The organism is Actinoplanes awajinensis subsp. mycoplanecinus (assembly GCF_001509495.1).
In the GTDB taxonomy this organism is placed as follows: Bacteria; Actinomycetota; Actinomycetes; order Mycobacteriales; family Micromonosporaceae; genus Actinoplanes; species Actinoplanes palleronii.
Map to the genome: position 1 here is coordinate 172,491 of NZ_LLZH01000294.1, position 57,066 is coordinate 229,556.

Consider the following 57,066-nt stretch of genomic DNA (forward strand, 5'->3'; position numbering starts at 1 on the left):
CGCGTCTTCACCCCCGGTGAGCTGGTGATCCTCGACCTGCCGCTGCACCCGCGCCTGACCGTCGCCGATCCGCGTGTCGACGCGGTCCGCGGGTGCGCCGCGGTGGAACGCGGGCCGATCGTCTACTGCGCCGAGTCGGTCGACCTGCCCGCCGGCGTCGCCCTGGACGCCCTGCGCCTGACCCCGTCGCTCACCGACACCCCCGGCGCGGTCCTCGCCACCTGCGAGGTCACCGCGCTCCCGGACGAGAACTGGCCGTATTCCGGCACACCGTCCCCGCTCCCGGCCCGCCGCTCCCCGGTCACCGCGGTCATCCCGCTGCGCCCTTACCACTCGTGGGCCGGTCGCGGTCCGTCGACCATGCGGGTCTGGATCCCGATCAAAACCCTTTCCGGTACGACCTGAGCACACCGCCCGTGGCTACCGGTCACGCGACGCCCGCCGCACCCCGGACCGCGACGCGGCTCCCGACCCCGGCTGGTGCTGAGGGTCGTCTCCGAGGGCCGGAGACAACCCTCAGCACCAGCTGAGCCCCGCATTCGTGCCACGCTCGCCGGATCGTCCCCCGGTGCCGGTGCGGGTTGAGAAGACTTCCCCCCGTACCGCCGATCACTCACGGGGAGAACCGCACATGAAGCTGAACCGACTGACCGCCGTCGCTGCCGCCGCCGCCCTGGCCCTCACCGGGCTGGTCGCCACGACGGCGCCGGCCCAGGCCGCCGCGGCCAAGCCGGCGCTCGTCATCGACTACGGCCACCACAAGGTCAAGGTCAAGCCGAAGGCGATCTACCCCTTCAAGGACCTCTACTTCACCGGCATCCACTGGACGTCGCTGACCTCGACCACCGGGTACGCCACCGCGACGCAGAACGTCAACACCTGCATCCCGTCCTGCGCCGACGCGAACTACAAGCGCACCAAGGTCAAGCTGAAGTTCACCAAGGTCAAGCTCTCCGACTGCCGCCGGGTCTTCAGCCGCGTCACGGTCACCCAGGTGAAGTCGAAGAAGGTCGCCACCCACACCCTCCCGGTCTTCGCCAAGAAGGGCTGCTGACCGGTACCGGGTTCCCGGCCGGCGCTCAGGGGTGTCTCGGAGGGCTCGAGGCACCCCTGAGAGCCGGCCGGGGTCAGACGGTGGTGGCCGGGATGCCGGCCGTGCGGGTCAGGTCGTGGCCGATGTCGGCGGCGGTGCGGAGCAGCTTCGGCAGGTGGTCGTCGAGCAGGGTCTCGACCGAGGTCTCCGCGGCGTGCACCGTCACGTTCAGCGCGGCGACCACCCGGCCCTCGCCGTCGCGCACGCCGGTCGCGACCGAGCGGATGCCCGGCGCCAGGTCCTGGTCGGCCAGGGCCCAGCCCTTCGCGCGGACCTCGCGCAGCGCGGTCTCCAACTCGGCGGGTGACGGCTGCCGGCGCGGGGTGATCCCGGAGCGGGACGCCTCGGCCACCACGCCGGCCACGGTCGCCGGTGGCAGGGCCGCCAGCAGGACCTTGCCCATCGAGGTCGCGGCGGCCGGGAACCGGGTGCCGATGGTCACCGCGAGCGTGACGATCTTCGGGACGGCCACCCGCGCCACGTAGACGATGTCGCTGCCGTCCATCTGGGCCATCGACGTCGACTCGCCGGTCTGCGCGACCAGCTTCTCCATGTGCGGGCGGGCCACGTCCCACAGGCTCAGCGAGTGCACGTACGCCATGCCGAGGTCGAGCACCCGCGGGGTCAGCGCGTACCCGCGGCCGGCGCCGCGCACGTAGCCGAGCGTCTCCAGGGTGATCAGGATCCGCCGCACGGTCGGCCGGGCCAGCCCGGTCAGGCCGGCGATCTCACTCAGCGTCATCGACGGCGTGCCGGACCGGAAGGCGCGCAGGACGTCGAGGCCGCGCGCGAGCGCCTCGATGAAGTCGGGACCCGCGCCCCTTCCGGTGTCAGTCATCGGCTCAATGCTTCCACTGCGCCGATCCCGCGTCGTAGTCGGTGTACTGGTACGGGTTGTCGAACAGCTCGGCCGGCGGGACCTCGGGGTTCATCCCCCGCTTCCACGCCTCTTCACCCAGCGTCTCGCGCAGGTGATCGACGGTCGCCGCCACCTTGGCGCGGGCCGTGGCGAGATCGGCATCGACGAGCTTGCCGTCCCGTTTGACCACCCGGCCGCCGACCAGCACGGTGTGCACGTCGCCGCGCTGCGCCTGGAACGCCACGTGCCCGTACGCGTTGAGGATCGGGAACATCACCGGCGAGTCGTCGTTGCGCAGCAGCACCACGTCGGCCAGCCGGCCCGGGGTCAGCGCGCCGACCTCCGAGTCCATCCCGAGCGCCTTGGCGCCGCCGCGGGTGGCCCAGTCGACGACGTGCTCGGCCCGCAGGTGGTGGTTCGTGACCGTCTCCTGCTTCCCGTGCGCCTCCAGGTGCTCGCGGGACCGGTCGGCGCTGAGCGTGGTGCGCATCGCCGAGAACAGGTCGCCGCTCCACCACACGCTGGTGTCCATCGAGAGCGACACCGGAATGCCGTGCTTGCGCAGCTGCCAGGTGGGCGGGTAACCCTGCCCGGCGCTCTGCTCGCTCTCGGTGGAGACCGAGACCGAGCCGCCGGTGGCCGCGATCCGATGGTACGAGTCGCTGCTCAGGGTGGCCGCGTGCACGTAGACGGTGCCCGGGGTCATGAAGCCGTTCTCGTACATCAGCCGGATGCCGTCGTCGTTGGTGGCGCCCCACACCCCGGCGTGCGTGGTGACCGGGACGCCCAGCTCACGGGCCACCTCGAAGGCCGCCTTCTCCGGGAACGCCGGGTCGCCGGTGACGTCGAAGGCGAGCTGGAACCCGGCCAGCTTGCCGTTCGCGATCCGGCGCCGGTGGAAGTCGCGGAACCCGTCGGAGGTGGTCCACTCCCACGGGCCCTGCTGGATGTTGCCGTAGGCGAGCACGAACCGGCCGGGCACCGCCTCGAGCGCGTCCACCGCGGCGTCCGCGTGCTGCGGGGTCTGCAGGCCGTGCGACCAGTCGACGGTGGTGGTCACCCCGGCGTCGATCGCCTCGATCGCGGAGAGCAGGTTGCCGGCGTAGACGTCCTCCGGGCGGAACAGTTTGCCGGACTCCAGGTAGTACCAGACGAAATACTGGCTCAGGGTCCAGTCGGCGCCGTACCCGCGCATCGCCGTCTGCCACATGTGCCGGTGGGTGTCGATCATGCCGGGCATCAGGATGCCGCCGGTGGCGTCGATCTCCTCGGCGTCGTCCGGGGCGGTCAGGCCGACCCCGACCTCGGCGATCCGGTCGCCGACCACGAGCACGTCGGCGCCGGGGAGCACCGTGTGCGCGTCGTCCATGGTGAGTACCAGTCCGTTGCGGAAGATAACGCTCATGGTCACCTCAAATTCGGACGCCTGTCCGCTGTACGGGCAGCTTCGTTTCGGACAGCGTGTTCCGGGCCACAACTGATGTCAAGAGTGTGTTTCCGGAGTGTTGACAGCGCAGGCCGGACCGGCGACGCTGTTTCAGCGGACAGACGTCCGCAGAACGGGCGGTTGTGATGGCGGAACAACGCAGCGGACCCCTGTCCGGCCTGCTCGTGGCGGACTTCTCCCGGATCCTGGCCGGGCCGTACGCGACCATGCTGCTGGCCGACCTGGGCGCCGAGGTGATCAAGGTGGAGAGCCCGGCCGGCGACGACACCCGCACCTGGATGCCGCCGGTACGCGACGGCGTCTCCACGTACTATCTCGGGATCAACCGCAACAAACGGTCGATCGCGCTGGACCTCAAGGACCCGGACGACCTGACCGCGGCCCGCGAGCTGGCCCGCCGCGCGGACGTCATGATCGAGAACTTCCGGCCCGGCGGCCTGGCCCGCTTCGGCCTCGACCACGCCACCGTCGCGGCCGGCAACGAGAAGATCGTCTACGCCAGCATCAGCGGTTTCGGCTCCGGCGCCGGTGCCGGGATGCCCGGGTACGACCTGATGGTCCAGGCCATCTCCGGCCTGATGAGCCTCACCGGCGACCCGGACGGCTCCCCGTTCCGGGCCGGCATCTCGGTCTTCGACGTGATGGCCGGCATGCACGCGAGCATCGGCATCCTGGCCGCGCTGAACCGGCGCGCGGTCACCGGCCGGGGCCAGCACATCGAGGTCAACCTGCTCAGCTCGGCGCTGTCCGGCCTGGTCAACCACTCCAGCGGGTACGTCGCCGGCGGCACCGTGCCGTTCCGGATGGGCAACGCGCACCCGAGCCTGTTCCCGTACGAGCCGCTGCCCACCAAGGACGGCGAGCTGATCGTGATCGCCGGCAACGACGGCCAGTTCCGCAAGCTGTGTCAGGTGCTCGACCTGCCCGGGCTGCCCGAGGACCCGCGCTTCGGCCGCAACCAGGACCGCACCGCGCACCGCGAGGAGCTGCGCCCGATCCTGGTGGAGCGGCTGGCCACCCGCACCCGCGACGAGTGGTTCCGCGCGCTGCTGGACGCCGGGGTGCCGTGCGCGCCGATCAACACGATCGACGAGGGCGTGGCGTTCGCCGAGGAGCTGGGCCTGAACCCGGTGATCGACTCCGGCGGCATCCCGTCGGTCCGCAACCCGATCACGTTCTCCGAGACCCCGCCGCGGTACGAGCTGCCGCCGCCCGGGCTGGACGAGCACGGCGAGGAGATCCGCGCATGGCTGAAGAGTTGAAGTTCCCGACCGGGCTCGGCACGTCCGACGCCGACAGCATCTCGCTGCTCGGGCAGGACCTCGCGGCCGACCTGATGGGCAAGGTCGGTTTCGGGGAACTGGCGTTCTGGCTGGTCGCCCGGCGCCGGCCGAACGCCGGTGAGGTGCGGGTCTTCGAGGCGGTCCTGGTCGCGCTCGCCGATCACGGGTTCACCCCGACCGCGATCGCCGCCCGGCTCACCTATCTCTCCGCGCCGGACTCGCTGCAGGGCGCCCTGGCGGCCGGGCTGCTCGGCGGCGGGTCGCGGTTCCTGGGCGTCACCGAGGACTGTGGACGGTTCCTGGCCGAGGCCCTGGCCGGTGGGGCGCCGGACGACTATCCGGCGTTCGCCACCGAGCTGATCGCGACGAGCACCGGGCGGATCCCCGGGCTCGGCCACCCGGTGCACAAGGTCCAGGACCCGCGCACCCCGGTGCTGATCCGGATCGCCCAGGAGGAGGGGCTGTACGGCCCGCATCTGCGACTGCTCAAGGCGATTGCCGCCGTACACCCGAAAAAGCTGCCGTTGAACGGCGCCGGAGTCTGCGGCGCTGCCCTGGCCGACCTCGGTCTCCCGATCGAGATGTTGCGCGGTTTCGCGCTGCTGGCCCGCGCCGCGGGCCTGCTCGGCCAGCTCGCCGAGGAGCACCGCCGCCCGGTCGCCAACCAGATCTACCTGACCGTCGACCGCAACGCGGTGTACGAGCCCTAGGAAGGAACCCCCATGGCCAGCATCGTCGCGGTCATCGCCTCGACACACCACCCCTTCTACTACCGGGCCAGCACCGCGACCGGCGACGACCGGCCGCCGTTCGCCGACGAGTGGACCCGCAAGATCCTGGCGTTCCGGGAGACGCTGACCCGGGCGAAGCCGGACGTGCTGGTGATGGTCGGCTCGGACCACTTCCACCAGCTGTGGCTGGACAACATGCCGCAGTTCCTGGTCGGCAAGGCGCCGATGTACGACGCGAACTGGTACAACGAGGAACGCGAGTTCGGCCTGCCCCGGATGCGCCTGAACGGCCACGAGGACCTGTCCGCGCACATCCTGCGGGCCGGCCTCGACGAGGGTTTCGACCTGGCGTTCAGCAACGAGCTGCGGATCGACCACAGCATCACCTGCCCGATCATCACGCTGCGGCCCGAGGCCGACCTGCCGATCGTGCCGATCTACACGAACATCTTCGCGCCGCCGCTGCCCCAGCCGTCCCGGTTCGTCAAACTCGGCGAGGCGATCCGGCGGATCATCGAGCAGTGGCCGTCGCACCTGCGGGTCGCGGTGATCGGCACCGGTCACCTGTCGCTGGAGCTGGGCGGGCCACGGCAGTTCGGGCCGCACGGCCCGGACCCGGAGTTCGACCGGCGCGCCGTCGAGTGGATCGCCACCGGCGACCTGGACGGCTGCCTGCGCGCGGTCAGCCTGGACAGCCTGCACGCGCCCGGCAACGCGACACACGGCTTCATGGACTTCATGCTGATGATGGGCGTGGCCGGGGCCGGCGCGAAGGCCGACTACGTGGACACCCTCGACCTGTTCCACACCATGGAGGCGTACTTCACCTGGTACCCGAACGGAGCGCCGGCATGAGCAGATACCTGCTGAACAAGTTCCTGTTCACCGTGGACCGGGACCCCGCGCTCGTCGAGCGGTACCGATCGGAACCGGCCGAGCTGGTGACGTGGTGGGAGGGCACGGTGGCCAACTCGCTGCTGAACTCGCACACCGGCGAGGCCAGCACCTGGCTGGCCTTCACCGCGGAGGAACGCGCGGCCCTGACGGCCCACGACCACGTGAAGCTGTTCGAGCTGGGCGCGCACCCGTTCCTGACCCTGACGCTGTTCATCGCGCTGTTCGAGCGGGACAACACCGAGCCGCTCGAGTACCAGAAGGCCTACGGGGCGAAGCTGGCACACCTGAGCCTGCCGTACCCGGACATCGCGACATGATCAGCGCGGCGGTGCTGCGGACCTGCGGGTCGCCGCCGGTGATCGAGCGCCGCCCGGACCCGCAGGCCCGCGACGGCGAGCTGACGGTCACCGTCGCGGCCGCGCCGATCACGCCGCTCGACCTGCTCTGCGCCTCCGGCGAGAGCTATTTCGGTACGCCGGCGACCCCGTACGTGCCGGGAGTCCAGGGCACCGGGCAGCTGAGCGACGGTACGCCGGTGTGGTTCGCCACCGCGGCCGGGATGCGCCCCGGCGACGGCAGCATGGCCTCGGTGGTGACGGTGCCCGAGGCGGACGTGGTCCGGTTGCCGCCCGGCGCGCCGTCGCACCTGGTCGCCGCGCTCGGGCTGTCCGCGGTCGCGGCGCTCGCCGCGCTCCGGCACGCCGGCGGGCTGACCGCCGGCCAGCAGGTGATCGTGCTCGGCGCCGGTGGCGTGGTCGGGCAGGCCGCGATCCAGCTGGCCCGGCTGGCCGGCGCCCGGCGGGTGATCGCGGTGGCCCGGTCGGCGCCGGCCCGGGAACGGGCCGCCGAGCTGGGTGCGCACGCGACCGTCGCGCTGCTGCCCGGCGACGACGTCACCGCGCTGGCCGGACGGCTGCGCGCGGCCGCCGACGGGCCGGCCGACCTGGTGCTCGATCCGGTGTTCGGGACACCGGCCGCGGCCGCGCTGCGGGTGCTGCGACCCGGCGGCCGGCTGGTGAACCTGGGTTCGGCGGCCGGGCCGACCGCGCCGATCGACTCGGCGACCCTGCGCGGCGGCTCCCTGCACGTCGTGGGCTACACCAACAACGCGCTGTCCACCGTGGAGCGCGCCGCGCTGGTGGCCGAGGTCGCCGGGCACGCGGCGGCCGGTCGGCTGACCGCCGGGCACGAGGTGGTGCCGTTCGGCACGGTCGGCACCGCCTGGCAGCGGCAGGCGTCCGGGACCGCCGGTGGCCGGATCGTGCTCGGCTTCTGAGTACCCGTACTCATGACCCGGCGGCGCCGGGACGGGATCGTGGGTACATGCCTCAGCACGACACCGACCGGGGTGCGATCGGCCCGGTCCGCCGGCGCGACCCGGTCTACCGCACCGTCACCCGGATGCTGGCCTTCGCGCTGTCGCCGGTCGCCGCCGTGGTCGCCCCCGGCCGCGCCCGGCAGACCGCGTGCCGGTGGGCGCTCGCCGCGCGCTTCCCGGCGGAGAGCCTGCACGGCCTGGACCCGGCGGCGCGGGCGGCGTTCGAGGCGGCCCGCACCCGTGCCCTGTGGACGTACGGCGAACTGCTCGGCCTGACCTCCGGTCACCGCGACCGACAGGTCCAGGCCGAGCTTTTCCACGCCGAGGTGCAACGGTGCGGGTCGGCCACCGAGGCCCGGCGGTGGGCACTGCCGCCGGACGAGTCGCGGCACGTCGCGGGTACGGCCATGGACGTCCGGCCCACCGAGGGCGCGCGCTGGCTGGAGCGGCACGGGGCGCTGCACAGCCTGTACCGCGTCTACGACAACGAGTGGTGGCACTTCGAGTACCACCCGGACGGGCCGCCGCCGCGGCTGCCGCACCCGGGTGCCGCACCGCGCGGCACCCTCTACCGGTCGGTCCGGGCGATGCCCCGCCCGGACCGGTCCCGGTGGGCGGAACGAGCGGCCTCGGTGATCTGAGATGCTCAGCGCCATGAATACGTGGTCGACCGGTCGATGGCCGGTGACGCTGGCCGGCCTCAGCGGTGTGCTGCTGCTCGCCACCCTGCCGACCTCGGCGAGCGGCGGCCTCCCGCTGTTCGCCACCAACATCGGGCGTGGTCAGGTCTACCAGGGCGCCGAGTGGTCGCTGGCCGTGGCGCCGATCGCGGTGATCGCACTGTCGCTGGTGCTGGTGCGCTGGTGGCCGTACCTGATCGTGGCCGGCGGGCTGGCGGCCGGCTGGGTGCTGGTGGCGCCGGACGTCACCGGTTACCTCGTCCGGCTCTGCCTGACCACCGTCCCGCAGGCGACGATCCTGGTCGGCGTGCTCGGCTGCGCGCAGAGCCTGCTGCGCCGCGGCGCGCCCGGACTCGGCGCGGCGATGGCCGGGCTGGCCCTCGGCGCGCGCCTGGTCGGCTCGACGATCGGCGGGCTCCTCGCGGTGTACTACCAGCCCGGCTCGGGCTACCTGGTCGCGATGCACGCCATGGTCGTCGTGGGCCTGGCCGGCGCCGTCGCGGCACTGTGGACGCTGCGGCGCGGCGACCCGGCCGCGGACGGGCCGGCGGATCGGGAAGCCGCGCCGGCCGGCCGGTGGCAGCGATGGCGGCTGCCGCTGGCCGGCACGCTCGCCGTGACGCTCGCCGTCCCGCTCTCGCAGCTCGACACGTCGGACGTCGCGGCGCTGATGGGTGTCGACGCGTTCACCCTGCAGCGGCACCCGTACGCCCAGGTCGCGATGATCGGCGCGGTCACCCTGGTGGTGGCGGCCGGGCTCGCCGCGCTGGGCGGGCTGTGGTCGCTGGGCGGCGCGCTGACCGCCGCGGTGGCGCAGGTCGCGGTCGCCGCACCGCTGTCGCTGGCGACCGGGGCGCTCGCCTTCGCCGGGCCGGCGCGCTGGCTGGGCGCGCTCGCCGGGCTGGTGCTCGGCGTCCTCGCGGTGCTCAGCCGGTGGCGGGTGGCGATGGCCGGATCGCTCGCCGTGGCGGCGGCCACCTCGGTGTTCATCGCGCACGCCGCCACCACCGGCAGCCCGGAACGCATCGCCGAGCAGCACCGGGTGGTGCCGGGGCTGCTGATGATGGTCCTGGTCGTCGCGGCCGGCACCGCGGTGGCCGGTGCGGCCGCGCCGCCGCTGAACCGCACCGGCGCGATCCCGGCGGCGCTCGGCCCGCTGGCCGCGGTGATCGCGACCGGCGGCACGCAGACCCTGCAGGCCACATACCTGGAGACCGACGGCGGGACGTCGTCGAACTCGCATCTCACCACGTCCGGCCTGCTGCTGCTGGTGGCCGGGGCCGCGGTCGCCGGGCTGGGCGTCGCGCACTACCTGACCGAGCGCTGGGCGCAACGCCAGCGGGCCGAGCAGATCCGGCAGGAGGCGGCCACCGCCGAACGCGACCGGCTGGCCCGCCCGATCCACGACGGGGTGCTCCAGGTGCTGGCCATGGTCCAGCGGCAGGGCGCGGAGGCCGGCGCGTCCGGCACGCAGCTGGCCGCGCTCGCCGGGCTGGCCGGTGAGCAGGAGGCCGCGCTGCGCAAACTCCTGGCCGGCGGCGGCACGCTGGTCCCGCCCGCCCGGGGCAGCGGCGGGACCGACCTGCGGACCGCCCTGACCGGGCTGGCCGCGCCGGGGATCGAGGTCGCCGCGCCGGCGCAGGAGGTGCCACTCGCCGAGGTCAAGGCCCGCGAGCTGGTCGCGGCGGTGCGGGCCGCGCTGGACAACGTCCGCCGGCACGCCGGTGACGGCGCCCGGGTCTGGATCCTGCTGGAGGACGAGGGCGACGGGGTGCGGGTGACCGTCCGCGACGACGGCGCCGGGTTCGCGCCCGGCCGGCTGGACGAGGCGCAGCGGCACGGACGGCTCGGCGTCGCCCAGTCGATGCGCGGCCGGATCACCGATCTGAAAGGCACCATGAGCATCGAGAGCAGCCCCGGCCAGGGCACCGAAGTGGAGTTCTGGGTACCCCGGGGTATTTGACATCATCTCTAGGCTGACCAGGTGCTTTCCTCTTCCTACCGGGTGGCCTGGGCGGCCCGGCGGCCACTGACCGGCGTGCTGCTGCTGGTCGTGGCCGGACACCTGCTCGTCTCGACGTTGCTCGATCTCTTCGCGGACGGCGACGTGCTGGTGATCCTGGACGGGAACCCGCAGGTGAGCGGCGCCGGCGCGGCCACCTGGGCGCGGCCCGCGGTGACCGTGCTGTTCTGGCTGATCGGGCTGGTCGCGGCGGCCTGGGTGGTGGCCCGGGACGGCTCGGCCAGCCCGGCCGAGGCGATCTGGCACGGGATGCGGCGGCTGCCGGTCTTCGCGCTCGGCGCGGTGGCGACCGCCGGCGCCGCCGGGCTGGCACTGTGGACGGTCGCCGAGGTCAGCACCGGCCCGGTGTTCGTGCTGCTGGCCCTCGCGGTGCTGGTGGTGGCGGCCTACCTGACGGCCCGGGTGCTGCTGATCGGGATCGGCTGGGCGGTCGGCGAGCCGCGGCGGGTGCCGGGCCGCGCCGAGACCGGCACGTTCCTGCTGGCCGCGGTGCTGCTGCCGATGCTGCTCGGCTGGTTCCGGGGCCAGGCCGGCCCGGTGCCGTACGCCGACCGGCCGCTGGACGCGCTGCTGCTGGCCGCGGTGATCGCCGTGCAGGCCGGTGCGGCCACCCGGCGGCACGTGGAGCCGGCCGCGCCGGAACGACCGGCCCGGGTGTGGCCGTTCGCCACCGCGGCCGTGCTGACCGCCGCGCTGACGGTCGGCGCGGTGACTCAGAACCCGTACCAGGCGCCGGTGATCCGGACCGGTCCGGGGACCGACAGCACGGTCGCGGCGGTGGGCTGGCCGGCCGGGCAGCACCCGGTGATCGTCACCCTGGCCGGGGTGCGGTACTGCGACGACGACCGGTGCACCCGGTACCACGGGGTGACCGGCGGGCCGGCCGCGGTGGACAGCTGGACCACGACCACGATCGGCGCGGACGGGACGGTGGTCAAGACGTCGACGAGCGGGGGCGAGGACGCCGGCGGGCCGTTCCTCAACTACGCGCGGTGCGTACCGGACGGGTGTCGTACCGCGTACCTTCCGGTGCGGACCTCGGCCACCGACAAGCTGGACATGAGCCTCAACCTGGAGGTGGCCGGGGCATCGGCGCCGGACGGCGCCCTCTGGTTCTTCGTCGCCGCGCCGGTCAGCGGCGGCGCCTACGGCCGCTACCGGCTCACACTGATCCGCTGCGCCGAGGTCGCCTGCGCCACGCCGGAACGCCACGAGCTCGGCGTCACCGACCGCACCCCGTCGGACGACTACCCGGACGGCCGGCGCGCCCGGCTGACGATCGGCACCGGCGGCCGGCCGGCCGCCGCGTTCTGGCTCGGCCACAGCATCCTGCGCTACACCTGCGACCGGTCCCGGTGCGGCCAGGACTTCCAGCCGGCCGGCGAGGCCGTGACCACCTGGACGTCGTCCGGCGACCGCGCCGCCGCCCTCTCCGGCGACCTGGTATTCGACGGCGACCGGACCTGGCAGCTGGGCGACTTCGGCACCGGTGAGTCGGGCGTGGTGGTGCTCGCCCGGCGGGCCACCTACGTGGCGGCGGCCGTGGCGGCGGCCCCCGCCGCCGGTTTCCGGATCACCGTCGGCAGCGCGGAACCGCAGCGGTACCGCCGGGAGACGGTGTGGCGCTGCGCCGGCTCGGCGTGCACGAGCGTGCCGCTGGACACGTACGCCGGCGAGGGCCGCAAGGAGATGCTGGCGGTCAGCGAGGACGGCCGGGTGCTGGTGGTCCGCGACGACCGGGTGCTGCTGCTCGAGACGCCGCTCTAGGCGGAGCCGTCCAGGCCCTGCTCGATGGCGTAGCGGACCAGCTCGGCCCGGTTGTGCATCTGCAGCTTGCCGAGCGTGTTCTGCACGTGGTTCTGCACGGTCCGGTGCGACAGCACCAGCCGCTCGGCGATCTGCTTGTACGACAGCCCCTTCGCCACCAGCCGCAGCACCTCGGTCTCCCGCTCGGTGAGCCGGGGACCGCCGGGGCGCCGGTACTCGCCGAGCACCAGGCCGGCCAGCCCCGCGGTGAAGACCGGGTCGCCGTCGGCCGTGCTGCGCACCGCGTCCAGGAACTCCTGCCGCCCGGCGGACTTCAGCAGGTACCCGGTGGCGCCGGCCTTGACCGCGTCCAGCACGTCGCGGTGCTCGCCGCTGGCCGACAGCATCAGGATCCGCACGTCCGGCTGGGTGGCGCGCAGCCCGCGGACCACCTCGACCCCGGACAGGTCGGGCAGCTGCAGGTCGAGCACGACCACCTCGGGGCGGGCCGCGGCGGCCACCCGCAACGCCTGCCGGCCCTCGCCGACCGCCGCGGTGACCAGATAACCGGCCTCGGTGAGGTCCCGCGCCACCCCGTCCCGCCACATCGGGTGGTCATCGACGACCATCACGCGCACGTTCACGCCCGTCACGATAGCCGCGTGCCCGCCGGGCGCCGGCTCGCCGTCCGGGGCCGGGTTCCCTAGAGTGGGCGTTCGGCGCCGCAGCCGCGGAGCCGATAGGCGAGGAGGGGACCGCACGATGCGCAAGTTCGTGGTCGGGATCGTGACCATGACATCCGCGCTGGCGCTGGCCGCCTGCGGTGGCACGAGCGACGAGCCGTACTTCGTCGGTGAGGGCTCTGCCGCGTCGTCGGCCGCGTCGGTCCCGGTCGCCCCGCCGGCCGAGGTCACCGCCGCTCCGAGCGCGACCGCCGCGAGCCCCAGCGCTCCGGCCGCGACCTCGGCGACCCCGATCCCGGCGAAGACCGCTTTCGAGTACGTGTTCCCGGTCGTCGGCACCAACTCGTACGCGCGGACGCACCACGACTACGCGGCCAGCGACATCATCACGGACTGTGGCAACAAGGTCCGCGCCGTCACCGACGGCACCATCCTGGTGGTCAACCGGAAGGACACCTGGAAGGCGTCGGTCAACGCCGGTGAGACCCGGGGTGGCCTGTCCGTCTCGATGCTCGGTGACGACGGGGTGCGCTACTACGGCTCGCACCTGTCGAAGATCGCCGCGGGCGTGCAGGTCGGTGCCCGGGTCACCGTCGGTCAGAAGATCGGCGAGATCGGTGACACCGGCGACGCGAGCGCCTGCCACCTGCACTTCGGCATCTCCCCGCCGTGCGCGAAGGTCGGCGACTGGTGGAACCAGCGCGGCACCGTCTTCCCGTGGCCGTACCTGGACGCCTGGAAGGCCGGCAAGGACAAGTCCCCGGTCGCCGCGGTGCGGAAGTGGAAGGACGAGAACGGCTGCCCGAAGAAAGCCACCACCTTCGGCTGAAGCCGTGAGCGGCCGGCCCTCCGGCTGACCGTTTCGAGCCGCCGGCTCTTTGGCTGACGCTTTCGAGCGCCGCCCGGCGGCGGGCCGGGTCAGACGCTGACGGGTTCGCGGAGTGTTTCACCGGCCGGTTCGCTGACCGGCGCGCGATCCGGGGACGGCCAGGTGGCCACGACCGTGAGGACGGCGAGCATCGCCAGCAGCAGGCCGACGGTGCGTGCGCCGCCGCCGTACTCGCCGGCCAGCGGGGCCACCACTCCCTCGGTCGCGTAGACCAGGCAGGACAGCCAGAAGAGCAGCAGGTACGAACGCAGGGTGCGGTTCGTGAAGACCACCCGTACACCGGCGGTCGTCTCGGACCACCAGGAACCGGACGGTTCCGCGGCGGCGCAGCGCCGCAGACCGGTGGCGATCAGCACGGCCGAGAGCAGGAAGGTGGTGGCGTCCACGGCCAGCACGGTCTGCGCCGACCGGGGATCAGCATGACCAGGACCAGCCCGGCCCGGATCAGGTCGCACGTGAGCAGCACCCGGCGGCGCGGCAGCCGGTCGGCGAGCACCGAGAGCAGCGGGCCGCCGACCACCCAGGTCAGGTACGAGCCGGCGAACGTCAGCGCGGCCAGCAGCAACGAGCCGGACCGCTGGTAGACCAGGAAGGACAGAGCGACCGCGGTGAGCTGGTCGCCGATCAGCGACAGCAGGTTGGCGGCGAAGAGGTGGCGGTACTCGCGGACCGCGAAGATCTCGCGATAGCCGGCCTGCGGTTCGGGCACGAATGGTCCTTGTACATGAGTCGACGGCGGTCGTCCCAGGTCCAGATGCCCCAGCTACGACCACGCATCAGAAGCACCTCCTTCACCGGGGGGATCGGCTCACCAGAACTAAGTTACGTATGCGTAGAAGTCGGGCATATTATCTTTTCATCCGGCGGCGGACCGGCCGACGGTCCTGATCCGGACGCCTGGCCACGTCCGGCTCCATCCGGCTCCATCCGGCTCCATCCGGCTCCATCCGGCTCATCCGATGAAGAACGACATCCCCGGCGGCCCACAGAACGACGCACCGACCGGCATGATCAGAACCGGGCGGCCGCCGGAGCACCGCTTCCTCAGGTCGGCTCCGGCACGGCCGATGGGTGCGAGCCGAGCCGACAGAGGGAGAACAGATGCGCTGGCCCCGAGCCACCGCGCCGGCGTGGATCGTGCACGCCGGCCTCCTGGTCTGCGCCCTCGGCGCCGTCGTCGCGTACCTGCCGGCCGGCGCGGGCGGCCGCGCGACGATCTACACGGTCGTTGTGGTCGCCTCGATCCTGCTGTTCGTCCAGGCGCTGCTCGCCGGGCACCTGAGGCACCGGCGGCCCTGGCTGGTCGCGATCGCCGGGCTGGTGCTGCTGCTCGCCGACCACCTGATCTGGCCGTACTGGATCATCGACGGCCACCTCGGCCGGGCCGAGGGCCGGCCCGCCGACCTGATGCTCGCCGCCGCGCACGGATTGTTCATGGTCGGCGCGGGGATGGCGGTCCGGGCCCGGATGAGCGCGGACGCCAGCGGGATCGTCGACGGCGCGATGTTCGGGGTGTGTGCCGGCGGGGTGCTCTGGGCCGGGGTGTTCCAGCCGCACATGCCGGCCGACGCCACCCCGCTGGGCATGACCCAGGTGCTGATCGACGTGCTGGCGCTCTGCGCGGTGACCGGCTGCCTGCTCCGGATGGCCGCCGCGGCCACCGGACCGGCCCGCGGCACCATCCACTATCTGCTGGTCACGGTGCTGCTGACCGCAGGCGCCCCGGCCGCCGGCGCGCTCGGCGTGCCGTACCGCGGCACCTGGTCCGGGCTGCTGATGATGCTCGCCTTCATGACCATGGCGGCCGGCGCGGTACACCCGGGCGCGCCCATGGTGGTCGAGCCGCAGGCGGTCGTCGAGCGCCGGGCGAGCCGGTTCCGGCTGGGCTGGCTCGGGCTGGCGCTCAGCGTGAACCCGGCGATCGCGGCGGTGCAGGCGCTGCGCGGCATCGGCGCCGCCGACCCGCTGCTGCCGATCAGCATGCTGCTGGTGATCCCGCTGGTGCTGGTGCGGTTCAAGCAGCTCTCCGGGCAGCGCGACAAGGCCGAGCAGGTGCTGGCGTTCCAGGCCTCGCACGACGAGCTGACCGGCCTGGTCAACCGGCGGCAGATCATGGCCGACATCGATCGCGCGCTGGACCGGCGGCAGGCGGTCACCCTGCTGCTCTGCGACCTGGACGGCTTCAAACCGATCAACGACCGGCACGGGCACGCCGCCGGTGACGAGGTGCTGCGGACCGTCGCGGCCCGGCTGACCGCGCTGGTCGGCCCGGACGGCGAGGTCGGCCGGCTGGGCGGCGACGAGTTCCTGGTGCTGTGCCGCTCCGGCACCGAGAGCGACATCGCCGGCCTGCAGGACCTGATCCGCAGCACCGTGCTCGCCCCGATCCCGCTGCCCGGTGGTGTCCCGGTCACGGTGGGCGTCACGATCGGTGCGGCCCGGGCCGCCGCCGGCAGCGGTCTGGACCGGGCCGGCCTGATCGCCCAGGCCGACACCGCGATGTACGCCGGCAAGCCCGGCCACCGCCAGCACACCGCGGCCTGAACCGGGTTGCCTCCGGCCGGGGCGGCGGGCAGGCTGGCCGCCATGGACGTGCCAGAAATGATCAACGCCGGGGAACTCGTGCTCAAGCGCTGGGAGCCGGCCTGGGCCGTCGAGGCGGCCGACGCGGTCAGCGAGTCCCTCCCCGAGTTCCAGCCCTTCCTGCCCTGGGCCGTCGACGGCTACGGCCTGGACCAGAGCCGCGCCTTCATCGAGATGTCGGTGGACAGCTGGGACGCCGGCACCGAGTTCAACTACGCGGTCTTCACCACGATCGGCGAGCTGATCGGCTCGATCGGCCTGATGACCCGGCTCGGCCCGGGCACCCTGGAGATCGGCTACTGGATCCGCACGCCGTTCGCCGGGCGCGGCCACATGACCGCGGCGGTCACCGTGCTGACCCGGGTGGCGCTCACCCTGGACGGCGTCGAGCGGGTTGTCGTCCGGTTCGACGAGGCCAACAAGGCGTCCGCCGCGGTCGCCGCGAAGGCCGGGTTCACCGAGGTGGACCGGTCCCGCCGGGAGCCGACCGCCCCCGGCGAGACCGAGATCCTGGTGACCACGGAGCGCCGCTCCTAGCGGGCCAGCCAGCCGCCGTCCACCGGGATCACCGCGCCGTGCACGTAGCGGGCGGCGTCCGAGGCGAGCCACACCGCCGTACCGATGAGATCTTCTGGATCGCCCCAGCGGCCCGCCGGAATCCGGTCCAGGATCGCGGCGCTGCGGTCCGGATCGGCGCGCAGCGCCGCGGTGTTGTCGGTGGCGATGTACCCGGGCGCGATCGCGTTGACGTTGACCCCGGCCGGCGCCCACTCGTTGGCCAGGGCCTTCGTCAGCCCGACCACGCCGTGCTTGGCCGCCGCGTAGGCCGGTACCCGGATCCCGCCCTGGAACGACAGCAGCGACGCCACGTTGATGATCGAGCCGCGGCCCTGGGCGAGCATCACCCGGCCGGCCGCCCGGCACAGCTGGAAGACCGCGTCCAGGTCGACCCGGAGCACCTCGGCCCAGTCCTGGTCGGTGACGTCGGCGGCGTCCGCGCGCCGGATCAGACCGGCGTTGTTGACCAGGACGTCGCAGCGGCCCAGCGCGCCGGTCACCTGTTCGACCACCGCGGTCGCGTCGAACGCCGCGAGGTCGACCGGCACCCACAACGACTTCCGCCCGGTCTGCTCGATCCGCGCGAGGGTCTCCTCCGGCGCGGAGCGGGACAGCACCGCGACGTCCGCGCCGGCCTCGGCGAGCGCCACCGCGAACGCCCGGCCCAGTCCCCGGTTCCCGCCGGTGACCAGCGCGACCCGCCCGTCCAGGCGGAACGCGTCCATGATCATCAGTGGCCCAGGTCGCGCAGCATCGGCACCGCCTTGCCGACCCACTTCAGGTCCACGTCCTCCAGCGCGCCCTGGGTCCGCTGCGTGCCGGCCAGGAACCACAGGTAGTACGTGACGTAGCCGGGCGCGCTGACCACGGTGTGGTAGCCCTCCGGCATCATGTGCACGCCGTGGTCGCGGACCGTGAAGTTCTCCTCGTACCCCTCGTCGGTGTACATCCGGCAGATCCCGAAACCGTCGCTGGGCTGCACCTTGAAGTAGTACATCTCCTCGTGCGCCGCCTCGGCCGGCAGGTTGTCGACCTTGTGCCGGTGCGGCGGGTACGTGCTCCAGTTCCCGCTCGGCGTGAACGTCTCCCCGACGATCAGCCGCCGCGCGGGCAGGTCCGGCTGGGCGATCTCGGTCAGGATCTGGTGGTACGTGCGCCCGAAGTTCGCCGCGCCCCAGCGCCCGGCCGCGACCCGCTCCGGCCCGATCACGTACGGCTCGGTGGCCAGGTCGGACGGCGCGCTGGGCAGGGCGATCTCCACCGGCCCGAGCGCCTCGACGGTCACCGCGACACCGGCCGGGATGTAGACCGAGTGCGGTTTGCCGGAGAACACGTTCGCCCGCCCGCCCACCTCGGGGAACTTCGCCGCCCCGACGGTGAACGTGGCCGTGCCGCTGAGGATCACCGCGAGGATCTCCCGGTCGCCGGACTCCCCCGACCAGGACTCCCCCGCGTTCAGCTTGAGCAGGGTGAAGTCGAGCAGCTTGCACGGGTTGAAGGGCAGCTCGTTGCGCCCCGGCGACGCCGGGATGTAGCAGTGGTACTTGTAGTCCATCGGATGCTCCTTACCAGGGGTGGATCCAGTCGGGACGGGTGACGCGGGTGAGGGCTTCCAGGTAGAAGTAGTCGCCCCAGAGGGTGCCCTCGTCGACGCCGACGCCCTTGGGCTTGTCGTAGACGCCGTGCCGCAGCAGCGCGCTGCCGGCGCTCGCATAGCCGCCGATCAGCGAGCCGAGGATGCGCTCGGCGAGCGCCGGTTCGCCGAGTTCGAGCAGGCCGCAGACCGCGATGGCGGCCGCGGACGAGTCCCGTTCGACGCCGGTCAGCGCCAGGTCCCAGAACGGGACGCCGTCGGCCGGCAGGTGTGCCAGCAGGTAGTCCGCGCAGCGCCGGGCCGCGGCCAGGAACGACGGGTCGCCGGTGTGCCGGTGGTTCAGCACGAAGCCGTAGACGCCCCAGGCCTGCCCGCGCGCCCAGCACGAGTCGTCGGCGTGGCCCTGCTCGGTCTCGCCGCGCAGCGGTTCGCCGGTCGCCGGATCCCAGTAGAACGTGTGATACGTGCTTCCGTCCGGCCGCAGAATGTGGTCTCTGAGCTGCGCCGCGTGCCGTGCGGCCACCGACGCATAACGCGAATCGCCGGTAACTTGTGTGGCCCAGAACAGCAGCGGCGTGTTCATCAGGCTGTCGATGATGGTCCGGCCGCGCTGCGCCGGATCCCGCAGGTCACCCCAGGCCTGGATGATCCCGGCCGGCTCCAGGACGCGAGACATCAGGTGGTCGGCCGCCGCCAGCGCGGCGCGCTTCGCTTCCGGATCTCCGGTACGACGGTACGCCGTCACGCACGACAGCGTGTAGAGGAAACCGAGGTCGTGGGTGTCCACATCGGCCCGGTCGTCGATCCGCGCGGCGAAGCTGCCGACGTGCCCGCTCGCCGCCGCCAGATACCCGTCGTCCCCGGTCAGGTCGTAGGCCAGCCAGAGCTGACCGGGCCAGAAGCTGGTGGTCCAGCCCTCGTTCGCGGGTCGCAGCCGGTACCGGTCGTGCACGGTGGTGTCGCCGGGATACCGGTCGCCGAACTCGGCCAGGTTCGCGTCGATGATGGACAGTGCCGCGGTCACCGCGGCGGCGGTCACGTCGATCGCCGTCATGAGGTCCTCTCGGTCAAGGTGTCGGCTGGTCGTCAGGGGTGCCTCGGAGGGTGTGAGACACCCCTGAGCACCAGCCGGGGCCGGGATGCCGGCTGGCTTCCGGGGGTGCCTCCGGGGGTGCGAGGCACCTCGGAGAGCCAGCCGGTGCGGTGGGCCGGGGCGAGGGTGTAGCGGCAGTTCGCCCAGACCGCGTAGAGCAGCGGGGTCGCCGCGAGGCTCAGCGCGAGCACCGGTTTCGCCGCGAACAGGGCCTCGAACAGGGCGAGCACCCCGAGCGACGGCAGCGTCAGGTACCAGCGGCGGACGCCCAGGAACAGGCTCGCCCGCAGCACGTCGCGCAGCCGGGCGGCCGGGTGGTCGCCCAGCGCGGCCAGGCCCAGCAGGGTGGTCGCCACCACCAGCACGATCAGCACCACGAGCACCGGGATCACCGCCGCGCCGGCCGGGTGTCCCCAGGCCGCCCGGATGTCCACCGCGAGCACCACCACCGCGGCGGTGGCCAGCGCGCCGAGCTGGGTCGCCCGCCGGAACGACGCGAGCCAGGCCCGGCCGAACGTGCGGACCACCGGGCCGGGGTGGGCGGCGAAGACCGCGAACGCGGCGCAGAGCCCGGGCGCGACGAGCGGGGCGGCCAGGATCGCCAGGAGGCCGGGACCGAACATCCCCACGAGCAGCGGCAGGGCCGAGACGGCGAGCAGCAGGTTGGTGGCCAGCGCCAGGTAGGCCAGGTCGAAGACGGCGCCGAGACGGTCCAGCCGGCTCATCCCTTCAACCCCGTGGTCGCGATGCCCTCGACGAAGTACCGCTGGCCGACCATGAAGATCACCGCGATCGGCAGCACCGAGAGCACCGAGCCGGTCATGATCAGGGCGTACTCGGCGCTGTACTGGCTGATGAACGTGCGCAGGCCGAGCTGGATCGTCCAGAGGTCGTTGCTGCGCAGGTAGAGCAGCGGGCCGAGGAAGTCGTTCCACGTGTTCACCAGGGTGAGCAGCGCCAGGCTGGCCAGCGCCGGGGTGGAGAGCGGGAGCATGATCCGGCGGTAGATGCCGTACTCGCTCATGCCGTCGATCCGGGCCGCGTCGACCAGCTCGTCCGGGACCGACTCGTAGAACTGCTTCATCAGGAAGACCCCGAGCGCGCCGAACGCCTGGATCGCGATGATCGACCACAGGGTGTCCGACAGGTGCCACTTCGAGAGCAGCACGAACTGCGGGATCATGTACGACTGCCACGGCACTGCGAGCGTCCCCACGTACGCCAGGAACAGCACGTCCCGCCCGGGGAACCGGATCTTGGCGAAGCCGTACGCGGCGAAGCTGCCGGTGAGCACCTGCAATAGGGTGACCACCACCGAGAGCAGCACGGTGTTGCCGAGCCAGGTGGTCATGTCCGAGCGGGTCCAGATGTCCACGTAGTTGTGCCATTCGGCGCTCGACGGCAGCCACGTCACCGGCAGCGTGAAGACCTCGTTGTTCGTCTTCAGCGACGAGACGACCATCCAGTAGAACGGCAGCAGCACGGCCGCCGACGCGACGATCAGCGCCAGGTAGCCGAGGATCCGGCCGGCCCGCGCCCCACGCCGGGCCGGCCGGGGCGCCGCCGGCGGGAGCAGGACGGGAGCGGGGTTCAGCAGCGTGCTCATCACGCCTCCCTTCGCCGGTTCACCAGGAACTGCACGACGGTGACCAGGAAACAGATGCCGAAGAGCACCACCGACACCGCCGAGGCGTAGCCGAACTGGTTCTCCTCGAAGCCCTTGCGGTAGATGTACTGGGCCAGCACCAGGGTGGACTGGCCGGGCCCGCCGTTCGTCATCACCAGGATCAGGTCGAAGACCTTGAAGCTGTTGATGGTCAGCATCACGATCACGAAGAACGTGGTGGGCCGCAGGCAGGGCAGGGTGACCGCGCGCAGCCGCTGCCACGCGTTCGCGCCGTCGACCCGGGCCGCCTCGTAGAGCTCGCCGGGCACGGTCTGCAGGCCGGCCAGGAAGATCAGCATGAAGTAGCCCATCTCCCGCCACGTGCCGACCACGATCACCGCGGGCATCGACCAGTCCGCCGAGGTGGTCCAGCCCGGCGGGTTGTCAACGCCGACCGCGCGCAGCACCGCGTTGATCGGGCCGTACCCGGGACTGAACAGCATGTTCCAGACCTGCGCGACGGCCACGATCGAGGTGATGTAGGGGAAGAACGCCACCGTACGGAAGAACGCCACCCCGCGCAGCCGCTTGTTCAGCAGCAGCGCCAGCCCGAGCGCCGCCAGCAGGGTCAGCGGGATGTGGAAGACCGTGTAGTAGAGGGTGTTGCCCAGCGCGGTCCGGAAACTGGCGTCCCGCACCATCTGCTGGAAGTTGTCCAGCCCGGTCCACTCGGACCCGCCGAACATGTCCCAGCTGGTGAACGCGTAGTAGAAGAGCAGCACCACCGGAACCATGGTGAGCAGCGCGAAACCGATGAAGTTGGGCAGCAGGAAGCTCCACCCCAGCAGCGTGTTCCTGCGCCGGCGGGCGGCCGGAATCGTGGTCATGGTTACTCCTGGAGGTGCGGCGGGCCCGGCGCGGACGGGGCGCCGGGCCCGCACGGTCACTTGTTCAGGACCTCGTTCTTGGCCCGGTCCTGCGCCTCGGCGATCGCGGCGTCGATGTCCTTGCTCCCGGAGAGCACCGCGGTGTGCAGGTCGTTGAGGATGTTCTGCAGCGGCGCGGTGTACTTCCCGACCGGGTTCTCCGGCTTGGTGTCGTGCTTGGTGAAGGCGAACTTGGCGACGGCGTCGGTGGGCACACCCTTGACCGCGAAGATCGTGTCGGCGGCCGCGTCGGTGTTGGCCGGGGTGATCCCGATCGCGGCGAGCGCCTTCGCGGCGTCCGGGCCCGCGGCGTACGAAAGGAATGCCTTGGCCGCGTCGATCTCCCCCTTGTCGATCTTGGGGTTGATCCCGAGACCGGTCGGGTCGGCGAACGTGACCGGGGTGGCCGCGGTGCCGGTGGTCGACTTGTCCGCCTGCGGCGCCGGCGCGATGCCCCACTCGAACGTGTCGGCGTCGCCGCTCTTCTGCTGGCTGAGCAGGGTCGCGATGTACCAGGTGCCCATGGTCATCATGGCCGCCTGCTGCTTGCCGAACTGCGCCTGGTAGGTCAGGTTGTTGGTGGTCGCGTCGCCGAGCCCGACCTGCGCGCCGGCCTTCTGCAGGTCCAGGGCGCGGGTGTAATACGGCTTGAGGTACCCGAAGTTGCCGCTCGCCAGGTCGGCGCCGGGCGTCTGTGCCAGCGCGAAGCCCTGCAGCGTGGACTGCCAGACGTGCTCGTAGATGCCGAGTGCCTTGGAGCCGGCCGTCTTCAGCCCGGTGGTCAGCTGCTTGCCGGCCGCCGCGTAGTCGTCCCAGGTCCACGACCCGTCCGGGTACTTCACCTTCGCCTGGTCGAAGAGCGCCTTGTTGTAGTAGATGACCCAGGAATCACCCCGGTAGGGCACCGCAAAAGTCTTGCCGTCGACCTGGTAGGACGACAGCCCGTTCGCCGACTTCAGACCGGCGGCCACGTCCGACACGTCGAGCAGTTGCTTGCCGCTCTGGTACGTGTAGAAGTTCTTCAAGGTCTTCTGCACGTAGATGTCCGGCGCCTTGCCGGCGGCCAGGTCGGCGATCATCTGGGTGTCGTAGTTCTTCGGGTCGTACTCCTTGAGTTCGACCGTGACGTCCGGGTTCTTCTGGTGGAACCCGTCGGCGAGCAGCTTGAACTCGGGCGTGGTCGCCAGACTCCAGCCGGCCAGGGTGAGTGTGGTCTTGCCGTCCGCGCCGGCGCCGTCGTCGCCGGACGAGCACCCGGTGAGCGCGAGTGAGAGCACCGTGGCGGCGCCGAGGACGGCGGTTATCGAGCGGTTCATCCCTTCTCCTTCAGGTCGAGGTGATGCCGGGTGGTGACACCGTCCGGCCAGGTCACTGTCACGTTCTCGCCGGGGCCGAGGGCGGCCCGGCAGTGCGGTCCCACCACCGGTGCGGCGGTGAGCGCGAGGAGGGTGGCGGTCCAGACCCCGGCGCGCACCGGATGGTCGGCCCACGGCACCCGCACCGGCCCGCCGAGCGGCCCGGCATCGTCGTGCACGGTGAATCCCGCTTCGCTCGCGGCGCCGAATCCGGGTTCACTTCCGGCTTCCCGCCCGGTTTCGCGGCCGGTTTCGCTTCCGGAGCCGAATCCGGATTCACTTCCGGCTTCCCGGTCGGACCTGCGGCCAGGTTCGCGGCCGGAGCCGGGTTCACTTCCGAGGGGCGGGAGTGCGGCTGAGTAGGAGGTCAAGCCGTTGCCGGTGGCGGTCACGGTGGCGCCGATGACCGCTGCGTCGCCACGGCCCGCCACCGGCCAGCCGCCGACGCGCAGGCGGAGCGTGTCCGGGTCGCCGGCGACGTCGTCGACCCGCGCGAGGCGTAGCTCGAACGGGCCGCGGACCAGCGAGAAGACCGTGAGGGTCGCGGCCCGCTCGGCCGTTCCGGACCGCCCGGATCCGTGGTCCGGGCCGCTGTCATCGGCACGGATCCAGTGCACCGGACCGCGCGAACCAGCCAACCCTTCCTGTACGACCAGAGTGCGCATGCCGGCCCGATGCGTGGTGTTCCCGGCCCGGTCGATCAGGGTGACCGACTGGTCCACCGGCGCGATCCAGCCCGACTCGTCGAGCACCGGCGCGGTCGCCGTGGAATAGCCGAGCCGGGCGTAGAGCGGGGAGTCCGCGCCCGGCTGACCCTCGTACGCATGATCGGTTCCATGGTTGACGACCCGCACGATGCCGTCGGCCCTGGTCCCGCTGATCAGCCACCCGGGTGCGGTGACCGCCCGCGACACGTCCCCGCGCTCGATCGGCAGCGGCTCCCCCGGCGCGGTCCACACCGGATGGTCGGCCGGCAACGCGATCCCGAGCAGCCCCTTGCTGGCCCAGTACGGCGACCCGGGCCCGGAGTACGACTGCGCCAGCCGCCGCCACGGCCCGTGCCAGCCCAGGCTCAGCAGTCCGTCGGCGTCCGGCGCCCCGCGCTCGGCGAAGTGCTGCACGATCCGCGTCGCGGCGTGCCGGAGCTGGCCGGGCGGCGCCGACGGCACCCCGGCGATCGCGCCGGCCCAGAACGGTGCGGCCGCCGCGAACCGGTAGATCAGGCTGCGCCCCTGCAGCAGCGGCGACCCGTCCCCGCCGACCAGCGCCAGTGCGTCCTGCAGGTATCGGTCGAGGTCGTCGGTGTACCGCTGCCGGCGCGGCGCGGCGACATCCTCGGCGCCGGCCATCCGCGCCCAGAGGGTCGGATAGAGGTGCAGCGCCCAGCCGGTGTAGTGGTCGTACGCCCGCCGCGGCCCGTCGGACAGCCACCCGCCGGCCCGCCGGAACGAGTCGTGCGTGGCCAGGTCGGCCTCGACCTCGCCGGCCGACCACGGCCCGCCGACCGACCGCAGGAACGTCTGCACGACCAGCCGGAACCAGACCCAGTTGATCTGCGGGTACGTGTCGTCGCCGACGGCCGGCGCGAGATAGTCGACGACCTGCTCCTGCACCCGCTCGCCGAGCCGGTCCCACAGCCAGGGCCGGGTCATGTCCAGGATCAGGGCGATGCTGGCCGCCTCGACCTTGGCCTGGCCGTGCTCGGTGAGCCGGACCCAGCGCTCCGGCGAGGCCTGGTCGACGCCGGCGGCCAGGCCGGTGGCGTACCAGTCGATCAGCTCGTCGAGACCGGCGCCGCGCGCTCCGGCGATCCGGAACCCGGCGGTCAGGAACGTCCGGGCGAAACCCTCGAGGCCGTCGACGTCACGGCCGTAGCCACCCTCGGCGCCGGGCGGGACGATCCGGGCGTGGCCCGGGGACCCGTGGCGGCGGGCGGCGGCGAGCAGCCGGTCGGCCAGGTTCAGCCAGTCGTCTCGGGACCAGTCCTGGTCGGTTCTGGTCAGTGTTCTCAGGTCCTCAGGCACGCGGCACTCTCCGAACGGGAGCGGACGGCTCGGTTTCGAGGACGTTAAACGCTCACAATCGAGCATGTCAATGTCTTGAACGGACTGTTGCAGTCAGAAGTGATCGTGCGTTCTCCACCTGGAGTTTCCCTCGACAACCGTCCAGAGTGGCGGTTTCGGAGGCGCTCCGGCAGCCATCCATGAGCACCTAAGTGATCTGTTACGATCACGAACGATCAGGCCGGGACGGGGGACATGAGCAGCACCTCGGAACACCGCAACGGCCCGCTCCCGGCAGCCGGCCCGGCGGCGGCCGGCGGCCCGGTCGCCGCGGCCTGGGCCGGCCTCGGGCCCGCCGCCCTGCTGCCGCCCGGCCGCTGCCTGCCGGTGCCACCGGCCACCGACCGGGCCACCTGGGATCCCGCCGCGCTGGACCCGGTCACCCTCGGCGGGCTGCGCGACCGCGCCGCCGCCGAGCTCGGGACACCCTGGCCGGTGCCGCTCGCGAGCGGCTTCGCCAGGTACTTCCGGGACGGCGACCGGGACACGTACGAGCAGGTGATCTGGGCCCGGCGGGACCGGGTCAGCCGCGCCGCGGTGCTCGCCGCGGTCACCCTCGAACCGCGCTGGCTGGACGAGGTGGTCGACGGCGTCGTGCTGTGGTGCGAGCAGAGCACCTGGTGCTGGCCGGCGCACGACGACACGTTCACGCGCCACGGGTCGGTGCTGCCGGAGGTGACCACGCCGTACCTCGATCTCGGGGCCGGCGAGGTGGCCGCCCAGCTCGCCTGGATCGACCATCTGCTGGGCGCGCAGCTCGACGAGCGGGCGCCCGGTGTGCGTTCGCGGATCCGCTACGAGGTGGAGCGGCGGGTGCTCCGCCCGTTCCGCGAGCGCCGGGACTGGCACTGGCTGGGACTCGACGGCGACGTGCACAACTGGAACCCGTGGATCCACGGAAACCTGCTGGTCGCGGTCCTCGGTCTGGTCACCGATCCGCCGCTGCGCACGGCGCTGACGCGCCTGATAGTCGACGGTCTTGATCGGTACGTGGTGGCGCTCCCGCCCGACGGGGCGATCGACGAGGGGTACGCGTACTGGTGGAACGGGGCGGGACGGTTGCTCGAAGCGCTCGACCTCCTCGACCACGCCTCGGGCGGGGCGCTGGGCGGCGCACCGGTCACGGCGTCGCTGCGCGAGACGGTCGCCTTCCCGTACCGGATGCACCTGGGCGGACCGTGGTACCTGAGCCTGGCGGACAGCCCGGCCCGCCCGTCGAGCGAGCAGCCGTGGCGTGCCCTGCACCGGGAGGCCCGACGGGTGGGCGACCCGGCAGCGCTCGCCCACGCGGCAGCCCAGCGGCGGCCGGGCTCACCGGTCGCGCAGGAGAGCGACGGCCTCGGGCGGTTGCTGTCCGCCCTGACCGACCCGTCCTGGGCGGCGGCCGCTGCCCCCACCTCCCCGGCTCCGGCCCCCGCAGCGCCCGCCCCCACGGCGTCGACCCCCGCAGCTCCGACCGCTGCGGCTCCGACCTCTGCGGCGGAGCCCTGGCTGGCGCGGGACGTGTGGTGGCCGTCGACCGAGGTGCTGGTGGCGCGGATGGCGACGGGCAGCTCGGCCGGGCTCACCCTGGCCGTCAAGGGTGGGCACAACGGGGAGCACCACAACCACAACGACGTGGGCAGTGTCGTGGTGGCGCTGCACGGGGTGCCGGTGCTGATCGATCCGGGGCGGCCGACGTACACGGCGGCGACGTTCGGGGCCGGGCGGTACGACGTGTGGGCGATGCAGAGCTCGTGGCACAACGTTCCGGAGATCCGGGGCGTGGCGCAGGCCGCCGGCCGGGAGCACGCCGCCCGGGGTGTGACGACGAGCAGCTCCGACGCGTACACACAGATGTTTTTGGATCTTGCGGACGCCTATCCGGCGGCCGGCGTGCGGACCTGGCACCGGATCGCCCGCCTTGATCGCGCCGCAGGCGTGGTGACCGTAAGAGATCAGTGGGAGCTCGCGCCGGCGGGCCGCGCGCCGACCCGGATCCACCTGGTCCTGGCCGGCGCGGTCCGGACCGGCGCCGGATACGCCGAGGTGACCGCCCTGGACGGCGCGGGTGTGCTGCGGCTGGCCTGGAGCCCACCGGTACCGTCCGCGACAACCGTGCGCGAGCTGGACGACCCCCTGCTCAGCAGCGTGTGGGGCGATCATGTGACTCGGCTGGAGATCGACGTGAGCGGGCTCGGACCGATCGGTACGCTCGACCTGACCGTGAAGGAGCAGCGGTGAACACATCGGACAAACGGGGTCCCCTGCCGGACACCCGGCGGGCCCGGCTGCTCGAGGCGCTGCAGCGGGACGGCGTGCTACGGATCTCCGACCTGACCGAGACGCTCGGTGCCGCGGCCGTGACGATCCGCCGGGACATCGCCCAGCTGGCCGCGGAGGGCCTGGTCCGGCGGGTGCACGGCGGGGTGACGCTGCCGTCGGCGGACGATCCGCCGCCGGCGTCCGAGCCGCAGGTCACCTCGCTCGGGATGCTGGTGCCGTCGCTGGACTACTACTACCCGGCGGTGGCCCGTGGCGCCGAGGAGGCGGCCCGCGAGCTGGACATGCGGATCGTGCTGCGCGGCTCGTCCTACGAGACCGAAGATGATCGGCCGCAGCTGGCCCGGCTCGTCGATCAGGGCGTGGACGCGCTGATCGTCGCGCCCCGGATGGACGTGCCGACCGCCGGCCGCACCGTCGACTGGCTGGCCGGCACCGGGCTGCCGGTGGTGCTGCTGGAACGCACCGCGGCGACCGGCCCGTTCCACGACGCCCTGGAGTCGGTGGTCACCGATCACGCGCTGGGCGCCGCCATGGCCGTCCGGCACCTGGCCGGCCTGGGCCACCGCAAGATCGGCGTGGTCCTGGCGGTGGGCAGCCCGACCCGCCCGCACGTCCGCCGCGGCTGGCTCGAGGCCACCACCGAGTGCGGCCTGGACGTGACCGCGACCGTCGACGCCCAGATCCCGAACGCGGCCAGCCCGTCACTGACCGCCGCCCTGGACGAGGTCCTCGACCGCTGCCTGGCCACCGGTACGACGGCCTTGCTGGTGCACGCCGACCCGGAGGCGATAGCCCTGGTCCAGCGCTGCGAGGAACGCCGCCTGGCAGTCCCCGGCCAGCTCTCGGTGGTCGCCTACGACGACGAGGTGGCCGGCCTGTTCAGCCCGGCGCTGACCGCGGTCCGCCCGCCGCGCCGCTCCATCGGCCGAGCCGCCGTCCGCCTGGTCGCCGACCGCCTGACCGACCCTGATCGCCCCGCCCACCGGGTGGTGATCAGCCCCTCCTTGCACCTGCGAGCCTCCACCGCCGCCCCACCCACCTGACCATGCCGCCACGACCCGCGTTGAAGTGCCGTGGGCCGGTATCAAGTCAGGTACCGACGCTCAGACCAAAGGTGAACGCGAGGGCCGCATCGACTCTGCGCATTGTCTCGCGCGACAGCGCACCGGCATTCTGCAGCAGGTCTTCTTTGTCGATCTCGGCCAACGTGCCACAAAGAACAACGCCAGTCATCTGATCCTGGCTACTCAACCCGACGACTTCGGGGAGATCCTGGAATTTCATCGTCGTAGTCATGCGAGCGGCGATAACCGTTCTTCTACGCCGCTGATTGATTCTGTTATTGCTGACGACAAGCCACGGCTTACGACCGAACTCCGTCTCGACCCACCAGACCTGGCCACGGTACGGGTTCACGCGTGCTGTCCAGCCTGCCGCATTGCTGATCTCTTGGCGAGTTCAGCGATCTCGTCGTAGACGTGTTCCTCCTCTCGGAGCCACCTCTCGTAGTCGTCGTAGCCCTCTTCGGAGGCCTCACTGTCGCCGGCAGTTCTCACCGGCCTCCGCAGCATGACATCTGAAAAGAATGTGATCAGCTGTTCCTGCTGTTGCAGGCGTTCGGCCGCGGATTGGCGCTCCCGCTCGAGTGCCTGCCGCGCGACGAGCCAGGTCAAGATGACGGCCACCAGGCTCAATCCCACACCGACCGCGGCGATCGCAATGCTAGTGGCGCTTCCGGCAGACCCCATTCGGTCATCATGACGCATGATGTCGCCTCCGCGCCACGATGCGGGGCTCGTTCAGGAGTAGCGGTTGAAGATGGTGGGTAGGGTGAGCCGCCATGAGCACTGAAGCGATCGTGACCTACCGCACCAGCGACGAAGGCTATACGTTGCACGCGGCCCTGATGATCGCGGAGCTGGACGTCGACGCCGCCGACGAGCTCCGGGAAAGCCTGGAGAAGGCGGTCACGGCGTCGGAGTGCCGGCAGCTCAGCCTGGACCTGGCCGAGGTGACATTCATCGACTCCTACGCCCTCGGTGCCCTGGTCGGCGCCCGCAACAGCGCCGCCGCGGCCGGGCTGACCATGGTGCTGACCCGGCCGTCGCCGCCGGTCCGGCAGGCCATCGAGGTCACCGGCCTGGCCGAGGTCTTCGGCCTCGAACCGGTCTGACCCACCCCCGGCTCGCTCAGCGGAGGGCTTTCCACCAGAGGTAGGTGGCCAGGCCGATCGCGGCCACGGCGATGACCACCTGCAAGGGCCGTTCCGGGCTCCTCCGGACCACCGCCGGGCCGAGCCAGCTGCCGGCCAGGCAACCGATGGCGAGCAGGGCGGCCGCGTCCCAGTGCACCGGGCCGATCAGGGCGTACAGGATCGCGGCGGCCAGGTTGGCGGCGCCCAGGACCATCGTCTTGACCGCGTTCGTGATGGCCAGGGCCTCGGTCGTGGCGACCGCCATCGCGGCGAGCAGCAGCACCCCGGCCGCCGCCCCGAAGTAGCCGCCGTAGATGCCGATCAGGAAGATCGCCAGGTTCAGCGGCGGGCGACGGCCCGGGCGGGTGTACCAGTCGCGCAGCGGTTCGCGGAACAGCAGGGCGAGCGCGCCGAGCACGATCAGGAACGGGACGATCAGCTCGAAGGCCGACGTGGGCGTACCCATCAGCAGCAGGCCCCCGGCGATGCCGCCGGCCGCGCAGACCACCCCGGCCCGGACCATCCGGCGGCCCTGGCCGCGCAGTTCGTGGCGTGCCCCGCCGGCGGTGCCGGCCGGAGCGGCCAGCAGCGCGACGGTATTGGTCATGCTCGCGGCCACCGGTGGCAGCCCGGCCGCCAGCAGCACCGGATAGCTGACCAGCGAGGCGAGTCCGGCGATCGAGCCGGTCAGCCCGGACCCGACACCTCCGGCCAGCAGCAGGGCGGCGCGTTCAAGGTCCACGTCGGCCCAGCGTACGGATACGCCGGGCCGACTCGGTCAGGAGCGGGACCACAGTTGAGTGGTAGCGGTACCGCAGGTCAGCTGTTGGAGGTCGACGGCGTCGGCCGCCAGGGCCAGGCACTTGCCCGAGTGGCGCGCCTTGAGCTGGTAGTAGCCGCTGCTCGCGACCCACGACCACTGCTGGTTGGCGCCGGTCCCGCACGTGTACTGGATGATGTTGGCGCCGTCCGCGGTCGACGACGACGCCACGTCCAGGCACTTGCCGCTGTTGCGGTTGATCACGTGGAGGTAGCCGCCGCCGGTGGAGCGGAAGTCCCACTGCTGGTTGGTGCCGGTGTTAGCGGCGTACGTCTTGACCTCGGCGTTGTCGGCCGTCGACGAGTTCCAGACGTCGATCACCTTGCCCGAGCTGCGGTTGGTGACCTGGTAGTACGGCACCGCGCTGCCGGTGACCGTGCCCGCCGCCGCGTCCACGGTGATCGTCGGTGACCAGCCGAGCGTCATCGAGGTGCTGCTCGGGAAGCTGATCGGCAGCCAGACGTACTCGGAGCTGTTGACCGGGCCGCCCCACGCGCCGGCCCAGCGGTCACCCATGTACAGGAAGCTGTTGCCGAGCTGCAGCACGTACGCGGGCTGGGAGTTGTACGTGGTCGCGTCGCCCACGTTGGTCCAGCCGGTCCACGGCCCCGCGATGCTGGACGCGGTGGCATAACGGGACTGGTTGGGGTTCCAGCCGGACGTGCCGGAGGTCAGCATGAAGTACGTGCTGCCCCGCTTGAACAGGGCCGGCGCCTCCCGGGACGCGTCGTTCCAGAAGTTGCCGACCACCGACTCGACGTTGCGGTAGTCCGCCGTGAGCCGGTAGATCATCAGGTCCCGGTTCTCGTCGGCCGCCGAGATCATGTAGGCCGTCGAGCCCTCCTGGTAGAGCGTGATGTCCCGGGACATGTAGCTACCCAGGGGACGGAAGCTCCCCGCGTACGCATAAGTCCCGTCGACCGTGTCGGAAACCGCGACCGCAGCGCGGGCCTCGGCATAATCGGACCCGTTCTCCTTGTGCATCCACATCACGTACTTGCCGGTGGCCGCGTTGTAGACCACCTTGGGCCGCTCGATCTTGGCGGAGGCCAGCTCGGCCGCGGACGAGCGGGTGAGCACGTTGTTGCGGAACTCCCAGGTGAGCAGATCGGTCGACCGGTAGACGCTGACGGCGTAGAACGTGTCGTCCGCGCTCCGGTTCTCGCCGAACCAGTAGTAGTAGGAACCGACCTTGATCACGCCGCCGCCATGGGCGTGCACCCCGCCGAACTGGGTCCCGTTCGTCACCGTGACCGGGGTGAGCAGCATCAGCAGCGCCATGAGGATCTTCATGCCGCGCTCCGGGTCCACTGCTGGTTGGTGCCGCCGTTGCAGGTGTACTGGCTGATGTCGGTGCCGTCGGCGGTGCCCGCGGCGACCACGTCCAGGCACTTGCCGCTGTGCCGCGCGACGAGCGTCCAGTAGCTGCCGGTGGCGACCCACGACCACTGCTGGTTGGTGCCGGTCCCGCAGGTGTACTGGACCACGTTCGCGCCGTCCGCGGTCGACGCCGACGCGACGTCCAGGCACTTGCCGCTGAACTGGTTGACCACCCGGACGTAACCGCTGCCGACGTCCTCGAACGCCCACTTCTGGTTGGCGCCACCGTTCCAGGTGTACTGCTTGACCTCGGCGCTCTCCGCGATCGACGAGCCGACCACGTCCATCACCTTGCCGCTGTTGCGGTTGGTGACCCGGTAGTGCGCCAGCAGCGCGTTCCCGCCGCCGTCCAGGCCCCACGAGTAGCGCAGCTGGTCGCGCCCGGAGGCGTTGGTGGTGGTCAGGGTCAGCGCCGTGCCGCTGCCGCTGATCTCCTGCAGCCGGTACGGGTCGGCGATCCGGATGCCCGGCCAGTAGACCGTGCCGAGCCCCTCGGCCCGTGCCTCGGCGGCGACACCGCGCAGGAACGGTACGAACTTGTCGCTCGACGACACCGCGTTGTAGTTGCGCCCGTCGGTCATCGTGGCGCCGAACTCGGTGATCAGCACCCGGCTCGCGTAGCTGCCCACGCTGGTGCGCAGCGCCTCGCGCCAGGAGTCCTCGGTGACCCGGGCGGCGTCGAAGAACTGGTAGATGTGCCGGGAGATCAGCGTGCCGTCGAACCGGGTGTCGCTGCCGATCGTGGTGAGCCGCTGGTTGTACCCGGCCCCGCTGATGATCACGCGGGCGCGCGGGACGCTCGCGTAGTTCGTGAGCCACTGGGCGGCGAGGTTCTTCCAGTCGGTGTCGCTGTAGCCGTACGGCTCGTTGAACGGCTCGAAGTAGACGTTGGCGTTCGACGCGTACCTGGTCACGATGGTCTGCCACATCGACCAGAACTGGGTGCTGTTGTCGACCAGGCCGTCCCGGGAGCTGTTCGCCTCCCAGTAGCTGAGGATGACCTTGCCCTTGCTCGCGGCGGTGTCGATGGCGCCGACGTACGAGGCCCAGTACGACCCGGACACCGTCGGGTAGTTGACCGGCATCCGTACCGTGTTCGCGCCCAGGTTGTTCTGGAAGCCGGTGATGATGGCGTTCGCCTTGGCCTGCGTGGTGGCGTAACTGTCCGACGTGCTCAGACCGCCCAGGACGAGGGTGTCGTCGACGAAGTTGTCCCGCTGGTCGGCCCAGTTCACCCCGCGGAAGCCATTGGTCGCGGCGGTGGCCGGGGAGGAGGACGCGACGAGCGCGCCGGAGAGGAAGAGCAGGACCGCGCCGAGCGCGGTGGGGATTCTTGCTCGCATGACACATTCGTAATACCCGCGACACATGGGCACCACGATGCGAACCCAGGTGTTCAGAAGCGTTCAGAGTCGAACAACCCGGCCCAGCGACGACTCGCGGATCATCAGCTCCGGGGCGACCAGCACGCCCTGCACCGGCCTGCGGTCGCCGCTGAGCAGCCGGGAGACCATCAGCTCGACGGCGATCCGGCCCACGTGGTTCTTCGGCGGGCGGACCGCGGTCAGCGCCGGCTCGGCCAGGTGGGCGATCTCGTCGTCGTAGGAGACCAGCGCGAGGTCGCCGGGGACGTCCAGGCCGGCCCCGGCCAGCGCGCGGGCGATCGCGATGGCGTCCGGGTCGCTGTGCACGATCAGCGCGGTCGGACCGCCCCGGCCGCACGCCGCGACCGCCGGGTCCGGGCCGGCGAAGACCAGGTCGTCCGGCAGGCCGAGGTCGGCCCAGCCCCGAGCCAGATAGGCCGAGGTCGGGCTGCCCGCGGAGAGCACCAGACCGATCCGGCGGTGCCCCTGATCACCGAGGTGCCGGACCGCCATCTCCAGGCCCAGGCCGTGGTCGCTGCGGACCCACTCGATCCGGCGGGCGGCCGGTGACCAGCGCCGGGGCTGCCGTTCGACGAGCACGGCCGGCACCGGCAGCCCGCCGATCCAGTCGATCATCCGATCCGCCTCGGCCGGCGCCGGTGACAGGCACGGCGCCAGCAGCACCCCCTGGACCTGCTGTTCGTCGACGAGCCGGCCGATCTGCCGGCGGTCCTCGGCCGGGTCGTACCGGGAGCCGCGCAGTTGGATCGTGACACCGAGGGCCGCCGCCGCGGCGCGCGCACCGGCCACGATCGGGGGCCAATAAAAATCCAGCGAGGGTACGACCATGCCGATCGTCCAGGCCTGTCGCGGGCGCAGCGCGGGCCGCGGCTGCGCCGGCAGCGTGGCGCCGCCGTGCACCCGGGTGACCAGGTTCCGGGCGGCCAGCGCGGCGATGTCCCGCCGGATGGTCAGCTCACTGACACCGAGGTCGCGGGCCAGTTCCCGGACCCGGATCGCGCCGTGGTCACGCACCCGGCCCAGCAGCCGTTCGTGCCGCTGCGCCTGGAGAAGCCGGTCCTCCGTCACGCCGCTCCCCAAGGATCGAGATGCAGCGATGTTAACGTAAACCACCGGCCGGGCGTCAGTAGCGGAACGTGTTGACCAGGCTCGTCATGTCCCCGGCCAGCCGGGACAGCTCGGCCACCGCGTCCTGTGCCTCGCGCGCGTTCGCCGAGGCCTTCCGGGCCACCTCGTTCACCTCGGCGATCGCGTCGGACACCCGCCCGGTGTTGCCGGCCGCGTCGGAGACACCCCGGCTCATCTCGGTGGTGGTCGCGGTCTGCTCCTCGACCGCCGAGGCGATCGACGTGGTGTAGTCGCCGATGGTCGCGATCACCTGCACGATCTCGGTGATCGCCGAGATCGTGTTGCCGCTGATCGACTGGATCGCGGTGATCCGGTTGGTGATCTCCTCGGTCGCCCGGGCGGTCTGCTGGGCCAGCTCCTTCACCTCGCCGGCCACCACCGCGAAGCCCTTGCCCATCTCACCGGCCCGGGCCGCCTCGATCGTCGCGTTCAGCGCGAGCAGGTTGGTCTGCTCGGCGATGCTGGTGATCAGCTTGACCACGTCGCCGATCTCGTCGGTCGCCGTGCCCAGCTCGGCCACCTGCCGGTTGGTGGTCTCGGCCACGGTCCGCGCGTTGTTGGCCACCTCGGCGGCCTGCGCGGCGTTGGAGGCGATCTCGCCGATCGAGGCGTTCATCTCCTCGGCCCCGGCGGCCACCGACTGCACACCCTCGTCGACGGTCTGGGTGGCGTCCGCGGCGGTCACCGACTTGTCGGAGACCCGGGCCGCGTCGGCGCCGAGCCGGATCGTGGTCTCGTTGAGCCGCTGGGCGGCGGCCCGCACCTGGTCGGCGGAGCCGGCGATGCCGCGCACGGTGCCGGCCACCTTCTCCACGAACCGGTTGAACGCCTGCGCCAGCTCGCCGGACTCGTCGTCCCGGGTCACCTCGGCCCGCTGGGTCAGGTCACCCTCGCCGTCCGCGATCTGCGCCATCCGGTCTCGGAGCCGCTCGATCGGCCGGACCACCGACCGGGCCAGCAGCAACGCGATCCCCGCCGAGATCAGCACCGCGACCAGCGTGATCCACATGCTGGTGCGCTGCGCGTCGTTCGCCTCGGCCAGGATGGTGGCGGTCGGCACCGTGACGATCAGCGACCAGGTGTCCTCGGTCCCGAGCGCCACCGGCACCGCGATCTGCACCTGCTCGGCGCCGTCCCCGGAGATCACGCGCTGCGCCGCCGCCGCGGAGCCGGCCGCCTTCGCACCCAGCTGGGCCACCGCCGTGTCGGCGGCCTTACCCGCCTGCGCGCTGTCCCCGCCGCCGGCCAGCAGCCCGTTCGAACTGACCAGCATCGCGCTGCCGGTGCCGAACGGCTTGATCGCGGCGACCGTCGCGCCGACGCTCTCCAGCGGCAGGTCGACACCGGCGACACCGACCGTCGTGCCGCCCTTGATGATCGGCGCGGCCATCGAGGTCATCAGCACGGCCTTGCCGCCCACCTCGTACGAGTACGGCTCGAGCACCTTCTCCTTGCCGGTCGTCTGCGCGATCAGGTAGTAGTCGCCGGCGCCCTGTTTCGTGTAGTCGGTGAGCACCGCCGACGTGATGGTGGCGCCGTCCCGGAACCAGTACGGCACGAACCGCCCGGTGGCGTCGTGCCGCGCGTCGGCGTCGCGGTACCGCCGGTCCCGCCCGTCGAACGCGTTCGGCTCCCACGCGGTCCACACCCCGAGATAGGCCGGATGGCCGCTGAGGATCGCCTGGAGCTCGGCGTTCGCCGTCGCCCGGTTGCCACCCGAGGTCGACTCGGCGGCCATCGCCTCGGTCAGGTCCCGGGCGGTGTTCATCGCGGTCATCAGGGTCTGCTGCACCTCGGCGGCGTTGCGGGCGGCGACCTCCCCGGCGTACGCGAACCCGGTCCGGCGCGCCTCCGCCGTGTTGTGCCGGGTGATGTAACCGGCGACCAGGGCCAGGGAGATGCCGGTGAGCAGCACCACGCAGATGATCAGGCGGAGCTTGATGGTCATACGTGGCAGGCGCACCATTGCCCCCTCGGTGGCTCAAAGCAGTCGACAACACCGTGTCGGCACGATCGCCCGGTCGCTGAGGGGAACACCGCGGAACGGGGCATGAGATCATCCGGCGGTGCGCCGCCTGATCGTCACTCTGCTCGTGGTCTGCCAGAGCGCCCAGGCGCTGATCTTCGGCGGGATCGCGCTGTTCCTCCCGCTGATCCGTACCGACCTGGGGCTGAGCTTCTCCCAGGCGGGCACGCTCGCCGCGGCGAGCAGCCTGACCTACGCGCTGATGCAGGTGCCGTCCGGTTTCCTGGCCGACCGGTACTCGCCGCGCACGCTGTTCCTGATCGGGCTGCTCGGCACGAATCTGCTCGCCGCGATGTTCGCCGTGCTCCGTTCGTACGACATGCTCCTGATCAATCAGGCTCTTTCCGGTTTCTTCCGGGCGCTGGTCTTCGCGCCCGGCCTCATGTTGATCAGCGAGCAGTTCCCCAGTGACCGGCGCGCCACCGCGATGGGTCTCTACGTTGCCGGCGGGTTCTCGTCGAACATCCTGCTCAGCTCGACCGGTCCGCTGCTGGTCGGCCCGCTCGGCTGGCGGCTGCTGTTCGTGCTGTTCGCCGCGTCCGGGCTGCTCGCCCTGGTGCTCTACCTGCGGGCTGCCGGGCCGGCCGTGCCGAAACCCGCGCCGGACCACCCGGTACGCGTCGCCGACCTGCCCGTCCTGCTGCGGCACCGGATCGTCTGGCTGACCGGGGTGATCCAGTTCGCCCGGCTGGCCGTCGCGCAGGGCTTCACGTTCTGGCTGCCCACCTGGCTGGTCGTCGACCGCGGCCAGTCGCTCGCCGCGGCCGGGCTGGTCGCCGCGCTCGGCGCCGCGGTGACCGCGCCGGCCAACTTCCTCGGCGGCTACGTCTCGGACCGGATCGGCCGCCCGCTGCTGGTGATCAGCGGCTCGCTGGTGGTGCTGACGGCCGGGCTGGCGCTGCTCACCTACGTGCCCGGGATGCCGGCCGTGCTGGTCGTGGTCGCGCTGATCTCGATGGTCGTGCAGGTCTACTTCGGACCGCTGTTCGCGCTGCCGATCGCCGTGCTCGGGACGCAGCGGGCCGGGCTGATCAGCGGGTTCGGCAACTTCTGCGCGAACCTGGGCGGCTTCGCGTTCGTCTACCTGCTCGGCGCGGTGAAGGACGCCACCGGCTCGTTCCGGGCCGGGTTCCTGAGCCTGGCGGCGCTCTGCGTGGTCGCGCTGGTGGCGGCGTTCTTCGCGCGGACCCGGTCGGACTTGTCCACGTACAGCCGGCCGTCGGCGACCGCGTAGAGGGCGTCGAAGTCGTCGCCGTCGCGGTCCAGCACAGCGGCGCCGACACTGGCCGGGGTCCGCTCGGCGAGAGCCGTCCGCAGCCGCCGGGCGGCGTCGGCCGCCGTGTCGCCGATCGCGCCCGGGAGGCCGGCATCGTCTGTCGCGCCCGGGGACCCCACGTCGGTGAGCAGGACCACGAACTCGTCGCCGCCGAGGCGGCCCACCACGTCGTGCGGCTGAGCGGCCCGGCGCAGTGTCGCGGCCACCCAGCGCAGCAGCTCGTCGCCGGCCGCGTGCCCGGCCGAGTCGTTGAGCTGTTTGAACCCGTCCAGGTCGAAGACCAGCAGGGCGACACCGCGGGCTCGCCCGGTCTCCGCGGTGAACCGTTCGGCGAACCCGCGGCGGTTCAGCACGCCGGTGAGCGCGTCCACCCTGGACAGTGCGGTGAGCAGCTCGCGCTGCCGGGCGGCGGCACGGCCCTGTGTCGCGGTGGCCACCGCCGCGGCGGCGGTGGCCAGGAGGCTGATCACGACGTACCGGAGGCTCGCTCCGCCGACGGTCACCGCGACCGTGACGTACAGCGCGCCGGTGGCGACCGCGACCGGCGCGGCGATCGCCCGGCGCAGACCCAGCATCAGCAACGGCACCGCGAGCAGCATCCCGATCCCGAGCGGGCCGGCCACCCCGCCGTCCAGGGCCGCGATCGCGGCGCAGCTCAGGAACGAGCTGACCGCGAACGCCAGCATCAGCGGGCGGGCCAGCCGCGAACGGCTGAGCCGGTCGGCGCCGGCGACCAGGGCGAGGCCGGTGGCGAAACCCCAGAAGCAGAGCGCGACCATGCCGGAGCGGTGCGGGTGGCCGCCGGCGAAGAGCAGCACGTAGACGGCGGCGGTGCCGGTCTGCGCGACCGCCATCCAGCCCGGGTCGGCGATCGCGTGCCGTTTGCGGGTCGGCGCCGAGCACGGCTCCGGGTCATTCGACCTCTGCTCGCCGAGTTCAGCGCCGGCCTCGGCCACCGCGGCGGCACTCGGCGCGTGGCGGTCCCGGCCGGCCTTGTCGGCATACAGGCGCCGGTCCGCGGCCGCGGACAGCCCGGCCGCGTCGGTCGCGTCGTACGGAAAAGTCGCGGACCCCAGGCTGGACGGCGCGCAACGGTTCAGCCGGGCCCGGACCCGGTCCACCGCCGACGCCGCGCCGCCCGCATCGGTACCGGTCAGCAGCAGCGCGAACTCGTCGCCGCCGAGCCGCCCGGCCGCGTCCGGCCCGCGCAGACCGGCCCGCAGCTCGCGCCCGGCCCAGGTCAGCAGGTCGTCGCCGGCCCGGTGGCCGTGACTGTCGTTGACGGTCTTGAAGTGGTCCAGGTCGAGCAGGATCAGGGTGACCGGCTCGCCGGTGCGCTCGGCGCCGGCCAGCGCCGCGGCCACCCGCTCGTCGAAGCCGCGCCGGTTCAGGCAGCCGGTCAGCGGGTCGGTGCGTGAGCTGTCCGCGAGGCGGCGGCGCAGCCCGATCAGGACCGCGGCGTGCCGCCGGCAGAGCACCGCCGAACCGGCGAAACCGAGCACGTGGACCACGGCATATCCGGCCGGCGCCGGGTCACCCCAGAAGACCACCGAGGCGTACGCCAGCGCGCTGTACGCACCCACCACCGGGAACGCCGCCGGGGGCAGCACGATGGCCAGCAGCATCACCGAACCGGGGACCAGCGTGCCGAGCGGCCCGGCCACCCCGCCGTCGAGCAGGGCCAGGACGGCCGACCCGGTCAGCGTGACGGCCGACCCGGCGAGCAGCGCCACGAGCCGGCCCCGGCGCGAACCGGCCAGCCGCCCGGACCGGGTCCAGAGCAGAACGCCGGCCAGGACCATCGTCGCGGCCACCGCCAGCATCGCGCCGCGGTGCGGATCAGACCAGGTGACCGTCGCGTACCCGGCGGCGAGCAGTGCCGGGGCGCTGCCGTTCACCGCGATCGCCCGGAGCGTGCGGCGCCGGGACCGGACAGCTCCCACCGACACACCTGGCATGAGCACCTCCCGGCCGTGAGTCACGGCCGGCACGATCGGCCCTCCACGGGCGGCCTTGAGTGTTCCGGCCACCGCAATTGCGCCGTCGTGCACCCGGGCCGCAACCCGGGTGGATTAACCGCCTCCCGGGCCTTCGCGGAGTGCACGAATCTGCAACGTCACGGACCCGACCTGCAACCACGTAAGGCTTCAGCGGCCCAGCGGTCGGACCGAAGTCATAGTTGCCGCCAGCTGAACCTGCCGGTGACCGCACAGCCAAGGAGAAGCGCCATGGACAAGCTCAACATGATCGTCGCCTACGCCCACGCCCGCTTCGCCTCGATGGAGCGACGCAACGACGAGGGCGCCACCGCCGTCGAGTACTCGCTGCTCGCCGCTCTGATCGCCGGCCTCTGCATCGTCGCCGTCACGGCCTTCGGCACCCAGATCGCCTCGGTCTTCTCGACCCTGACCACCAAGATCAAGATCACCTGAGCCCGCCTCGCTCCACCGCACCGCTCCCGCTCCGGCTTCCGCCGCTACACCCGCCGCCCGCCGGCCGACGCTCCGGCCCACGGTGACCAGCCCAGACTTTGACCGCTACCGGCCGATGGACCGCACCATCGGGACCGGTGGCGACCCACACTGCAAGGATGCGCCATGGAAAAGCTGAACCTGATCGTCGCCTACGTCCACGCCCGCCTCGTCTCAGTTGAGCGCCGCAGCGACGAGGGCGCCACCGCCGTCGAGTACTCGCTGCTGGCCGCCCTGATCGCGGGCCTCTGCATCGTCGCCGTCACGGCCTTCGGCACCCAGATCGCCTCGGTCTTCTCGACCCTGACCACCAAGATCAAGATCACCTGAGCCGACTCCCCCAAGATCAAGATCACCTGAGCCGACTCCCCCGGCGCGGTGCTCCCCCGGTCCCGCCGGGAGCACCCGCCCGGGAGGCAGGTCTCGGTCCCCCGCGGAAACGCCTGGCCGGGGCGGCAAGCTCAGCACTCTGCAGACCGCCGGCAGGAAGCCCGGATCCCTGGTCGCCGCACAGCGGAGGCCGCGTCCACGTCGCAAGGAAGCGCCATGCAAAGACTGACCATGCTCGCCGCCTACCTCCGTGCCCGCTGCCTCTCCCAGGCCGACGACCGCGGCGCCACCGCCGTCGAGTACTCCCTGCTGGCCGCCCTGATCGCGGGCCTCTGCATCATCGCGGTCACCGCCTTCGGCACCCAGATCGCCTCCGTCTTCGACACGCTGACCTCCAAAATCAAAATCACCTGACCAGGGCAAAAGCGCAGGGGTACGGCCGGTGGCCGCACCTCTGCGCTTTTCGTCGTCTGCGGGGTGACCGCGGGGCGGCCCCTTGCCCGGGTGCCTCGCTCGTCCCGCGCGGCCGCGGCCCGGCACTTTCCTCGCGCACGTCGTTCGCCTCGCGCGGCCCCGCCCCGACGCTTTCCTCGCGCACGTCGTTCGCCTCGCGCGGCCCCGCCCCGGCACTTTCCTCGCGCACCTCGTTCATCCCGCGCGGCCGTGCGCACCGGGTGGGAACGTGGTTGCCCGGCTGATCGGGCTGCTCCAGGATGACCGCCATGAGCATGAGCCCGGCCGAGGTCGCCCACGCCGTCGACGAGGCAATGGCCGCCGAAGAGGATCGACGCTGGGCGCTCGTCTCCCACCTGCAGTTCCACGGTGGCGAGGCCGCCCTGCACCGCGCCACCGACCTGAGCCGGGACACCGATCCCGAGCACCGCAGGCTGGCCGCCGACATCCTGGCCCAGCTCGGCACGGGCCAGGGGACGCCGGCCCGGACGAGCCCCTACCGCACGGAAGCGACCACCGTGCTGCTCGCGATGGCCCACGACGACGAGGCGCCGGAGGTGCTCGACTCGGTGGCCTACGCGTTCGGGCACATCGGGGACGACCGCTGCGTGCCGGCGCTGATCCGGCTGAGCACGCACGCATCGGACCAGGTTCGGCACGGTGTCGTTTTCGGACTGCTGGGATGGGACGACCCGGCCGCCCTGACCACGCTGATCCGGCTGACCACGGACACCGACCCGGAGGTGCGCAACTGGGCGACGTTCGGCCTGGCCCGGCAGACCGACGCGGACACCCCGGAGCTCCGGGCCGCGCTGGCCGCACGGCTCGACGACGAGGACGAGATCCGGTACGAGGCGATCAGCGGCCTGGCCCTGCGCGACGACGACCGCGCCGTCGAACCGATGCTCCAGGCGCTGACCGCCGCGAAGAACGGCGACAGCGGCTGGGACCTCACCGAGGTGCTGCACCGCACCGCCGCCCGCACCGGCGACCCCCGCCTGCAGCACCACCTGCCCGACTGGCCGGGCTAGGCACCGCACCCGTGTGACGTTGCGGCGCGCACCGCACCCGAACTCCCCACACACCCGCCGAAACGACGACGCGTGGGGAGTTGGGGTGCGCACCGCGCCCCAACTCCCCACGCTCGGCGTGGATCAGAACAGCGAGCGGGGCACGGCGCCGGCCAGCGCCGCGTAACCCGCCGGATTCATGTGCAGATGATCCCCCACGTCGTAAACCGGGTTCAGCCGGGCCGGCGAGGCCGGATCCGCCACGGCCGCCGCGAAGTCCACATAGGCGTCGAAGACCCCGCCCCGGATCACCCCGTTGACCGCCACCCGGGCCCGTTCCCGCAGCCCGCCCGGATCGTCATACCCGGCGTTCCCGCCGAACGGGGTGATCGTCGCCCCGTACACCCGCAGGTCCTGGGCGTGCGCGCGCTGCACGATCTGCCGGTACGCCCCGGTCAGCGCGGTGATCACCTGCCGCTGCCCGGCCTCGGTCGCCTCCGCCGTGCCGATGTCGTTGACCCCCTCGAAGACCAGCACCCAGGCCGCCCCGCTGACACCGAGCACGTCCCGGTCCAACCTGGCCAGGACGTTCGGCCCGAGCCCGTCGTGCAGCACCCGGTTCCCGCCGGCCGCCTGGTTGAGCACGGCCAGCCGCGGATCGCGCAGCCGCGCGGCCAGCTGGTCCGGCCACCTGTCGTTCCCGTTCGTGGTGGAGCCCCGCCCGTCGGTCAGCGAGTCCCCGATGATCACCACGCCGGCCGCGTCGGCGGCGGCCACCTCCACCCCGCTGAGCAGGTACCAGTGGTCCACCGGCGTACCGGCGAAGTCCGGCGCGGTCAGCGAATCGCCGTTAACCAACCAGGACGTCGTCCGGGAACCGGGATGCGACGTCAGATTCACTCCCGCCTGGCCGGCCGCGAGATACACCGAGACGCTCAACGCGGAACGGGCCGCGACGGTCAGCGCGACCGGGTCCGAGACGACCTGCGCACCGGCAGGCACCACGACGGACGGCTGCCCGCCGAAGGTCAGCGCCCGCGAGCTGCCCGGCACGATCCCGGAGACGCCCGAGCCCCCGCCGGCCGGGAGTGCCACGGCCGCCGAGGTGAGCGGCAGGTCGGTGGTCCCGAACGCGTTCGAGAAGCGGATCCGGATGTTCTTCCCACCGATCGAGGCGCGCACGGTCTGCCGGATCGTGGTGTCCACCAGCACCGCGTCGCTGCCGGTGAACGGCGCGGGCGGCAGGTTCCCCGGCTCGGTGAGCTGCGGCATCGCTGTCCAGGTGTGCACCCACGCGAGCCGCTTGGCGGCCGCCGGGGACGGCGGGACCGCACCGACGGCCGGCGCCGCGCCCACGGCGGCCGGAGCCAGGCCAGCCGCGGGGACCAGGCCCACCACCCCGGCCGAGCCGGCCAGCAGAGCACGACGTTTCATGATCAGAACCTCCGGCTGGTCGGCGGGCCGAGATAGCTGTACTTCACGCCGCCGGTGTCCACGATCAACCGTTGCAGGATCACCGCCGGGTCGACCGCCCGGAACGTCACGGTGTGCGTGCCGGGCCGGTCGATCTGATGCGTGGTCGTGGTGACGTTGACGTTGTCCGAGGTGTTGCGGGCCCACTGCCGGTTCATCGTGGTGTCGTTCGCCCCGGTGGCCGCGACCGCGTCGACGAGTTGCGGCGGCGCGCCGTCGACCGAGACCGCGTACCGCAGCGACCCGTTGCGCGGCGCGAGCATCGCGGAGATCTTCACCGGCCCGGTCGTGGTCAGCGTGACCCGATAGTCGAGCCGGGATTCACTTCCGGTGCCGCCTCCGGCCTGAGCGCCGGCGTGATCGACCGGCAGCGGCATGATCCCGTCACCGCTCTTGCCGATCCCGGGCAGCACCTGCCAGCCGCCCACCTTCCGATCGAATCCAGTCGCCGGGATCGAGACGTAGCCGTTGGCCTCGGCGAAACCCCGCGGCGTGATCTCCGGCTTGCGGATCGGCGCGCGGACCACGACCGTGCTTCCCGCGCCGTTCACCCTCAGGGGTACGTCGGTGAGCCCCGCCGGCGCCCGCGCCCAGTCCACCGCGACGGTCACCCGCACCTGCGTGCCGACCGTCCCGGAGGCCGGCGTGACGTGCACCCACGGTTGCCCGGACGTGACCGTGTACGCGAACGGCGTGCTGCCTCTGTTGTAGACGTCGAGGTACTGCCGCGGCTGTGCCTGCCACGGGCTGAACTCCGGCAGCGTCACCGCGTCCCCGCCGTCGAGCGCGACACCCAGCGCCGCACCGGCTGGCACCTCGATCCGCTGCAGGTACGGGTAGATCTCGTCCGGCAGCGCCACGTTGTTCAGTTCCGGCTGCTGCCACGGGGCGTTCGGGCCGTACCGGGCCACGTTGCCGTACCCGATTTTCGGCTGGAGCTGCCAGTCGCGCCATTTACCGTCGGCGAGCACGGTGTTGTAGTGCGCGTTCAGCGCCTGATCCGCGGCGAACAGCGCCTCCGCCTCGTCGGCCAGGCCGTTCGCGGCCGCCCGGCCCTGCCCGGCGTAGCGGATGTTGGTGAACTCGGCCCGGCGAAGTGAATACAGATTCGCGGTCGCGGCCACCTGGTAGTAGACGAGCTGGAAGTACGCGTCCTGCCAGGCGTCCGGCACCCGGGCGCGCAGCCGGGTGGCCCGGCCGGCCAGATTCTGCCACTCGGCGACCACCCGATCCATCTCGCCGTAGTCGGTGAGGCTGAACGGATTGCCCTGATCGTCGTAGACCACCGCGCTCGGGTCGGTCGCCGGGTTCTTGGCCGGGTCGAGCGTGATCCGCCGGTTGAGCAGCTCGGGCTTGCGGCGGGACTGCAGTACGCCGTACGCCGAAAGCACTTCGCCGATCTCAGCGGACAGTGACTCTCCGAAGTTCTCCGCCGCGTAGCGGCGCTCCCAGTCCTTGATCCCGCCCAGCGGTATCGCATCCGGATTCCACGCGTAGTCCAGGAAGAACTGCGTCGGTTCCTCTTCGTTCTTCAGGTCACCGACGTTCGCCACCCAAAGACGATCAACCCCTGAGGTGTACGCACGGTGAAGCTGCTCCCAGGTGTTGGTCAGGTTCGCGGTGTCCACCCACTTGTAGTTGCGGCCGTCGCCGACGTAGTCGAAGTGGTAGTACAGCCCGTAACCGCCGCTGCGGGCCGGCAACGACGGGTCGGGCAGCTTGCGCATGTTGCCCCAGTTGTCGTCGCAGAACACCACTGTCACGTCGTCCGGCGGCCGGTAGCCCTGATCCCAGTAGCGCTGCACCTCCTTGTAGAGGGTCTGCACCTGGGGCGCGCCGAGCATCCCCTCTTCGCCGAGGATCTGCCGCTGCGTCTCGATGATCGAGCTCATCAGGTCGATGCCGTCGCCGTCCGGCAGGCTGACGTCGCCGTTGCCGCGCATGCCGAGCGTGACCACACCCTCGATGTCCTGATCGCGCATCCGCTCGACGCCGGCCCGCCAGTACGCCTTGATCGCCTCCGGGTTGCGCCGGAAGCTCCATTCGCCGGTGCCGGCCGGATGCCGGTTCCACTCCTCGATGCCGCGCATCATCGGCGCCTCGTGCGACGTGCCCATCACGACGCCGTAGTAGCTCGCGGTGGCGTGGTTGGCCGGGTCGTCCTCGGCGAACGCCCGCCCCCAGACCGCCGGCCACAGGTAGTTGGCCTTGAGCCGGAGCATGGTCTCGAAGACCTTCGCGTAGTACCCGGCGTTCAGCCCGCCCGGGTAGCCGGGCGCCTTGCCGGGTCCGAAGAAGCCGGGCGCCCAGGTGCCGGTGTCCGGGTTCTCGTCGTTGATGAAGACGCCGCGGTACTTCACCTTCGGGGTGCCCTGGCTGTGCCGGCCGGGCAGGACGTAGAGCGCGTCCGCGTGCGGGACCGGCACGTCGTCCCAGAAGTGCCAGGGTGAGACGCCGATCAGCCGGGACACGTCGTAGACGCCGAAGATGGTGCCGCGCTGGTCGCTGCCGGCGATCACGAACGCCCGGCGTACGCCCGGGAGCGGGTGGTCGACCACCTGTTGCAGCGAGGTCTCCCACTTGCCGGCGATGCCGCGGGTGTCGAGTGTGCCGGCGGCGACCATCCGGTCGATCAGGGTGGAGCGGCCGAGGGTGCCGACGATGATCGGGTCCTGCCCGGCCGGGACGGTGCCCTGGCTGAGACCCGGGGTGACGCCGGTGGCAGCGCCGAGGTCGGATCGCAGGTCACCGGCGACCCGGAGCACCCCGGCATAGTCGTTGCCACTGGTCACGATGGGAGCGGCGGCGCCGCGCGCGACCAGCGGGAACCGGCCGGGCCCGGGTTGGTGGGAGAGATAGCCCGGCGCCGCGGCCGGGGGACGGGCGGCCGCGGCGGGGACGGGGACGACGGCGAGCAGGGTGAACGCGGCGAGGACAGCCGCAAGGGGATGTCGCATGGGTACGCCTCCGGTGGACGAAGCGCTCCGAAACTTTCGGCAACACGCCGATCGCGTGCCGGTAACGTATAGCCGCTCTTCTATACGAGTCAACCCATCGACACATGACGATCATTGATGAAGAGGGGTGCCGAAAGTTCCGGACGGTGGAGCGCTTCGCCGGAGGTGCGGATCAGAGGACGGCGCAGGCGGTTCCGTTCACGGTGAAGGCGGACGGGACCGGGTTGCTCCCGGTCCACGAGCCGAGGAAACCGACCGACGCCGAACCGCCGGCCGGCAGTGCGCCGTTCCAGGCCGCGTTCGTGACGGTGACCGCGCTGCCGGACTGGGTGACCGAGCCGTTCCAGAGCTGGGACACCGTCTGCCCGCCGGTGAACTGCCAGCCGAGCTTCCAGCCGCTGATCGCCGTGGCCCCGGTGTTGGCGATCTTCACGTCGGCCTGGAAGCCGCCGGTCCAGCTGCCGGTGACCCGGTAGGTGACCGCGCAAGAGGCAGAGGTGCCGGTCGACGCGCTGGGACTCGGGGAGGTGCCGGTGGACGCGCTGGGGCTCGGGGAGGTGCTGGTCGACGCGCTGGGGCTCGGGGAGGTGCCGATCTTCGTGGGGTCGACGACTCCCCAGTACGCCGACTTCGCCTGCAACCGGGTGTCGAACAGCAGCGGCGCGTCCTTGCGGGCCACCGGGTAGGTGTCCAGCCAGGTGTTGTCGTCGGCCAGGCCCCACAGCGTCACCGAGGTGACGTCGGCCGCGTACCGGCGGAACAGCGCGAACATGTCCCGGTACATGTAGGCCTGCGCCAGCAGCCGGTCGGCCGGCGGCGTCGGGAACGACTCCCCGCTGCTGGTGTAGATGCTGACGTCCATCTCGGTGATCTGCTGCTCGACGCCGATGCCCTGGAACTTCTTCAGCATCGCCTCGGTGTCCGCGATCGACGGCCAGCTGACGTTGACGTGCATCTGGTGCCCGACGCAGTCGATCGGCACGCCCTCACCCTTGAGCTGCACGACCAGGTTGTAGAGCGCGTCCCGCTTGGCGGCCACGTTGGTGTTGTAGTCGTTGATGCAGAGCTTGGCGGCCGGCGCGACCTCCCGGGCGACCCGGAACGCGGTCCGGATGTAGTCCAGCCCGGTCACCGTGTACCAGGTGCTGCGCCGCATCCCGTCGGACTGCGACTCGTCGATGACCTCGTTGACCACGTCCCACACCCCGATGGTGGTGCCGTAGTGCGCGGCAACGTTCCGGATGTGGTTCTCCAGCCGGGCCAGCAGGGTCGCCTTGTCGGCGTTCGCGAACACCCAGGCCGGTGTCTGGTTGTGCCAGACCAGGGTGTGCCCGCGCACCTTCATCCCGTGCGCCGTGGCGAACGCGATCAGTGGATCGGCCTGCGTGTAGGTGAAGGCGTTCTCGGTGGGTTCGGTCGCGTCCCACTTGAGCGCGTTGCCGGGCGTGACCGAGGTGAAGTGCCGGGCGAGCAGGTCACCGTGCGTACCGATGATCTCTGCTCCGGTGATCGCCGCGCCGACCGGGAATTCGGTGACCACACTCTTCACCGCGGGGATGTCGGTCTGGATCGGCAGCGCCGGGACGTAGCTCGCGGTCACGTCGTCGAGGTAGAACGATCCGGTGGTGGAGGCGGTCTCGATGTAGACGCTGAGGAAGTCCACGTCGGTGGCGAGGGTGTACCGGCCGGTCAGGTTGACCCAGCCGCCGGAGGTGACCGCGGTGTTGCCGACCACCGTCTCGTAGGTCGCGGTCCCGGCGGTGCGGCGCTCCACGCTGAGCCGGGCGTTGTCCGAGCCCTCGGCCATCCGCACCCAGGCCGAGATCGTGTACGACGTGCCCTTCTCGAACGTGTCCAGCACGCTCAGCGACGGCCCCTGCCAGGTGGCGGTCCGGCCGGTGATCGACAGGCTGCGGGTGCCGCCGTGCGCGACCGTGGCGCTCGCGGCCAGGGTCTCGGCCGAGCGACCGGCCCAGCCCTGCACCGTGCCGTCCTCGAAGTCGCTGGTCAGAACGGTGATCGGGGTGGGGTCGTCGGCCGCGTGGGCGGCCACGACGGCGGCGAACGGCACCGCGGCCACCAGGGTGGCCAGGGCCAGCCGCATGAGTGCTCGCATCTACGTTCCCTTCGGGGAGTCACGGTTCCCCGGCTGGTGCTGACGGCTGCCTCCGGGGCCCGGAGGCAGCCCTGAGCACCAGCCGGAGACAGTGACCGACATCGTTACATGGGAGCGCTCCCATTACAACGGTGTGTCAAGAATGTTGCCGGGCAGGATGCCTCAACTCCACGGGTCGCCGACCGATAGGACGAGCGTGCCGGACCAGATGTTCCAGCTGGCCAACCTCGTGATCATGGCCGCCTACGCGGCGATCACGGTGGCCATCGTGGTGCCCGTGACCCGGGCCGGTCAGCTGCGCAGCAACAAGCTGGCCACCGCCACCGCGCTGATCTTCTTCAGCTGCGCGGTCGGTCACGGGCTGCACGCGCTGGGCGCACTGCTGGCGGCGGTCGGGGCACCGGCCGGTCACGGGGTGCACGCGCAGGCCACCGGATGGTTCTGGGCCTCGGCGATCTGGGACGCGTTCACCGGGGCCGTCGCGGTCTACTACTGGACGCTGCGCCGCGGCTACGGCGTGCTGCTCGGCCCGGGCGCGATCTACGTCGACCCGTTCACCCGGCTCCGGCTGGACGAGGCCGACGCCCGGGAACGTGCCGCCCAGGACGTCGCCGAGGCGCACCGGGCCACCCTCGCCACGGTCGTCGAGCACAGCGACGACGCGATCATCGGGCTCACCCCGGACGGCACGGTCACCGCGTGGAACGGCGGCGCCGTACGGCTCTTCGGGTACACCGCCGAGGAGATGCTCGGCCGGCCGGCCACCATGCTCGCCGACGAGGCCGGCGCCGGCCAGCAGTACGCGACGCTGGCCCGGATCCGTGACGGGGAGCGCAGCATCGCGTACGAGGCGCGCCGGGTCGGCCGGGACGGCGCCCCGGTCGACGTCTCCCTGGTGATCACCCCGATCCACGACCAGGCCGGCACGGTGATCGGCGTGTCCGTGGTGGCCCGGGACATCACCGCCGCGAAGGAGAACGCCGAACGGCAGCAGGCCGTGCAGGAGCGCACCCAGCAGGCCCAGCGGATGGAGAGCCTGGGCAACCTGGCCGGCGGGGTGGCGCACGACTTCAACAACATCCTGGCGATCATCGGGAACTACACCGAGTTCGCGATCGAGGAGACCGCCGATCTGCCCGGGGTGCAGGCCGACCTGATCCAGGTGCGTACGGCCGTGGAACGGGCCACCAACCTGACCCGCCAGCTGCTGACGTTCACCCGGGGTGACGCCATCCAGCCGCGCAACGTCGCGCTCAATCCGGCGCTGGCCGAGATCCGGGCGATGCTGGAGCGCACCATCGGCGAGCACATCACCCTGGTCACGGTGCCCTCGGCGGCGCCGCTGACCGTGCACGCCGACCCCGGCCAGCTCCAGCAGGTGCTGCTGAACCTGGCGATCAACGCCCGGGACGCGATGCCGGAGGGCGGCACCCTGGTGCTCGAGGCGAACGCCGCCGACCTGGACGGGCACGAGCTCAACATGCAGCCGCCACTGCCCGCCGGACGGTACGCCCGCCTGCTGATCAGCGACACCGGCGAGGGCATGCCGCCCGAGGTGGTGGCGCGCATCTTCGAACCGTTCTTCACCACCAAGCCGTGCGGCAAGGGCACCGGGCTGGGCCTGGCCACCGTGTACGGCATCGTCACCGAGGCCGGCGGGAGCGTGAACCTGTACTCGGAGCCCGGCGTCGGCACCACGTTCCGGATCTACCTGCCGCTCGTCGACGCGCCCGGCGATCCGGAGCAGGAGACGGCCCGGCCGGTCGCGCCGCGCCGCGGCGAGGGCCGGGTGGTGCTGGTAGTGGAGGACGAGGTGGCCCTGTCCCGGATCATCACCCGGATCCTGACCGAGAACGATTACTGGGTGGTGACCGCGCCGGACGGCCGGCAGGCCCTCGCGCAGTTCGACCAGCACGGCTGCGACCTGCTGCTGACCGACGTGATCATGCCGGAGATGTCCGGCCCCCGGCTGGCCGAACTGCTCACCGAACGCCGGCCGGGCCTGCCGGTGATCTACATGTCCGGGTACAGCAACGGCCTGCTCGGCAGCACCCATGTGCTGGACGGCGACATCACGTTCATCGAGAAGCCGTTCACCGCCGCCGAGCTGCTGCACAAACTCGCCGCCACCCACCGCGAACCCGTCAGCTGACGGCCTCCGGCTGGTGCTCAGGGGTGTCTCAACGGGCGTGAGACACCCCTGAGCACCAGCCGAGAACCCGGCGCCCGGCCCAGCACCGCCGGTCGGCACGGCCTCCGGCCCGGCGCGCGCCGCGCGGCATGGCGCGAGCGCGGAGCGCGGCATGGCGCCGGGGGCATCGAGAGTCTTGACTGTCGTGGTGTGAGCGTTAACACTCGAGCAACCGTCCCGACACGCGCGCGACTCCGCAGCGTCCTCTTCGGACCGCGCGCGGCACCCCCAGCAGGGAGAAACGATGCCCCTCACCGCACGCCGGAGCACCGCCCGGCGCCTGCGATCGCCGCTGTTAACGTTCCTCACTACGGCCTCCGTGCTGACCGGCGTCCTGGTCACCGAAACGCCGGCCACCGCCGCACCGGCGGCCACGAGAGACGCCGCGCGAGACGCCGGGCAGGCCGCCGCGGACGTCACCGACGGTCTGCTGCTCTGGTACAAGCTGGACGAGAAGTCCGGCACGGTCGCCACCGACGCGTCCGGCCACGGCCGGGACGGCGCCGTGCAGGCCGCGACCTGGTCCGGCGCCCAAGGCCTCACCTTCGACGGTGCCACGACGTCGGTCAAGGCCCCGAACGACCTGATGAGCAACCTGGACGCCATCACCGTCGCGTTCGACGTGAAAATCGACAGTGCACAGGCGACGCCGTACTTCCTCTACGGCTTCGGCAACACCGATAACGCCACCGGGTACGGCAACGGCTACCTCTTCGCGACCGGCGACGGCTTCCGCAACGCCGTCTCACTGAGCAACTGGAGCGGCGAGCAGAACACCCGCCCGGCGACCGGCCGCAACCTGGTCCGCAACGCCTGGAAGCACGTCGCCTACACCCAGACCGGGACGACCGGCACGCTCTACGAGGACGGCGTCGCGGTCGGCACGAACACCGCGATCAGCATCCGGCCGGGCGCGATCGGTGGCGGCACGACCACCGCCAACTACTTCGGCCGCTCGCTCTACACCGGCGACCGGCACTTCAAGGGCGGCATGCGCGACATCCGCGTCTTCGACCGGGCGATCACCGCGGACGAGGTGAACACCCTGGCCACGCCGGCCAACACCGCGGCGGTCGCGGCCGACCAGTCGACGCTCGATCTCGGCGACACCAGCGCGCTGACCGCGAATCTGAACTTACCTTCCACCGCCCCGAACGACTCCGGGCTGAGCTGGGCCACCAGCGACCCGGCGGTGATCACGGCGGCCGGGCAGGTCACCCGTCCACGGGCCGGTGAGCCGGACGCGCACGCCACCCTCACCGCGACCGTCACGCGCGGAACGGTCACCGCCACCAAGACCTTCGCGATCGCCGTTCGGGCCGAGCTCGACGACGCGGCCACGGCCGCCGCCGCGGCAAGTGCCTTGATCGTACGCAACGCCGACGACGTACGCGGGAACCTCGCTCTGCCCGGCAGCGGCGCCGCCGGCACGACGGTGACCTGGACCAGCAGCGATCCGGCCGTGCTCGCGCCGAGCGGCGAAGTACACCGTCCCGCGCACGGCGCGGGCGACACCACCGTGACCCTCACCGCGACGGTGACCAAGGGCAGTGCAGCCGCGACCCGCGAATTCACCGCGAAAGTCCCCGCGTTGCCCGCTGCGGAGCCGTTGAAGGGTTACCTGTTCAGCTACTTCACCGGCGAGGGGTACGCCGACGGCGAGCAGATCTACCACGCGCTCAGCAACGGCAACGACGCGCTGAGCTGGCGCGAGGTCAACGCCGGGCAGCCGGTGCTCACCTCGACGCTGGGCACCAAGGGCCTGCGCGACCCGTTCATCATCCGCTCGCCGGAGGGCGACAAGTTCTACCAGATCGCCACCGACCTCAAGATCTACGGCAACGGCGACTGGGACGCGTCCCAGCGCAGCGGAAGTAAATCGATCATGGTGTGGGAGTCCACCGACCTGGTCACCTGGACGAACCAGCGCCTGGTGAAGGTCTCACCCGACACGGCCGGCAACACCTGGGCGCCGGAGGCGTTCTACGACAAGAAGCTCGGCGCCTACGTCGTCTTCTGGGCCTCGAAGCTCTACGACGCGGCGGACACCGGGCACACCGGCACCACCTACAACCGGATGATGTACGCGACCACCCGCGACTTCTACACGTTCAGCGAGCCGCAGGTGTGGAAGGACCCCGGGTACTCGGTGATCGACTCGACGGTGGTCGAGCACAACGGCGAGTACTACCGTTTCACCAAGGACGAGCGCAACAACTCGTCCTCGTCGCCGTGCAGCAAGTACATCATCGAGGAGAAGTCCACCGACCTGCTCGACCTCGGCTACGACTTCGTCGCGGAGTGCATCGGCTCGTCCGCGCTGAGCCGGGGCGAGGGCCCACTGATCTTCAAGTCGAACACCCCGTCGTCCGACGGCAAGGACAAGTGGTACCTGTTCATCGACGAGTACGGCGGCCGCGGCTACGTCCCGTTCTCGACCACCGACCTGGACTCCGGTCAGTGGACCGCGGAGACCGGCTACACGCTGCCGTCCCGGCCCCGCCACGGCACGGTCCTGCCGGTCACCCAGGCCGAGTACGATCGGATCTCGGCGAAGTACGAGGAGCCGCCGGCCACTCCCGGGCTGCGCCTGCGCTACCAGTTCGACGAGACCGGCGGCACCGTCGCGCGGGACTCGTCCGGGAACGGCTTCAACGGCGCGTTCAACCGCGAACCGGCATTCACTTCCGGGGTCGACGGCGGCGCGGTCAGCCTCGCCGGTGGCGCCGCTTCGTCGGGCACCGCGCCGTACGTCACCATCCCGAACGGCGTGCTCAAGGGCGCGACGAGCGCGACGGTCTCGCTGTGGGCCAAGTGGACCGCGTCGACGACGGTCAACCAGTGGATCTACGGGCTCGGGCCGGACAGCACAAAATATCTGTTCACCACACCGGCCAACGGCGGCTCGCTGCTCTACTCGGCGATCACCAGCGGGAGCTGGTCGGCCGAGTCGAAACTGCCCGGCGCCGCGACACTGCCCGGCGGGAGCTGGCAGCACCTCGCGGTCACCGTGGACGGCCCGGCCGGCACCGCGGCGATGTACCTGAACGGACGACGGGTGGCCGCCGCGACCGGGGTCACGGTCAAGCCCGGCGACCTGTACGACGCGTCGAAGGCCTACTCCGGCTACATCGGCAAGTCGCTGTACTCGGCGGACCCGTACTTCGCCGGGTCGGTGGACGACTTCCGGATCTACAACACCGCGCTGACCGGGCCGGAGATCCTGGCCCTGGCCGGGAAGGGGACCTCCCTCGGCGCCGTGACGTTGCCACAGCTCAAGGCGGACGCGATCGTCGACGACGCGGCGGGCACGGTGAAGCTGCCGGTCGCCGAGGGCACCGACGTGACAGCGCTCGCGCCGCAGTTCACGCTTGCCAGCGGGGCGACGATCAGCCCGGCCTCCGGCACGGCGCGTGACTTCAGCAGCTCCCAGTCGTACGAGATAGTCGGCGGCGATGGCGCGAAGCGGACCTGGACCGTTACCGCGGTCGTGATGAAGAGTCCGGTCCTGCCGGGCCTGAACGCCGACCCGAACATCACCGTCTTCGGCGACACGTTCTGGATCTACCCGACCACGGATGGTTTCGCGGGTTGGTCCGGCACGCAGTTCCACGCGTTCTCCTCGACCGACCTGGTGCACTGGACCGACCACGGGGTGATCCTCGACCTCGGACCGGACGTGACCTGGGCGGACGACAGCGCGTGGGCGCCGGCGATCGCGACTCGGAACGGGAAGTACTACCTCTACTTCTCCGGCGGGCTGAGCAGCGGCAACACCGCCAAGCAGCTCGGCGTGGCGGTCGCCGACAACCCGGCCGGGCCGTTCCGTGACGCGCTCGGCAAGCCGCTGGTCGCAGCCGGCAGTCACAGCGGGCAGATGATCGACTCGGCGGTGTTCACCGACGACGACGGGAAGTCCTACCTGTACTGGGGCAACGGCAGCTCCTACCAGGTGCCGCTGAACGACGACATGACCTCGTTCGACCCGGCGCTGGTGAAGACGTACAAACCGGCGAACTACAACGAGGGGTCGTTCGTCGTCAAACGGAACGCGACCTACTACTTCATGTGGTCGGAGAACGACACGCGCAGCGCGGACTATCGGGTGGCCTATGCGACGGGGAATTCGCCGACCGGGCCGTGGAGTGACCGGGTCGGCGTGATCCTGCAGAAGGACGCGTCCCTCGGCATCCTCGGCACCGGCCACCACTCGGTGGTCCGCGCCCCGAACAGCGACGACTGGTACATCGCGTACCACCGGTTCGCGATACCGGGCGGCGACGGCACCCACCGGGAGACCACGATCGACCGGCTGGAGTTCACCGCGGACGGCGCCATCACGCCGGTCGTGCCGACGCTGGAGAGCGTGAACCCGGTGACCGTCGCGCACGCCGGCGAGGACGCGACCGGGGCCGAGGGTTCTGCCATCACACTGACCGGCATCGTCTCCAACACCGCAAACCGGCCGACCTGGACCGTGCCGGACGGCACGCCCTGCTCGTTCGCCGATCCGCACGCCGCGACCACCACGGTGACCTGCACCGATGACGGAACGTTCGCGGTCACCCTGACCGCGGGCGGCAGCCACGACACGGCCCGGCTGACGGTGGCCAACGTGCCCCCGACGGTCACCGCCCCGGGTGGTCACCCGGCGCCGGAAGCCCCGTTCGCCACCGGAACGCCGATTAACTTCAGCGTTCCGGTCACCGACGCCGGCGCGCACGACACCCTTTCCTGTACGGCTTCGTGGGGCGACGGCCGCTCCACCCCGGGCACGGTCAGCGGCGGGGTGTGCACGGTCTCGCACGTCTATGCGACGGGCGGCGTCTTCCAGCCGACCCTGACAGCCCGCGACGACGACGGCGCGGCGGCCACGGTGACCTTGCCGTATGTGGTCACCTACGCGACCGGAAGCGGTCAGGCGGCGGGCAGCGGCTGGCTCACCGCAGCTCCGGGCTCCGTGCCCGGCAACCGGGTGGGCGGCACGGTGGATCTCGCCTTCTCCGCCGGCCCGTCCCCCACCGGCTCTCCCTCATCCGGCCCTCCCTCGACCGCCTCCTCATCCGGCGCTCCCTTGACCGGCGCTCCCACGACCAGCAGCTCTTCGGCCGCCGGCTCTTCGTCGGCGGGCAGCACGTGGATCCGGTTCGCCGCCGGTGACCTGCTGTTCCAGTCGACGTCCCAGAGCCCGGCCGTGATCGCCGGGAAGACCGCGACCTACACCGGAACCGGCACGGTCAACGGAGCCGGCTCCTACCGGTTCCAGGTCACCGCCGTCGAGGGCACCGGCCGCCTCGCCGACCGCTTGGCGATCCACATCTGGTCGGCCCGCACCGGCAAGCCCGTCTTCAACCTGACCAACCACGGCCCAGCCCGCCTAACCGGAGGCGGCATCGTCATCACCCCGAAAAAGCACCACCACTGAACCACCACCACTGACACACCAGCCCCGAGGCATCGGCGCATCGGCGCTTCGGCGCTTCGGCGCTTCGGCGCTTCGGCGCTGAAGCATCGGCCGGGTCCAGATTCCGGACTCGGCCGATGCCTGGCTGGTGCTGAGGGGTGCCTCCGGACCCGCGAGACACCCCTCACCACCAGCTCACGCCGCGCGGCTGGCCACCAGAGGCGCCTCCCGCCCCCAGACACACCCCTCACAACCAGCCCGCCACGCCCAGCTGGTGCTGACGGTCGTGTCCGCGGCCTGGATACCACCGTGAGCACCAGCTCGACACATCCGGCTGGTGCTGGTGGTCGTATCAGCGGGCGGGATACCACCGTGAGCACCAGCCGAGCCCGCTTCGCGTGCGCCTGCCGCCCCCGGCAACCCGGAGCGGACCAACTGGCAGGACCGGACGCCCACCTTAGGGGACAGCCGGCCCCGGCTCGGGCAGTGACCGGCGTAGCGGACCGCGACCAACCGCCAGCCCAGCCTGGCCGCCACCCCAGACACCCACCAACCGCGACCAGCGCAGAAGAGCCCCACGCCGGCACCCTCACGCCCAGCCGGCACCGCACCGGCCGGTCCCGGTGGCCCGGAGGGCGGGCGCGACCCGGAGGGCGGGCGCGACCCAGAGGGCGGGCGCGACCCAGAGGGCGGGCGCGACCCAGAGGGCGGGCGCGACCCAGAGGGCGGGCTGGCTGGCATGGCTGGCGCGGCTGGCGGG

Annotated in this window: 46 protein-coding genes and 1 pseudogene (1 of these 47 cut by a window edge); 23 read left to right on the forward strand and 24 right to left on the reverse strand. The window is 71.7% G+C overall.

The genetic code is table 11. From position 1 onward, the window contains the following. Positions 1-405 carry the 3' portion of a glycoside hydrolase family 127 protein gene (locus tag ADL15_RS34110; protein WP_232344729.1) on the forward strand. The gene continues 1,515 nt to the left of window position 1, outside the view, so only the last 405 of its 1,920 coding nucleotides appear in the window; the start codon falls outside the window, past its left edge; the stop codon is at positions 403-405. Positions 406-631: 226 nt separating this feature from the next. Beyond that, positions 632-1,054, forward strand: coding sequence for a hypothetical protein (locus ADL15_RS34115; protein WP_067699746.1), 423 nt, complete (start codon positions 632-634; stop codon positions 1,052-1,054). A 73-nt stretch (positions 1,055-1,127) separates the two neighbouring features. Here ADL15_RS34115 and ADL15_RS34120 read toward each other — a convergent pair whose 3' ends face one another. Together ADL15_RS34120 and ADL15_RS34125 are read right to left on the reverse strand one after the other, a co-directional pair. Beyond that, positions 1,128-1,931 carry an IclR family transcriptional regulator domain-containing protein gene (locus tag ADL15_RS34120; protein WP_067699749.1) on the reverse strand — a complete coding sequence of 268 codons (804 nt, stop codon included), beginning with the start codon at positions 1,929-1,931 and terminating at the stop codon, positions 1,128-1,130. 4 nt (positions 1,932-1,935) lie between these two features. Further along, positions 1,936-3,357 carry an amidohydrolase family protein gene (locus ADL15_RS34125; RefSeq protein WP_198171128.1) on the reverse strand — a complete coding sequence of 474 codons (1,422 nt, stop codon included), beginning with the start codon at positions 3,355-3,357 and terminating at the stop codon, positions 1,936-1,938. A 167-nt stretch (positions 3,358-3,524) separates the two neighbouring features. Between ADL15_RS34125 and ADL15_RS34130 the strand changes: the two genes are divergently transcribed. The 8 genes from ADL15_RS34130 to ADL15_RS34165 are packed head-to-tail and all read left to right on the forward strand — an operon-like array spanning position 3,525 to position 12,098. Next, a complete protein-coding gene (locus ADL15_RS34130; protein ID WP_067699755.1) occupies positions 3,525-4,661 on the forward strand; it encodes a CaiB/BaiF CoA transferase family protein in 1,137 nt (378 codons plus the stop codon). Beyond that, the gene (locus ADL15_RS34135; RefSeq protein WP_067699757.1) at positions 4,646-5,392 is read left to right on the forward strand and encodes a citryl-CoA lyase; all 747 of its coding nucleotides are present in this window, start codon (positions 4,646-4,648) and stop codon (positions 5,390-5,392) included. The genes ADL15_RS34130 and ADL15_RS34135 overlap by 16 nt, the downstream gene beginning before the upstream one ends. 12 nt (positions 5,393-5,404) lie before the next feature. Beyond that, positions 5,405-6,268: a DODA-type extradiol aromatic ring-opening family dioxygenase gene (locus ADL15_RS34140; protein WP_067699759.1), complete on the forward strand. Its 864-nt coding sequence runs from the start codon at positions 5,405-5,407 to the stop codon at positions 6,266-6,268. Then, positions 6,265-6,627: a hypothetical protein gene (locus tag ADL15_RS34145; protein WP_067699761.1), complete on the forward strand. Its 363-nt coding sequence runs from the start codon at positions 6,265-6,267 to the stop codon at positions 6,625-6,627. The genes ADL15_RS34140 and ADL15_RS34145 overlap by 4 nt, the downstream gene beginning before the upstream one ends. Further along, positions 6,624-7,586 carry a quinone oxidoreductase family protein gene (locus tag ADL15_RS34150; protein ID WP_083972112.1) on the forward strand — a complete coding sequence of 321 codons (963 nt, stop codon included), beginning with the start codon at positions 6,624-6,626 and terminating at the stop codon, positions 7,584-7,586. Before ADL15_RS34145 ends, ADL15_RS34150 begins: the two co-directional genes overlap by 4 nt. A gap of 47 nt (positions 7,587-7,633) precedes the next feature. Next, positions 7,634-8,269 carry a D-alanyl-D-alanine carboxypeptidase family protein gene (locus ADL15_RS34155; RefSeq protein WP_083972114.1) on the forward strand — a complete coding sequence of 212 codons (636 nt, stop codon included), beginning with the start codon at positions 7,634-7,636 and terminating at the stop codon, positions 8,267-8,269. Positions 8,270-8,282: 13 nt separating this feature from the next. Further along, positions 8,283-10,271, forward strand: a complete 1,989-nt coding sequence (locus ADL15_RS54590) for a sensor histidine kinase (RefSeq protein ID WP_198171129.1) — start codon at positions 8,283-8,285, stop codon at positions 10,269-10,271. Between the two features lie 21 nt (positions 10,272-10,292). Beyond that, positions 10,293-12,098: a hypothetical protein gene (locus ADL15_RS34165; protein WP_157441775.1), complete on the forward strand. Its 1,806-nt coding sequence runs from the start codon at positions 10,293-10,295 to the stop codon at positions 12,096-12,098. On the opposite strand, the gene ADL15_RS34170 is transcribed toward ADL15_RS34165, so the two are convergent. Next, positions 12,095-12,706 carry a response regulator gene (locus ADL15_RS34170; RefSeq protein WP_198171138.1) on the reverse strand — a complete coding sequence of 204 codons (612 nt, stop codon included), beginning with the start codon at positions 12,704-12,706 and terminating at the stop codon, positions 12,095-12,097. The two genes, ADL15_RS34165 and ADL15_RS34170, sit on opposite strands and share 4 nt — an antisense overlap. A gap of 133 nt (positions 12,707-12,839) precedes the next feature. Here ADL15_RS34170 and ADL15_RS34175 point away from each other — a divergent pair, with 133 nt between their 5' ends. Then, positions 12,840-13,589, forward strand: a complete 750-nt coding sequence (locus ADL15_RS34175; protein WP_067699768.1) for a M23 family metallopeptidase — start codon at positions 12,840-12,842, stop codon at positions 13,587-13,589. Between the two features lie 89 nt (positions 13,590-13,678). Here ADL15_RS34175 and ADL15_RS34180 read toward each other — a convergent pair whose 3' ends face one another. Both ADL15_RS34180 and ADL15_RS34185 read right to left on the reverse strand, forming a co-directional pair. After that, the gene (locus tag ADL15_RS34180) at positions 13,679-14,035 is read right to left on the reverse strand and encodes a hypothetical protein (protein ID WP_157441776.1); all 357 of its coding nucleotides are present in this window, start codon (positions 14,033-14,035) and stop codon (positions 13,679-13,681) included. Further along, positions 13,999-14,358, reverse strand: coding sequence for an MFS transporter (locus ADL15_RS34185; RefSeq protein ID WP_067699770.1), 360 nt, complete (start codon positions 14,356-14,358; stop codon positions 13,999-14,001). The genes ADL15_RS34180 and ADL15_RS34185 overlap by 37 nt, the downstream gene beginning before the upstream one ends. Before the next feature lie 392 nt (positions 14,359-14,750). Between ADL15_RS34185 and ADL15_RS34190 the strand changes: the two genes are divergently transcribed. Together ADL15_RS34190 and ADL15_RS34195 are read left to right on the forward strand one after the other, a co-directional pair. Then, entirely contained in the window at positions 14,751-16,193 is a 1,443-nt protein-coding gene (locus ADL15_RS34190) for a GGDEF domain-containing protein (protein WP_067699772.1), read from the forward strand. Positions 16,194-16,235: 42 nt separating this feature from the next. Then, positions 16,236-16,769: a GNAT family N-acetyltransferase gene (locus ADL15_RS34195; protein WP_067699774.1), complete on the forward strand. Its 534-nt coding sequence runs from the start codon at positions 16,236-16,238 to the stop codon at positions 16,767-16,769. Here ADL15_RS34195 and kduD read toward each other — a convergent pair. Genes kduD through ADL15_RS34235 form a run of 8 tightly spaced genes read right to left on the reverse strand, consistent with a single transcriptional unit; the run spans position 16,766 to position 25,388 of the window. Beyond that, on the reverse strand, positions 16,766-17,515 hold the full coding sequence (gene kduD / locus ADL15_RS34200) for a 2-dehydro-3-deoxy-D-gluconate 5-dehydrogenase KduD (RefSeq protein WP_269748407.1): 750 nt from the start codon (positions 17,513-17,515) through the stop codon (positions 16,766-16,768). The two genes, ADL15_RS34195 and kduD, sit on opposite strands and share 4 nt — an antisense overlap. A 5-nt stretch (positions 17,516-17,520) precedes the next feature. Continuing rightward, on the reverse strand, positions 17,521-18,345 hold the full coding sequence (gene iolB, locus ADL15_RS34205) for a 5-deoxy-glucuronate isomerase (protein WP_083972123.1): 825 nt from the start codon (positions 18,343-18,345) through the stop codon (positions 17,521-17,523). A 10-nt stretch (positions 18,346-18,355) separates the two neighbouring features. Continuing rightward, a complete protein-coding gene (locus ADL15_RS34210) occupies positions 18,356-19,438 on the reverse strand; it encodes a glycoside hydrolase family 88 protein (RefSeq protein WP_083972131.1) in 1,083 nt (360 codons plus the stop codon). A gap of 32 nt (positions 19,439-19,470) precedes the next feature. Further along, positions 19,471-20,202, reverse strand: a complete 732-nt coding sequence (locus tag ADL15_RS34215; RefSeq protein ID WP_067699777.1) for a hypothetical protein — start codon at positions 20,200-20,202, stop codon at positions 19,471-19,473. Beyond that, the gene (locus tag ADL15_RS34220; RefSeq protein WP_067699780.1) at positions 20,199-21,083 is read right to left on the reverse strand and encodes a carbohydrate ABC transporter permease; all 885 of its coding nucleotides are present in this window, start codon (positions 21,081-21,083) and stop codon (positions 20,199-20,201) included. Before ADL15_RS34220 ends, ADL15_RS34215 begins: the two co-directional genes overlap by 4 nt. Continuing rightward, positions 21,083-21,970 carry a carbohydrate ABC transporter permease gene (locus ADL15_RS34225; RefSeq protein WP_067699782.1) on the reverse strand — a complete coding sequence of 296 codons (888 nt, stop codon included), beginning with the start codon at positions 21,968-21,970 and terminating at the stop codon, positions 21,083-21,085. The genes ADL15_RS34220 and ADL15_RS34225 overlap by 1 nt, the downstream gene beginning before the upstream one ends. Positions 21,971-22,026: 56 nt before the next feature. After that, positions 22,027-23,325 carry an ABC transporter substrate-binding protein gene (locus ADL15_RS34230; RefSeq protein ID WP_067699787.1) on the reverse strand — a complete coding sequence of 433 codons (1,299 nt, stop codon included), beginning with the start codon at positions 23,323-23,325 and terminating at the stop codon, positions 22,027-22,029. Next, complete coding sequence (locus tag ADL15_RS34235; RefSeq protein ID WP_067699789.1) at positions 23,322-25,388, reverse strand: DUF2264 domain-containing protein; 2,067 nt, start codon at positions 25,386-25,388, stop codon at positions 23,322-23,324. Before ADL15_RS34235 ends, ADL15_RS34230 begins: the two co-directional genes overlap by 4 nt. A gap of 234 nt (positions 25,389-25,622) precedes the next feature. Here ADL15_RS34235 and ADL15_RS34240 point away from each other — a divergent pair, with 234 nt between their 5' ends. Beyond that, positions 25,623-27,650 (forward strand): heparinase II/III domain-containing protein, encoded by a 2,028-nt coding sequence (locus tag ADL15_RS34240; RefSeq protein WP_067699791.1) that lies wholly within the window; start codon positions 25,623-25,625, stop codon positions 27,648-27,650. After that, positions 27,647-28,735, forward strand: a complete 1,089-nt coding sequence (locus ADL15_RS34245; protein WP_067699793.1) for a substrate-binding domain-containing protein — start codon at positions 27,647-27,649, stop codon at positions 28,733-28,735. Before ADL15_RS34240 ends, ADL15_RS34245 begins: the two co-directional genes overlap by 4 nt. 46 nt (positions 28,736-28,781) lie before the next feature. Here the strand turns inward: ADL15_RS34245 and ADL15_RS52010 are convergent, their stop codons facing one another. Beyond that, the gene (locus tag ADL15_RS52010; protein ID WP_198171132.1) at positions 28,782-29,108 is read right to left on the reverse strand and encodes a type II toxin-antitoxin system PemK/MazF family toxin; all 327 of its coding nucleotides are present in this window, start codon (positions 29,106-29,108) and stop codon (positions 28,782-28,784) included. Beyond that, positions 29,105-29,458, reverse strand: a complete 354-nt coding sequence (locus ADL15_RS34255; protein WP_157441778.1) for a hypothetical protein — start codon at positions 29,456-29,458, stop codon at positions 29,105-29,107. Before ADL15_RS34255 ends, ADL15_RS52010 begins: the two co-directional genes overlap by 4 nt. Before the next feature lie 74 nt (positions 29,459-29,532). Between ADL15_RS34255 and ADL15_RS34260 the strand changes: the two genes are divergently transcribed. Continuing rightward, positions 29,533-29,865 carry an STAS domain-containing protein gene (locus tag ADL15_RS34260; protein WP_067699798.1) on the forward strand — a complete coding sequence of 111 codons (333 nt, stop codon included), beginning with the start codon at positions 29,533-29,535 and terminating at the stop codon, positions 29,863-29,865. Between the two features lie 16 nt (positions 29,866-29,881). On the opposite strand, the gene ADL15_RS34265 is transcribed toward ADL15_RS34260, so the two are convergent. The 5 genes from ADL15_RS34265 to ADL15_RS34285 form a co-directional block, all read right to left on the reverse strand. Continuing rightward, entirely contained in the window at positions 29,882-30,628 is a 747-nt protein-coding gene (locus tag ADL15_RS34265) for a sulfite exporter TauE/SafE family protein (protein WP_067699801.1), read from the reverse strand. A gap of 36 nt (positions 30,629-30,664) precedes the next feature. Continuing rightward, positions 30,665-31,999: an RICIN domain-containing protein gene (locus ADL15_RS34270; RefSeq protein ID WP_067699803.1), complete on the reverse strand. Its 1,335-nt coding sequence runs from the start codon at positions 31,997-31,999 to the stop codon at positions 30,665-30,667. Continuing rightward, positions 31,996-33,429, reverse strand: coding sequence for an RICIN domain-containing protein (locus tag ADL15_RS34275; RefSeq protein ID WP_067699805.1), 1,434 nt, complete (start codon positions 33,427-33,429; stop codon positions 31,996-31,998). Before ADL15_RS34275 ends, ADL15_RS34270 begins: the two co-directional genes overlap by 4 nt. Positions 33,430-33,492: 63 nt before the next feature. After that, a complete protein-coding gene (locus ADL15_RS34280; protein WP_067699815.1) occupies positions 33,493-34,539 on the reverse strand; it encodes a substrate-binding domain-containing protein in 1,047 nt (348 codons plus the stop codon). A gap of 55 nt (positions 34,540-34,594) precedes the next feature. Next, positions 34,595-36,547: a methyl-accepting chemotaxis protein gene (locus ADL15_RS34285; protein ID WP_067699816.1), complete on the reverse strand. Its 1,953-nt coding sequence runs from the start codon at positions 36,545-36,547 to the stop codon at positions 34,595-34,597. A gap of 118 nt (positions 36,548-36,665) precedes the next feature. On the opposite strand from ADL15_RS34285, the gene ADL15_RS52015 reads away from it, so the two are divergent. Continuing rightward, on the forward strand, positions 36,666-37,859 hold the full coding sequence (locus ADL15_RS52015; protein WP_157441779.1) for an MFS transporter: 1,194 nt from the start codon (positions 36,666-36,668) through the stop codon (positions 37,857-37,859). A 20-nt stretch (positions 37,860-37,879) separates the two neighbouring features. On the opposite strand, the pseudogene ADL15_RS55875 reads toward ADL15_RS52015, so the two are convergent. Then, positions 37,880-39,859: pseudogene (locus ADL15_RS55875) on the reverse strand (diguanylate cyclase domain-containing protein); the annotation flags it as partial. A gap of 270 nt (positions 39,860-40,129) precedes the next feature. Here ADL15_RS55875 and ADL15_RS34300 point away from each other — a divergent pair. From ADL15_RS34300 to ADL15_RS34315, 4 genes are all read left to right on the forward strand, one after another. Then, positions 40,130-40,333, forward strand: a complete 204-nt coding sequence (locus tag ADL15_RS34300; protein ID WP_232344730.1) for a Flp family type IVb pilin — start codon at positions 40,130-40,132, stop codon at positions 40,331-40,333. Between the two features lie 165 nt (positions 40,334-40,498). Further along, positions 40,499-40,702, forward strand: coding sequence for a Flp family type IVb pilin (locus tag ADL15_RS34305; protein WP_067699820.1), 204 nt, complete (start codon positions 40,499-40,501; stop codon positions 40,700-40,702). A 216-nt stretch (positions 40,703-40,918) separates the two neighbouring features. Further along, positions 40,919-41,116, forward strand: coding sequence for a Flp family type IVb pilin (locus ADL15_RS34310; protein WP_083972137.1), 198 nt, complete (start codon positions 40,919-40,921; stop codon positions 41,114-41,116). Between the two features lie 308 nt (positions 41,117-41,424). Continuing rightward, positions 41,425-42,186: a HEAT repeat domain-containing protein gene (locus ADL15_RS34315; protein WP_067699824.1), complete on the forward strand. Its 762-nt coding sequence runs from the start codon at positions 41,425-41,427 to the stop codon at positions 42,184-42,186. 123 nt (positions 42,187-42,309) lie between these two features. Here the strand turns inward: ADL15_RS34315 and ADL15_RS34320 are convergent, their stop codons facing one another. The 3 genes from ADL15_RS34320 to ADL15_RS34330 form a co-directional block, all read right to left on the reverse strand. Then, positions 42,310-43,599, reverse strand: a complete 1,290-nt coding sequence (locus ADL15_RS34320) for an SGNH/GDSL hydrolase family protein (protein WP_067699826.1) — start codon at positions 43,597-43,599, stop codon at positions 42,310-42,312. A gap of 2 nt (positions 43,600-43,601) precedes the next feature. Next, a complete protein-coding gene (locus tag ADL15_RS34325; RefSeq protein WP_067699828.1) occupies positions 43,602-46,595 on the reverse strand; it encodes a glycosyl hydrolase 115 family protein in 2,994 nt (997 codons plus the stop codon). Positions 46,596-46,767: 172 nt separating this feature from the next. After that, positions 46,768-48,711, reverse strand: coding sequence for an endo-1,4-beta-xylanase (locus tag ADL15_RS34330; RefSeq protein ID WP_067699830.1), 1,944 nt, complete (start codon positions 48,709-48,711; stop codon positions 46,768-46,770). Between the two features lie 196 nt (positions 48,712-48,907). On the opposite strand from ADL15_RS34330, the gene ADL15_RS34335 reads away from it, so the two are divergent. Both ADL15_RS34335 and ADL15_RS34340 read left to right on the forward strand, forming a co-directional pair. Continuing rightward, the gene (locus ADL15_RS34335; protein ID WP_232344731.1) at positions 48,908-50,863 is read left to right on the forward strand and encodes an ATP-binding protein; all 1,956 of its coding nucleotides are present in this window, start codon (positions 48,908-48,910) and stop codon (positions 50,861-50,863) included. A gap of 283 nt (positions 50,864-51,146) precedes the next feature. Then, positions 51,147-56,327, forward strand: coding sequence for a family 43 glycosylhydrolase (locus ADL15_RS34340; protein ID WP_083972140.1), 5,181 nt, complete (start codon positions 51,147-51,149; stop codon positions 56,325-56,327). Positions 56,328-57,066 lie beyond the last annotated feature (739 nt).

Bases quoted from the DNA above. Each gene is read 5' to 3' on its own strand.
- ADL15_RS34255 (WP_157441778.1), bottom strand. From the start codon at position 29,458: ATGCGTCATGATGACCGAATGGGGTCTGCCGGAAGCGCCACTAGCATT.
- ADL15_RS34315 (WP_067699824.1), top strand. From the start codon at position 41,425: ATGAGCATGAGCCCGGCCGAGGTCGCCCACGCCGTCGACGAGGCAATG.
- ADL15_RS34230 (WP_067699787.1), bottom strand. From the start codon at position 23,325: ATGAACCGCTCGATAACCGCCGTCCTCGGCGCCGCCACGGTGCTCTCA.
- ADL15_RS34210 (WP_083972131.1), bottom strand. From the start codon at position 19,438: ATGACGGCGATCGACGTGACCGCCGCCGCGGTGACCGCGGCACTGTCC.
- ADL15_RS34125 (WP_198171128.1), bottom strand. From the start codon at position 3,357: ATGAGCGTTATCTTCCGCAACGGACTGGTACTCACCATGGACGACGCG.
- kduD (WP_269748407.1), bottom strand. From the start codon at position 17,515: ATGGACGCGTTCCGCCTGGACGGGCGGGTCGCGCTGGTCACCGGCGGG.
- ADL15_RS34270 (WP_067699803.1), bottom strand. From the start codon at position 31,999: ATGAAGATCCTCATGGCGCTGCTGATGCTGCTCACCCCGGTCACGGTG.
- ADL15_RS34310 (WP_083972137.1), top strand. From the start codon at position 40,919: ATGCAAAGACTGACCATGCTCGCCGCCTACCTCCGTGCCCGCTGCCTC.
- ADL15_RS34145 (WP_067699761.1), top strand. From the start codon at position 6,265: ATGAGCAGATACCTGCTGAACAAGTTCCTGTTCACCGTGGACCGGGAC.
- ADL15_RS34155 (WP_083972114.1), top strand. From the start codon at position 7,634: ATGCCTCAGCACGACACCGACCGGGGTGCGATCGGCCCGGTCCGCCGG.
- iolB (WP_083972123.1), bottom strand. From the start codon at position 18,345: ATGGACTACAAGTACCACTGCTACATCCCGGCGTCGCCGGGGCGCAAC.
- ADL15_RS34170 (WP_198171138.1), bottom strand. From the start codon at position 12,706: ATGGTCGTCGATGACCACCCGATGTGGCGGGACGGGGTGGCGCGGGAC.
- ADL15_RS34285 (WP_067699816.1), bottom strand. From the start codon at position 36,547: ATGACCATCAAGCTCCGCCTGATCATCTGCGTGGTGCTGCTCACCGGC.
- ADL15_RS34220 (WP_067699780.1), bottom strand. From the start codon at position 21,083: ATGAGCACGCTGCTGAACCCCGCTCCCGTCCTGCTCCCGCCGGCGGCG.
- ADL15_RS54590 (WP_198171129.1), top strand. From the start codon at position 8,283: ATGAATACGTGGTCGACCGGTCGATGGCCGGTGACGCTGGCCGGCCTC.
- ADL15_RS34325 (WP_067699828.1), bottom strand. From the start codon at position 46,595: ATGCGACATCCCCTTGCGGCTGTCCTCGCCGCGTTCACCCTGCTCGCC.
- ADL15_RS34240 (WP_067699791.1), top strand. From the start codon at position 25,623: ATGAGCAGCACCTCGGAACACCGCAACGGCCCGCTCCCGGCAGCCGGC.
- ADL15_RS34225 (WP_067699782.1), bottom strand. From the start codon at position 21,970: ATGACCACGATTCCGGCCGCCCGCCGGCGCAGGAACACGCTGCTGGGG.
- ADL15_RS34190 (WP_067699772.1), top strand. From the start codon at position 14,751: ATGCGCTGGCCCCGAGCCACCGCGCCGGCGTGGATCGTGCACGCCGGC.
- ADL15_RS34120 (WP_067699749.1), bottom strand. From the start codon at position 1,931: ATGACTGACACCGGAAGGGGCGCGGGTCCCGACTTCATCGAGGCGCTC.
- ADL15_RS34260 (WP_067699798.1), top strand. From the start codon at position 29,533: ATGAGCACTGAAGCGATCGTGACCTACCGCACCAGCGACGAAGGCTAT.
- ADL15_RS34130 (WP_067699755.1), top strand. From the start codon at position 3,525: ATGGCGGAACAACGCAGCGGACCCCTGTCCGGCCTGCTCGTGGCGGAC.
- ADL15_RS34320 (WP_067699826.1), bottom strand. From the start codon at position 43,599: ATGAAACGTCGTGCTCTGCTGGCCGGCTCGGCCGGGGTGGTGGGCCTG.
- ADL15_RS34115 (WP_067699746.1), top strand. From the start codon at position 632: ATGAAGCTGAACCGACTGACCGCCGTCGCTGCCGCCGCCGCCCTGGCC.
- ADL15_RS34140 (WP_067699759.1), top strand. From the start codon at position 5,405: ATGGCCAGCATCGTCGCGGTCATCGCCTCGACACACCACCCCTTCTAC.
- ADL15_RS34330 (WP_067699830.1), bottom strand. From the start codon at position 48,711: ATGCGAGCACTCATGCGGCTGGCCCTGGCCACCCTGGTGGCCGCGGTG.
- ADL15_RS34215 (WP_067699777.1), bottom strand. From the start codon at position 20,202: ATGAGCCGGCTGGACCGTCTCGGCGCCGTCTTCGACCTGGCCTACCTG.
- ADL15_RS34340 (WP_083972140.1), top strand. From the start codon at position 51,147: ATGCCCCTCACCGCACGCCGGAGCACCGCCCGGCGCCTGCGATCGCCG.
- ADL15_RS34305 (WP_067699820.1), top strand. From the start codon at position 40,499: ATGGAAAAGCTGAACCTGATCGTCGCCTACGTCCACGCCCGCCTCGTC.
- ADL15_RS34275 (WP_067699805.1), bottom strand. From the start codon at position 33,429: ATGCGAGCAAGAATCCCCACCGCGCTCGGCGCGGTCCTGCTCTTCCTC.
- ADL15_RS34150 (WP_083972112.1), top strand. From the start codon at position 6,624: ATGATCAGCGCGGCGGTGCTGCGGACCTGCGGGTCGCCGCCGGTGATC.
- ADL15_RS34300 (WP_232344730.1), top strand. From the start codon at position 40,130: ATGGACAAGCTCAACATGATCGTCGCCTACGCCCACGCCCGCTTCGCC.
- ADL15_RS34175 (WP_067699768.1), top strand. From the start codon at position 12,840: ATGCGCAAGTTCGTGGTCGGGATCGTGACCATGACATCCGCGCTGGCG.
- ADL15_RS34135 (WP_067699757.1), top strand. From the start codon at position 4,646: ATGGCTGAAGAGTTGAAGTTCCCGACCGGGCTCGGCACGTCCGACGCC.
- ADL15_RS34195 (WP_067699774.1), top strand. From the start codon at position 16,236: ATGGACGTGCCAGAAATGATCAACGCCGGGGAACTCGTGCTCAAGCGC.